The following is a 57,024-nucleotide window of genomic DNA, read 5'->3' as shown; positions in this document are numbered from 1 at the left end:
GCCCGGCAAGGATCAGCACATCGTTGCCACGCTCGCGTAACGGCGGAATCGGCGCCGGATAGACCGACAGCCGGTGATAGAGATCGGCACGGAAATGGCCGTCGCGCACGCTTTCGCGCAGGTTGCGATTGGTCGCGGCGATGATGCGCACATCCACCTGCCGCGGCTTGTCGGCACCAAGGCGCTGGATCTCGCCATTCTGCAGGGTGCGCAGCAGCTTGGCCTGTACCGTCAGCGGCAGTTCGCCGACTTCATCGAGCAGCAGCGTGCCGCCATTGGCGGCATCGAAGCGACCGGGGCGATCGGTGGTGGCACCGGAGAACGCGCCTTTGACGTGGCCGAACAGTTCGCTCTCGGCCAGGGATTCGGGCAGTGCCGCGCAGTTGACGTGCACCAGGGGCTTGTTGCGCCGCCGCGAATGCCGATGCAGCCAGCGCGCGAACAGTTCCTTGCCGACCCCGGTCTCGCCCAGCAGCAGCACCGGCAGCTCGGAATCGGCCACCACCTGCAGTTCACGCAGCAGCTCGCGGATCACATCGCTTTGGCCAAGAATTTCACCGTCACCATGCTCCAGCGTGGTTTCCATCACGTCGCTGCGCGCCAGGCGCAGGCCGCGATTCTCATGCTCCAGGCGGGTAACCCGTACGGCGGCTTCGATCACCAGGGTGTAGCGCTGCAGGTCGCGCCGGGCATCGTCATCGAAGGTGCCGGCGTGCAGCGCATCCAGGGTCAGTGCGCCCCAGAGCTTACCCTCGACATACAGACTGACACCCATGCAGTCGTGCACCGGCAACGGTTCGCCGATATGCGCGTCGAGCAGGCCGTCGTAAGGGTCCGGCAGGCGGCTATCCGGCTCGAACCAGGTCGGCTCACGCTGCGAGAGAATTGCCGCCAGCCGCGGGTGCTGGGCGATGACGAAACGCCGACCGAGCGCTTCCTGCACCAGCCCAACCGCAGCCAGCGGACGCAAGCTGTCCTCGTCGAGCCGCAGCAGCACCACTGCGCCACAGCGGAAGTGCTGTTGCAGGGTATGCACCAGGCGTTGCAGGCGCACGGCGTTGGGGAGCTCTGTGGTCAGGTCGGCAAGCAAGGCGTCAGCCATCATCATGGTTTTGATTACCCTCCGGGTTTTTCGCACCATAACCGCTTCGGGTAGTTTCCACCACCCACCGGCCGCATCCGCCTGTTTTCGCGGGCCGGGCGCCTGGCACGGCGGTTGCGATGGTTAGTCCAAGCACACTCATCAGGACTGTTGCGCATGACTACCGCCCTAATCGACCAGACCCTCGGCAGCCTCGCATCCTCAATGCCAGGCGCCACCCGGGTATTTCGCCAATACCGCCTGGACTTCTGCTGCGGCGGGGATCTGCCGCTTCGCGAAGCCGCACAGCGAATCGGTGTCGACCCGCAGACCATCGCCGATACGTTGCTCGCCCTTGAGCCGGACACCGAGGAACAGGACTGGCGCAACGCGTCGGCCAGCCAGCTGATCGAGTACCTGCTGGCGCGCTTTCACGAGCGGCACCGCGACCAGTTTCCCGAGCTGATTCGCCTGGCCAGCCGCGTCGAGCAGGTGCATGGCAGCCGCCCGGAATGCCCCAACGGACTCGCCGAACACCTGTGGAACATGCAGCAGGAGCTCGAGAGTCACATGCTCAAGGAGGAGCAGATCCTCTTTCCGATGCTGCAGCGCGGCATGGGCTTCCCGCAGGCACAGGGGCCGATCTCCGTCATGCGCTATGAGCATCAGGAGCATGGCAACGCGCTGGAGCGGCTGGCGGCGCTGACCAACGACATCACCCCGCCGAGCAACGCCTGCAATACCTGGCGCGCGCTGTATCGCGGGCTGGAGGAGTTGCGCAGCGATCTGATGCAGCACATCCATCTGGAGAACAACGTGCTGTTTCGCAACGCCGAAACGCCCGCGCCGATTCCCACCGCGCCGAGCGCCGAACAGCTTGAGGAGGTCCGCCCGTGAAGCAGTATCTGCAACCGGTCGCCTGGGGCGTGGCAATGGCGTGCATCGTTGCGCTGGCGAGCAATTTCGCCCTGAGCATGGTGATCAGCACCGCACAGGCTGCAACCACTCACGACCACAGTCACCATGTCGCGCCAGCCGCGGCGGAGGTCAAGCCGGGTCAACGCTGGGCCACCGACGCAGCCTTGCGGGAGGGCATGACGCGTATACACGAGGCCGTGCAACGGAACATTCCGGGCGATCCGCGCCAGCCACTCGGCGACGAGTCGGCCGCGGCGCTGCAGCGCGATATCGAAGCGGCAACCAGCTACCTCATCGCCAACTGCCAGTTGCCGGAAGCGGCAGACGCCGCGCTACACGGGTTGCTGATCGAGCTACTCAAGGGCGCCGAAGCGCTTTCCGAAGCCGAGCAGCGCGAACAAGGTCTGCAGCGCATCCTCGCCGCACTCGACCATTATCCGCAGATGTTCGCTGAACCGGTCTGGCGTGACGGATTCGTCGCCCATCTGCACTGATCGTGCAGCACAGCGCGCGCTCAATATCGGTCAGACCTTGACGTTCATCAAGGTCTGGCCTGCGCCATGGTCAATACATGCGCTAGGCTGAAGGCCGACGTTTGTTGTTGTTCAATTGAAACAGGACGCCTTGCATGGTGCTTCACCGCGTACATCACCAGATCCTCCGCAGCCATCACCTGTTCGAACCGCTCAACGAAGAGCAGATGGAAGAACTGCTCAATGCCAGCCAGCTGCTCAATCTCGATAAGGGCGACAACCTGTTCCACCAGGGCGAGCCGGCACACAACTTCTACTTCGTCATCTCCGGCGCCGTGAAGGTCTACCGCCTGACCCCGGATGGCCAGGAGAAAGTCTTCGAGGTCATCGGCAATCGGCAGACTTTCGCCGAAGCCATGATGCTGATGGACACCCCGAACTATGTGGCATCGGCGCAGGCGGTCTGCCCGTCGCAGGTCTACCGCTTCTCCAACGCGGCCTACATGCGGCTGCTGGAAGCCAACCAGCGGTTGACCTTCGCCCTGCTCGGCAAGCTCTGCGTGCGCCTGCACCAGCGAATCAACGAGATCGAAACGCTGTCGTTGAAGAACGCCACGCACCGCGTGGTGCGCTATCTACTGACGCAATTGGCGCGGGTAAAGGACGGCAGCAACAGCTTCGAGCTGCCGATGGCCAAGCAGCTGGTGGCCGGGCACCTGTCGATCCAGCCGGAAACCTTTTCGCGGATCATTCGGCGCCTGATCGACGAGGCCATCATCACCCAGGAAGGCCGGCAGATCGCCATCCTCGATCGTCAGCGACTCGAGCAGTTCGAGTGAGTTGATCGTCGTCAAAGCCCGCGGCTTCCCCGCAGTGTCAGGCTCTACCGACCGAGAGGAATAGCGCCATGCCCAAATGCCTGTACTGCCAGCAGGACAACCCGCCGAAAGAAGCCGAGTGCAGTAACTGCGGCATGCCGCTGCCGGAACACGCCGACGGCGCCCCGGAGCGCCGGCAACGGCGCTTCCTGTGGTTCTGCATCGGCCTCAGCATCTTCTGCGCGGTGATGATCGTCTGGTTGCCGCGTCATCTGTTCTGACTGCCTTCCCGACAACGCATAGCCCGTAGGGTGGATCACGCTTCACCGATCCACGGGGTGGCCGTCCACCGAGCGATATGCACGGTGGATGTGAAAAGCGACATCCACCCTACATGCCACCCTGACCGTCGAATCAACGAATCCCGTCGGGCGTAGGGTGGATCGCGCTTCACCGATCCACGGGTGGCCGTCCACCGAACGATGTGCACGGTGGATGTAAAAGCGACATCCACCCTACATGCCACCCTGACCGTCGACCCAACGAATCCCGTCGGGCGTAGGGTGGATCGCGCTTCACCGATCCACGGGGTGGCCGTCCACCGAACGGTGTGCACGGTGGACGTGAAAAGCGACATCCACCCTACGCCACCGTCACGCCTCGCTGGCCGGGCTATTACGGCTGGGTCAGCTGCTTGTACAGCTGCGGCAGGCGGAACGGCAGCTGCTGTGGCTCCTTGATCAGCGTGTAACCATTGGCGCCGAACATGTACGGCAGGTAGTCGCCGGCTTCGCGGTCGATGGTGATGCAGAACGGCAGCAGACCCTGCTTGCGTGCTTCCATCACTGCCTGGCGGGTGTCTTCGACGCCGTAACGGCCTTCGTAGAGGTCCAGGTCATTCGGCTTGCCGTCAGTCACCAGCAGCAACAGCTTGCGCCGCTGCTTGCAGTTGCCCAGCAGCTCGGTGGCCTGGCGGATCGCGGCACCCATGCGGGTGTAATAGCCAGGCTTGAGTGCCTGGATACGGCCGCGGGTTTCGTCGCCATAGGGCTGACGGAAGCTCTTCAGCTCCTGCATGCGCACCTGCTGGCGACGCAGCGAGGAGAATCCGTACAGCGCGAAAGGGTCGCCGACCGCGGACAGCGCCTCGCCGAACAGCAGCAGGCTGTCCATCACCACGTCGATCACCCGATGCTCGTTGTCCAGGTGCGCGTCGGTGGACATGGACAGGTCGGCCAGCAGCAGGCAGGCCAGGTCGCGGCGATTCTGCCGCTGCTCCATGAACAGGCCGCGCTCGGCGCACTGGCCATTCTGCCGCTCGACGTGAAAGTCCAGCCAGGCCTGCATGTCCAGCTCCGAACCCTGCGGTTGCTGACGCAGCCACTGGCGGTCGTTGCGCAGGTGCTCGAACTGCCGGCGCAGGCGTCGCGCCAGCGGCGACAGGTGCAGCGGCAACGGCTTGGCCTCGGCGCCGCGGGGCAGCATCAGCTGCAGGTTGACGAAATCCTTCTGCAGGCACTGCTTGCGATAGTCCCACTCGGGCAGCTTGATGCCTTCGCCCAGCGGCACATCGTCGAAATCCGCGGCCGGCAGGTCCAAATCCAGCTTGAGCCCGCCGCCCTGGCGCATGCGCTGACGCGACAGCGCCAGCTCGTCGAGATCCTCGGCGACACGGGCCGCGTCGAGGTCCTCGGTGTCATCGCCGCAGCGATCCAGTTCGATGTGCTCGGACCAGCTGAACAGGTTCTCCAGACGGAACAGCAGCAGGCCGCCCTTGCTCGAGCTCTCGTCCACCCGCCGGGCGCGCTTGCGCTGACGCGACTCGCCGCCGGGCGGGGTTTCCAGGTTGCCCTCGCCTTCTTCGGCGCGGGCGGCGGCCTGGGGTTCACCAAGGTTGTCGGCCGGATACAGCCACAGCGGCAGCGGCCAGGGCGCGCGCTCGCTGCGCGGGAACTGGCTGACGCTGCCCGGCTCGCGCAGGGCCTGGCACAGCGCCGCTTCCAGCGCGGCCTCGGCCTTGGGCAGCTGGCTCGGGTCCGGGCGCAGCTGCAGATGGGCCTCGACCAGACGCTGATAGCGCGGGCGCATGGCCGGAAAATGTTCAAGGATTGCCTGCGTCCAGCGCTGGTTGTCGCGCGCCCAGTGGCGCATCGGCCCGGCCTGCGCGGCGAGCAGCGCCAGCCAGCGATACAGATCCTGGTTCAGCGAGACTTCCGGGTAGACCGCCAGGCTCTGCGGCAGCCGCAGGTTGCTGGCGTCGCACCAGGCCACCGGCAGTTGTTTGCAGGTGCCGGCGACCTGTTGCAGCAGGTTGCGCCTGAGCAGCAGATCCCGTGCGCTGGCGGCTTCGACGCCGACGCCGCTGGCGCCGCCCATGGCACGGAACAGCAGCGACAGCGGCCGCTGCATGCTTTCCAGATCGACCCGCGCCTCCGGGAAATCCGGGTTGGCGCGACGGGTGATGAAGCGGTGCCAGACACTACCGACCCACTCTTCCACTTCGATGGTAAAGGCCATGGCGGTTACTCCGTGCAGGCACTGAAAAAGCAAAACGGCCCGCTGTTACCAGCCGGGCCGTCGGTCCTCATTGCGACGCGTCTCAGGCCGCGGCGGCAGCGGCTGCTACGACCGGTACCCGACCGCGCTGGCGGAAGCTGTACAGGTAGCAGACCAGGCCGATCAGGAAGAACACCCCGGCGACCAAACGCAGCCAGAAGAAGATGGCCAGCTGATCAGCGGTATTCATGAACGACATGGCAGCGCCGTCGGCAGGGATCCGCTGCAGCCACACCTGCACCACGCCGGCTGCGGTGAGGAACAGGGTGATCGCGACCATGGAGATGGTCATCAGCCAGAAGCCCCAGACCTCGATGCGCTGAGCGCGTGCATCCGGTGCTTCGCCCAGGCCACGCAGACGCGGCATGGCGTAGCTGATCATGGTCATCACGATCATCGCGTAGGCACCGTAGAAGGCCAGGTGGCCGTGTGCGGCAGTCAGCTGCGAACCGTGGGTGTAGTAGTTCACCGGAGCCAGGGTGTGCAGGAAGCCCCACACGCCGGCACCGAGGAAGGCAGTCACGGTGGTGCCGATGGCCCACAGCGAAGCGGCCTTGTTCGGATGCTCGCGGCGGCGACGGTTAACCATGTTCAGGGCGAACAGCACCATGGCGAAGAACGGCAGCGGCTCTAGAGCGGAGAAGATCGAGCCCAGCCACAGCCACACGGTCGGTGCGCCGATCCAGAAGAAGTGGTGACCCGTGCCGATGATGCCGGTGATCAGCGCCATGGCGATGATCACGTACAGCCACTTCTCGACCACTTCGCGGTCCACGCCGGTGATCTTGATCAGGACGAAGGCCAGCATCGAACCCATGATCAGTTCCCAGACGCCTTCCACCCACAGATGCACGACGAACCACCAGTAGTACTTGTCGCGTGCCAGGTTCTCAGGGTTGTAGAAGGAGAACAGGAAGAACACCGCGAGGCCGATCAGACCGGTCATCATCACCGTGCTGACCACGGTCTTGCGACCCTTGAGCATGGTCATGCCGATGTTGTAGAGGAAGCCCAGGGCGACCACCACGATGCCGATCTTGGTGATCGTTGGCTGCTCGAGGAACTCGCGTCCCATGGTCGGCAGCAATTCGTTCTTGGTCATCTCCGCCAGCCCCGCGTAGGGCACGAACAGGTAACCGAGAATGGTCAGCACGCCGGCAGCGGCAAACACCCAGAACAGGATGATGGCCAGTTTCGGACTGTGCAGCTCGCGGTCCGCTTCCTCGGGAATGAGGTAGTAGGCCGCACCCATGAAGCCGAACAGCAGCCAGACGATCAGCAGGTTGGTGTGAACCATCCGCGCCACGTTGAACGGCAGCAGCGGGAACAGGAAGTCCCCAATGACGTACTGCAGCCCCATGATCAGACCGAACAGGATCTGACCGACGAACAGGATCAGCGCAAACACGAAGTAGGGTTTGGCGACCGCCTGCGATTGGAATTTGAGATGCGGATTGATGATGCTCATCTCGTGGCCCCTCCAGTGAAATCGGAAACAAAGACGTTCATCACTCAACCTTCCTTGTTTGGCGGCCAGTTGTTGGTGTCGATCTTCGAAGTCCACTTGAGGAACTCCGCCATATCGTCAACTTGCTGTTCGCTGAGATTGAACTGCGGCATTGCACGGCGGCCGGGCGCGCCGAGCGGCTGGGCCTTCATCCAGGCGTGCAGGAAGGGCTTGAAGGCCTCTTCACCACCACGACGGACGAACACGTTGCCCAGCTCTGGCGCGAAGTAAGCACCTTCACCGAGCAGGCTGTGGCAGCCGATGCAGTTGTTGTTTTCCCAGACTGCCTTGCCGCGAACCACCGCCTCGGTCATTTCCGATGCATTGGTTCGTTCGGGGAAAGTCTGCTCTGTGTGGTAGGTAAGACCGAGGAACACCAGGAAGAAGAACACGCTTCCTCCGAAGTAGATATTCCTGGCCATACCCTTGGTGAAGGTCTCGGACATGGTCGCCTCCTCATGGCTTGGCGTGGCCAGTTTAAGAAGGGGGCTATCGAAACCTGCTTGATGGCAATCAAGAAAAACCTGAACGTGGCAGTAGGGCTTTCTGGAGATACGTCAGGAGGGGCGCAAAGCCAGACGCCGCGGGGGATGCAGCGCGCTGCGGGTCACTGGCCTGCATTTTCGGCGGCGTGACCGTGGCTATATGAGTGGCCCGCGCGGCGATCGCACGCAGGCACTGCCGACACCCTGATGGGCGCCGGCAGGCAGAGAATCAGGCGCGGCGTTGAGTCGCCAGGCGCAGGCCGGTCTTCTTCAGAATGCGGCTGGACACCAGCATCTCGTTCGCCCGGCAGGCATTGCCCAGCAGCGCGCGAATCTGGTTGCGATAGGCCTCGATGTCACTGGCATCACGCCCATGCACCATGGCGAACAGGTTGTATGGCCAGCCTTCCTGCCGTGGTCGGCGATAGCAGTGACTGACGAAGGGCTGCGCGCCGATCAGCGCACCGAGCCGGGCGATCTCGGCATCGTCGACGTCCCACACGGTCATGCCGTTGTGCCGGTAGCCGAGGCGGTAGTGGTTGGGTATCGCCGCAATCCGCCGGATCGCGCCATCGGCCTGCAGGCGCTGCAGCAGTGCCAGGGTGGCGTCGACATCGATCCCCAGCTCATCGGCAAGCCAGGCCCAGGGATCGGCCACCAGCGGCAGCCCGGCCTCGGTCAGTTCGATCAGGCGGCGGGTCAGGCCATCTTCAGACGGGGAAGTGCAAACCGACATGGAAGGTTTCCTCTTTCGGCAGATTCAGCACCGCCAGGCCGGTCTTGGCCTCGATGCGCGCGATGCTCTCGGCGATGCCCTGCGGGGTCTCGCAGCCGAGCACGAACCACATGTTCCAGCGGTGTTCGCGGCGGTAGTTGTGTGCCACTTCGGGGATCGCCTCCAGCTGCGCGGCAACCTCGTCGAAGCGCGCCTCCGGCACCGACAGCGCGGCCAGGGTGAAGGCGCCGCCAAGCCGGTCGATGTCGAACATCGGCCCGAAGCGGGTCAGCGTGCCGTCGTCGAGCAATGCCTGGACCCGCTCGCGCAGGGCCACGGACGTGCTGCCCAGCTCCTCGGCCAGCGCTTCCCAGGGGTGGCGCACCAGCGGCAGGCCATGTTGCAGACGATTGATCAACAGCCGGTCGAATTCATCCATTGGCGACCTCGAGCAGCGGCGGTGCAAAACGGCCACCGCACTGTTTGAAGGCCCGCGTGCTGAACAGCAGCTGATGCGGTACATCGATCAGGTCGTTGTCCGCCAGCAGGCGCTCGATCAGCTGGCAGACCTGCTCGCGCTCGCGGCCATGGACCATGCAGAACAGATTGTAGGGCCACTGCGGCAGACGCCGCGGGCGCTGGTAACAGAGATTGACTCCGGCAGCCTGGCCCAGGCGCCGCCCGACTTCGTCGACGTGCGCGTCGGGGATGTCCATCACCAGCATGGCGTTGGCGCGAAAGCCCAGCGCGCGGTGCTTGAGCACCAGGCCGAAGCGGCGGAACAGCCCTTCTTCCTGCCAGCGTTGAATCTGCTCCAGCACCCGCTCCTCGACGCTGCCGATCTGCTCGGCGAGCCGCTGGTAAGGCCGCGCGGCCAGCGGCAGGCCACCCTCGAGCAGGCGACGCAGCTGCAGCGCCTGCAGGTCATTGAGACAACCGGTCATGATGGATCTCCCAGCGGAAAGCCAAGGTCGATGCGAAAGGCCTGCTGCATCGGCAGGTCGAGCGGTGTCAGCCCGGTATCGGCTTCGATCTCGGCCAGCAGCCGGTCGATGTGTGGCCGATCCGGCCCAGTCAGGACGAACCAGAGGTTGTAGCGATGCTCGCGCAGGTAGTTGTGGTTGACCTCGGGAAACGCATTGATGCGCGCCGCGACCTGCTCCAGCCGCGCCGCGGGCACGGCCAGCGCGACCAGGGTGCTGGCGCCGGCACGGCTGTGCTCGAACACCGGGCCGATGCGCGACAGGCCACCGCCCTCGTGCAGTTGTTCGAGACAGGCGAGCACCTCCTCCTCGCTGCAGCCAAGCTCGTCGGCCATGGCGCGGTAGGGCTCGGCGCACAGCGGCATGCCGTGCTGGTAGCGGTCGATCAGGCGACGACTGAGGGCGTCGATGTGCATGTCACAACCCCGTCTCGTGGGCGCGGCTGCTGAAGAAGATGCCGCTCGGACTCTGCGCCGGCAGTCGCTTGAGCAGCTTCAGGGTGTAGGGGTCCCAGACCTGGATTTCCTCGCCATCGCGCACCGACAGCCAGAGCTGATCGCCGCGGGCGGTGAACTCCATGTGCAGCACGGCCGGGCCCGGTTCCAGATCGGCGATGACCTCGTGGGTCTCGCTGTCGATGACCTGGACCTTGCCGTTGTCGGGGTGGGCGAAGTTGACCCAGATCTGCCGCGCGTCAGGTCGTGCCATGACGAAGATCGGCTGACCGGCGACATCGATGGCGTCGGTCTGCTGCCACTTCTCCGAATCCATCACCAGCACACGATGCTGGCCGACCGCGGGCACGAAGGTCTGGTTGCCAGCCACGGTCCAGCCTTCCAGGTGCGGCATCTTGTAGACCGGCAGTTTCTGCTGGCCGCGGCCATAACCATCGAGAATGCGCTCGACGCCACGCTCGGGATGCCAGAGGTCGATCTTGGCCATGCCGTCCTCGCCGAACAGGCCGGCGATGTAATAGCGCCCTTCAGGAGTCAGCAGCGCATCGTAGGGTTGGCGACCGATACCCTCGAAACGGGTGATCTGCGGCTCGTTGCCCTGGCTGAAATCCAGCAGCCAGGTTTCATCGGTATCGAACAGGCTGTAGATGAAGCGCCGGCCGGGCACGTCGATCACGCCGACCACCCGCGAATTGCGGCTGCCATCGGCCAGCGGCGTCGCCGGTATGTCGGCCACCAGCTCCAGGGAATTGGCATCGAAGACCTTGACTCCGCCGGGCTCGTAGTTGCCGACCGCGATCAGCGTGCCGTCCTGGCTGATGGCGCCACCGATGCTGTTGCCACCCTGGATCACCCGACGATCGATGCGCTGGCGTAGCAGGTCGACCTTGGTCAGCCCGCCGTCGCGGCCGAATACGTAGGCGTAGCGCTGATCGCGGGAGAAAACCACCGAGGCATGGGACAGGTCGCCCAACCCTTCAACGCGGCCGAGCTGGCTCTGGTTGCTGCTCTCGATGATCTGCAGGCTACCGGTGGCGCGCTCCACCACCACCCCGAGGTCACCGGTGCCGCGCAGCGGTTGCTGTGCACAGGCCGCGAGCAGACCGGCCGCAGCCAGCAGCAGAAAAGGACGAATCATGGCTTGGGATATCCTTCGAGCAGGCGGTCGACCAGGTAGGCGATGTCCTGCTCGTCGAGCAGGGCATTCCAGCCGGGCATGGCCGTACCGGGGCGGCCGTGGGTAACGGTGGCGATCAGACTGTCACGGGGTTTGCCGGCTAGCGCCTCGCGGGTGAGCGCGGGGCCGAGACCGCCGGTCATGCGCAGGCCATGGCAGGAGCCACAGTCCTGAAGTAAGAGATGGTCGAGCTTCGCCTGGCGCTCGGCGGCGGGCGCTGCGGCCAGGGATAGCGGAATCAGGAGAAAGGACGCCAGGGCCAGCCCCAGACGTAAAACGGCGTGTCGGGCAACTGTCATGGCGTCCTCCGGGGCGACTTACTTGAGGCTAAGAACCCACTCGGCGAGGGTCTTGGCTTCCTCTTCGGTGACTGGGTTTGGCGGCATCGGGATCGGACCCCAAACGCCTTGGCTGCCATTCTTGATGTGCTGGGCCAGGGTGTCGGCGGCGCCTTCGACGCCCGCGTTCTTGGCGGCGACTTCTTTCAGAGCCGGGCCAACCATCTTGGTGTCGACGCTATGGCAGGCCGCGCAGGGCTTGCTCTTGAACAGCGCTTCACCGTCCTGAGCCAGAGCCGGCTGCAGGGTCAGCGCGCCACCCAGGGCGAGCAATGGGAGCAGAATTTTTTTCATGAGTACTTCCTCAAGGCTAATCGGGGGCGGATCTTGAGGCCCACCCCCAGGTGGACTCAGTAAACGTCGTACTGAGTGTTGTGGACGTTAAATTTACCGGTTGGGGTAATCAACCTTTTGTCCTTGATCACTGTTTTGAGTTCTAGCGTCTTGTCATCCACCACGACGATGGCCGACTCCTCTTCCTGCCCATTCCAGACCGAGAACCAAACCTCGTTGCCGGCCTCGTTGTACTCAGGCTGCACCACACGCTTGGCACCTTCCTTCAGGCCAGCCCACTCGCCGATGGGCAGCACCTTGTAGCCCGCCGCCAGGTTATTGATGTCGAACACCGCAGCGGACTGGCTGATCTTGGCGTCCGGGTGGAAGGTGGTATCCAGATACAGGTGTTTGGACTTCGGATGGGTCTTGATGAACAGCGAGCCGCCACCCTGCCCCTTCAAGGTCTCGACCACTTTCCAGGCGTGCTCCGGGTTCTTCTCGGGGTCGGTGCCGATCAGCGAGATGGTTTCATCACCCAAGTGACTGGTGGCCCATACCGGCCCGAATTCCGGGTGCACGAAGTTGGCGCCGCGGCCGGGGTGCGGGATCTTGCCGACGTCTACCAGCGACGCCATCTTGCGCTCTTTCGAGTCGATCACCGCAACCTTGTTGGAGTTGTTCGCCGCCGTCATGAAGTAGCGGTGGCTCACGTCCCAGCCGCCATCATGCAGGAAGGGCGCGGTACCGATGCTTGTGGTTGTCAGGTTGTCGATGTCTTCATAGTTGACCAGCATGACTTTGCCGGTTTCCTTGACGTTGACGATGAATTCGGGGTGCTCGTGCGACGCGATGATCGCCGCTACGCGCGGTTCCGGGTGGTATTCCTGGGTGCCGACCGTCATGCCGCGGGTGGAGACGATCTGCAGCGGCTCCAACGTCTCGCCATCCATAATGGTGAACTGCGGCGGCCAGTAGTCGCCGGCAATTACATATTTGTCTTCGTAGCCCTTGTACTTGGAAGTCTCAACCGAGCGGGCCTCGATCCCGACTTTAATCTCGGCGACCTTCACCGGCTCCTTAGCCCACAGGTCGATCATGTCGATCTTGGCGTCACGACCGATCACCAGCAGATAACGCCCCGAGGCGGACATGCGCGAGATGTGCACCGCGTAACCGGTATCGATGGTCTTGACGATCTTCTTGCTGTCGCCGTCAACGAGGGCGATCTTGCCATCGTCCCGCAGGGTGACGGAGAACAGGTTCGGCAAGTTCAGCTTGTTCATCTGCTTCTTCGGCCGGTCCTCCGGCTTAACCAGCACGTGCCAGGAGTTCTTCATCTCCGTCATGCCCCACTCAGGCGGCGTCGGCGGCGTGTGCTGAATGTACTTGGCCATCAGCGTGATCTGATCCTTGGTCAGCGCGTTGGACGTTCCCCAGTTCGGCATACCGGCAGGCGAGCCGTAGGTGATCAGCGCTTCCAGATAGGCCTGGCCGCGCTCCTGGGTAATGTCGGGCGTCAGCGGCTTGCCGGTCGCGCCCTTGCGCAGTACACCGTGGCAGCCGGCGCAGCGCTGGAAGTAGATTTCCTTGGCCTGTTCGAACTCGGCGCTCGACAGATCTGGCGCGCCCGGCGAATGCACGACCTGAGCGCTAGCCGGGTCAACTGCCGACGCCTGCCCCTTGTAGGCCGCCTCAGCGGTCTCGGGGTTCGCTGCGGCCTGGGCAACGGCCAGACCGAGCATCGAAAAGCCGGCGATGAAGCCTGCCAGTAGTGGTTTGCTCATACTGATATCTCCTCTGAATCGCTTCATGCGATTCCTGCTAGTGACGGCGGTGCGGCAGTTCCCGGGGACTTATTTGGTGCGATTGCATCCTAGGAGAGGGGAAGTGGCTGAGCGCTTGACGGCAATCAAGAGAGCCCCCGGCACCCCCTCAGCGTGACGCCTTGTCGCGGGCGCAATGGGCCGAAACGTCTGGAATCGGCTTCGATTGGCAGGCATCAGGCGCGGGACTTGATCGCAATCAAGCTTTGCCGGCGGATGGCTTGAGAGGGGTCGGTGGGGCCGGTAGCGTGGCGATGGAAATAACCAACTGCTGCCGTGAGGTACTTGCCTGTGAATGCGATTGAAATCCCGACTGCCGCCGGCACGCCTGACGCGCCCTTCTACCAACCGCTGGGCAACGAGGAGCAACTGTTCCAGCAGGCCTGGCAGCACGGCATGCCGGTGCTGATCAAGGGCCCGACCGGCTGCGGCAAGACTCGTTTCGTGCAGCACATGGCGCATCGGCTGAACCTGCCGCTGTACACAGTGGCCTGCCATGACGACCTCTCCGCCGCCGATTTGGTCGGTCGTCACCTGATCGGCGCCCAGGGCACCTGGTGGCAGGACGGCCCGCTGACCCGAGCGGTGCGCGAAGGCGGCATCTGCTACCTGGACGAGGTGGTCGAGGCGCGGCAGGACACCGCGGTGGTACTGCACCCGCTGGCCGACGACCGCCGCGAGCTGTTCATCGAGCGCACCGGCGAGGCGCTCAAGGCGCCGCCGGGTTTCATGCTGGTGGTGTCCTACAACCCCGGTTACCAGAACCTGCTCAAAGGCATGAAGCCGAGTACCCGCCAGCGCTTCGTGGCGATGCGCTTCGATTACCCGCCGGCCGCCGAGGAGGTGCGCATCGTCGCCAACGAGGCGCAGGTGGATGACGAGCTCGCCGCCCAGGTGGTCAAGCTCGGCCAGGCGCTACGCCGGTTGGAGCAGCATGATCTGGAGGAAGTCGCCTCGACCCGCCTGCTGATCTTCACCGCGCGGATGATCCGCTCCGGCATGACGCCGCGGCAGGCCTGCCTGGCCTGCCTCGCCGAGCCGCTGTCGGATGACCCGCAGACGGTCGCCGCGCTGATGGATGTGGTCGATGTCCACTTCGCTTGAAGCCACCAGCCAACGGTCCCGGCGCCTGCCGGGTGACTTGGCGATGTGGTTCTTCATCCTCGCCGAGCTGACAGTCTTCGCCATTCTGATCCTGGCGTTCGCCGCCACGCAGATGCTCAATCCGCAGCTGTTCAGCGAGAGCCGCGCGGCGCTGGACAGCTCCATCGGCCTGGCGCTGACCCTGAGCCTACTGACCTCAGGCCTGTTCGCCGCCCTGGCGGTGGAACAGGTGCGCGAGGCCCGGTCCGGGCGCGCGACGCTGTTGCTGCTCGCCGCGCTGGGCTCGTCCTGCGTCTACGTGGTGCTCAAGCTCAACGAGTACAGCCACCTGGCCGGGCTCGGCCTGGGCATGGAACACAACACCTTCTTCACCCTGTACTGGATTCTGACGGGCTTTCACTTCCTGCATGTGCTGCTGGGCATGGTGATTCTCGGATGGCTGGCCATGCGCTGCCGCCGCGGCGCCTACGGGCCGGACGAGCACAGCGGCCTGGAGTCCGGAGTGCTCTACTGGCACATGGTGGATATGGTCTGGGTGCTGCTGTTCCCGCTGGTCTACGTGCTGAGGTAAGTCATGTCTGCTTCGAAGATTCTGGTGGCCTGCTGGCTCGGCCTGGCACTGCTGTCGGTGTCCACCGTGCTGCTGGGCAATGCCGGCGCCACACTGGCGTTGACCGGAGCCGTTCTGCTCACGGCGTTCGGCAAGGCCTGGCTGATCACCGACGGCTTCATGGAGCTGCGCCACGCTCCGCGGGCGTGGCGTCTGCTGCTGCTCGCCTGGCCGCTGGTACTGGTGCTCGGCGTGCTGCTGACCCTGCTCTGACCAACGGTACACCGCCGCAAGAAGCTGACGATGCGGTCAGCCACGCCCCGCGACTTTTATTGTTTCCGATCAAGGCCAGCCCTACCCCGCTCGTTGATCCTGCTGCTCAAGGAACGGGCGGCCACCACGGCATGCCCTGCGAAACACGCTGCCGAAGCGGAGCCGCCCCATGTTGAGAATCAGCCATTACCTGCGCGCCCTGGCCCAACCGGCCACCAAGGTGCTCGGTGCCCGCAGCGCCAGCGGCAAGCGCCCACCCGTGGTGATCTGGAACCTGCTCAGGCGCTGCAACCTGACCTGCAAGCACTGTTACGCGACCTCCGCCGACAGCGAGTTCCGCGACGAACTGGATACCGCCGAGGCGCTGAAGGTGATCGACGACCTGCACGAGGCCGGTGTACGCGTGCTGATCCTCTCCGGCGGCGAGCCGCTGCTGCGGGGCGACATCTTCCAGCTCGCCGATTACGCCCGGGACAAGGGTTTCTTCGTTGCGCTGTCGACCAACGGCACGCTGATCGACGAGAACAACATCGAGCGTATCGCCGCCGCGCAGTTCGACTACGTCGGCATCAGCATCGACGGCCTGGAGGCGGTGCATGACGAATGGCGCCAGCTCAAGGGCAGCTTCGCCGCGTCCATGCATGCCATCGACCTGTGCCGCCAGCGCGACATCCGAGTCGGCCTGCGCACCACCCTGACGCAGAACAACTACCCGCAGCTGCCGGCGTTGCTGGCGCTGATGCGCGAACACGATGTGCAGAAGTTCTACCTCTCGCACCTCAACTACAGCGGCCGCGGCAAGCGCAGCAGCAAGGCCGACGCCCATCACCAGATGACCCGCGACGCCATGCGTCAGCTCTTCGAGCAGGCCTGGGACGACGTCCAGCACGGCCGCGAGACCGATTTCGTCAGCGGCAACAACGACGCCGATGCGGTCCTGCTGCTGCAGTGGGTCGAGGAACGTTTGCCGGAACATCGCGAGCGCCTGGAAGGCATGCTGCGCGCCTGGGGCGGCAACGCCTCCGGCAGCGGCATCGCCAACATCGACAACATCGGCGACGTGCACCCAGACACCTACTGGTGGCAGCACACCGTTGGCAACGTGCGCCGCCAGCGCTTCAGCGACATCTGGCTGAACGAGCCGGCGCCGCTGCTGCAGGAGCTGCGCCAGCATCCGCGCGCGGTCGGCGGTCGCTGCGCCGACTGCCGCTGGCTGGCGATCTGCAACGGCAACACCCGCACCCGCGCCTGGGCGCAGGGCGATCTCTGGGCCGAAGACCCGGGCTGCTACCTCTCCGACGAGGAGATCGGCCGCCCCACAGCCGAGCGCATTCCCAGCATTGCCATCTGACCGATCGAGCGGCCGACAAAGCGCCGCAGCAACGCACTCCGTAAGCCCGATGAGAATTCAGGAGCACCGCATGGACCAGCCACTCACATTTCCCGCCTCGCTGAGCGCCGCGTTCGCCCCGGGCGAAGTCGCTCTGGTCGGCGCCGGCCCGGGCGACCCCGGCCTGCTCACCCTGCGTGCCTGGAGCCTGCTGCAGCAGGCCGACGCGGTGGTCTACGACCGCCTGGTCAGCGACGGGTTGATGGCGCTGCTGCCGGCCGATTGCAGCCGCCACTACGTCGGCAAGACCAGCGGTTACCACAGCCTGCCGCAGCCGGAGATCAACCAGCTGCTGGCCGACCTGGCCCTGCAGAACAAGCGCGTGGTGCGGCTCAAGGGCGGCGACCCGTTCATCTTCGGCCGCGGTGCCGAGGAACTAGAATTCCTTCTGCAGCGCGGTATCGACTGCCAGGTGGTGCCGGGCATCACCGCCGCGGCCGGCTGCAGCGCCTATGCCGGGATTCCACTGACTCACCGCGACCTGGCGCATTCCTGCCAGTTCATCACCGGCCACCTGCAGACCAACGGCGAGTTGCATCTGCCCTGGGACGCCCTGGCGCAGGGCGGGCAGACGCTGGTGTTCTACATGGGCCTGGCCAGCCTCGGCGAGATCTCGCGCAACCTGATTTCCGCCGGCCTGCCGGTGGACACGCCCGCCGCGCTGATCGGCAATGGCACCCGGGAGAACCAGCAGGTGGTGCGCTGCACGCTGCGCCAGCTGCCGAGCATGGCCGACGAGCAGCACCTTACGCCGCCGACCCTGACTGTGATCGGTCGGGTGGTCGGCCTGTTCGCCGAGCGCCAGGTCCAACACCCAGCGCGGCTGCACGGTGACCCAGTCCCGCAATCGGAGGCCTTATGCAACTGATACCCGCCCTGCTGCTGGCCGCCGCGCTGCCTGCAGCCACCTTCGTCGCCCTCGACCTGGCCATTCCGCGGGCTGCCGCGGCAACCCAGCCAGCCGACAGTCAGGCGCTGTACGAACAACACTGCCAGAGCTGCCACGGCGTCAATCGTCTCGGCGGCGCCGGCCCGGCGCTGTTGCCGGAAAGCCTCAGCCGCATCAAGCCGACCGAAGCCCATGCGGTGATTCGTGACGGCCGTCCGGCGAGCCAGATGGCCGCCTACTCCCACGTGCTGGACGACGCGCAGATCACCGGCCTGGTCGATTACCTGTATCAGCCCTCTGCCGTGCCACCGACCTGGAGCGACGCCGACATCCGCGCCAGCCATCGCATTCTCACCGATGTCGCCACGCTGCCGACGACCCCGCAGCACGGCGCCGACCCGCTCAACCTGTTCGTGGTGGTCGAGGCTGGCAATCACCACGTCCGGGTGCTGGACGGCGATCGTTTCGAGGAGCTGGCGAACTTCCAGTCGCACTTCGCCCTGCATGGCGGGCCGAAGTTCTCGCCGGATGGCCGCTTCGTCTACTTCGCCTCCCGCGACGGCTGGGTCAGCGTCTACGACCTGCACAACCTGAGCATGATCGCCGAGGTCCGCGCCGGGCTGAACACGCGCAACCTGGCGGTCAGCAACGATGGCCGCTGGGTGCTGGTGGGCAACTACCTGCCGGGCAATCTGGTTTTGCTCGATGCCCGCGACCTGTCGCTGGTCAAGCACATCCCCGCGGTCGGCCAGGACGGCACGCCGTCCCGGGTCAGCGCCGTGTACACCGCACCGCCACGCGACAGCTTCGTGGTCGCCCTGAAAGACGTGCAGGAAGCCTGGGAGCTCTCCTATGCTGGCGAGCCGACCTTCGAACCACGACGGATCAAGGCAGCCGACTATCTCGACGACTTCTCCTTCACCCCCGACTACCGCCACCTGCTGGCCACTTCACGCAAGGCCCACGGCGGCCAGGTGATCGATCTGGACACCGGCGAGGCAGTCACAGACATTCCGCTGCCGGGCATGCCGCACCTGGGCTCGGGCATTTACTGGAAGCGCGACGGCAAGTGGGTGTTCGCCACGCCTAACGTCAGCAAGGGGCTGATCTCGGTGCTGGATCTGGAAACCTGGAAGCTGATCAAGGAGATTCCCACCGAAGGTCCGGGCTTCTTCATGCGCAGCCAGGCCAGCTCGCCCTACGCCTGGACCGACGTGTTCTTCGGCCCGAACAACGACGCCGTGCACCTGATCGACAAGCAGACCCTGGAAGTCGCCCACACCCTGCGGCCGATGCCGGGCAAGAACGCCGCCCACGTCGAGTTCACCAACGACGGTCGCTACGCCCTGCTCAGCGTCTGGGACACCGACGGCGCCCTGCTCGTCTACGACGCCAAGACGCTGGAGGAGGTCAAACGTATCCCGATGAACAAGCCCTCCGGCAAGTACAACGTCGGCAACAAGATCGAGTTCGCCGAAGGCACCTCACACTAGCTCTGCCAGTGTCGCCCGGCGAGATCGGCGGGCGACCTATCAGCCGCGAGCCAATACAATCCATGGTCCCATCACTTTTATTGCACTGAAGGCCGACCATGGACATCGATCTCGCCCGCACATTCCTCGAGATCATTCGCAGCGGCAGTTTCATCGCCACCGCCGAACGTCTGCATATCACCCAGACTGCCGTGACCGCGCGGGTGCACAACCTGGAAAGTCAGCTCGGCTGCCGGCTGTTCGTACGCAATCGCGCCGGGGCGCGGCTGACCGATGATGGCGAACGCTTCGTCGCCTATGCCAACCAGCTGGTGCAGACCTGGGAAGCCGCGCGGCGCGACCTGCCGCTGTCGCAGGGTGGCGGCAAGCTGCTGACCCTCGGCTCCGAGGTCAGCCTGTGCAATCCGCTGATGCTGGCCTGGGTCCAGCGCCTGCGTCAGAGCCTGCCCAGCCATGCCGTGCGGCTGGAGGTTGCCAGCGGTGAAGAGCTGCAGAAGAAGCTCGACCTCGGCGTACTCGACGCCGCGCTGGTGCACCAACCGGAGTATTGGCCTGGGCTGCAGGTCGAGCAGCTGCTGGAAGAAAAGCTGATTCAGGTGGTGCAGACGCAGAATCCTGCGCCTTACCTATACGTGGATTGGGGCCCGGCCTTTCGCAAGCAGCACAACCAGGCGTTGCCCGAATGCACTCGTGCCGCGCTGTCCTTCAGCCTCGGCCCGCTGGCGCTGCAATACCTGGTGCAATGTGGTGGACGCGGCTACTTCCGCACCCGCGTGGTTCAGCGCTATCTGGACGAGGGCATTCTCAAACGAGTGGAGCAGGCCCCGGAGTTTTCCTACCCGATCTATCTGGTGCACGCCCGCGCCAGTGAGTCGCCTGCACTGATCAGGGCCATCGAGCTGCTGCGGGAGGTCGCCCTCGATGATTACGACTGGTCGCGCTGGTACTACGAGATATGAATGCCGCGGCCTGAAACGGCACCACTCAGTCCGGCAGTTGCTTGAGCCAGTTGCGATAGAGCGCGGCGATCAGGTCGGTCTGGGTGATCATGCCCACCAGCCGCTGCTGCGCATCGACCACCGGCAGACAGTGCAGGCCGCGATCCGAGAGCAGATACACCAGCTCGACCATGTGCGTATCGGCCGTCACCGAGACTACCGGCGAACTCATGATCGCGCGCAGCTTGATGCCGCGCAGGAAGTTCAGCTGACCGAAACTGAGCCGCCCCGGGCGCGGGTGGAAGTGCTTGAGCAGATCCACCTGGGTGACGATACCGACCAGCCGATGGTCGTCGCCCTGCACCACTGGCAGCGAGCGCAGCCGGTGCACCTGCAGGGTCTGCCAGGCCTGCTCGATGAAGGTATCCGGCGTGTGCCAGTACAGGTCGCGCGACATCACGTGAGCCGCAGTGATCTCGCCCATGCTGCGGCGCAGTGCGTGCTTCTCGGTCTGCTTGATCAAGCGTTCCAGGTCGTCACGGGTGACGTCGACATACTCGCCAAACTCCTGCAGTGCGCGATCCACGTCGTCATGGGTGAAGCTCATGCGCTCACCCGGCGGCAGGTCGCGGGTGTGATGGCTGTTCTCGCGGCTCAGCCGCGGCTTCGGATAGGGATGCCCGGTCAGGTTGTTGTAGACCAGCGCGACCGCCACCAGGAGTGCCGAATAGAACAGCACCGGCCCGATCAGCATGAAGCCCAGCTGATGCAATTCCGGGCTGCCGACCGCCGCCACCAGCGCCAGCGCGATGCTCGGCGGATGCAGGCAGCGCAGGTAGAACAGGCAGAGCAGCGACAGGCACGCCGCCAGAGCCAGCGAGGCGACGCTGGGCAGGCCGCTCATGCCCAGAGCGATGCCTATCAGCGCCGCCAGCAGGTTGCCAACCAGCACCGCCCACGGCTGGGCGAACGGGCTGGACGAGGCGACGAAGACCAGCACCGCCGAGGCGCCGGCTGGCCCCATGATCTGCAGGGTCAGCGAACTGCCGACCAGCAGATAGCCACTGCAGAACACCAGCGGCATGACGATGGCGACACCGAGGGCGGCGCGCAGCCACTCCTTCGGCGAAGCATTCAACGGGACGGGAAGAAACGAGCGAATCCAGAGGGCGAGAGAGTCGTGCATTGGTCCTGCTTGTGTCGAAAGCGAAGCTGCCGTCCGATGGGCGGGTGAGGAAGTCCGTCCATGGACCCGTATGAGCGGAAAACCTGGCGCGGCGTTCAGCTGGCCAGCAACCGCGCTGCCTGCGGCATCCGCTCGTCGCGGCGGGTGCGCACGGTCAGCCAGGTGTTCAGCGCCATCAGCAGCATGCCGCTGGCGAAGATGGCGCCGCCGGCCATGCGCACGATGTAGCCGGGATGGCTGGCTTCCAGCGCCTCGACGAACGAGTAGGTCAGCGTGCCGTCTTCGTTGATCGCCCGCCACATCAGCCCCTGGGTGATGCCGTTGACCCACATCGAGGCGATGTAGAGCACGGTGCCGATGGTGGCCAGCCAGAAGTGCGCGTTGATCAGGCCGATGCTGTGCATCTGCTCGCGCCCCCAGAGCCGCGGGATCAGGTGGTACAGCGAGCCGATGGAGATCATCGCCACCCAGCCCAGCGCCCCGGCGTGTACGTGGCCGATGGTCCAGTCGGTGTAGTGCGACAGGGCGTTGACCGTCTTTATCGCCATCATCGGGCCTTCGAAGGTCGACATACCGTAGAACGCCAGCGAAACCACCAGGAAGCGCAGGATCGGGTCGGTGCGCAACTTATGCCAGGCACCGGAAAGGGTCATCATGCCGTTGATCATGCCGCCCCAGCTCGGCGCCAGGAGGATGATCGACATCACCATGCCGAGACTCTGTGCCCAGTCCGGCAGCGCGGTGTAGTGCAGGTGATGCGGGCCGGCCCAGATGTAGATCGAGATGATCGCCCAGAAGTGCACGATGGACAGGCGGTACGAGTAGATCGGCCGCCCGGCCTGCTTGGGCACGAAGTAGTACATCATCCCGAGGAAGCCGACCGAAAGGATGAAGCCCACCACGCTGTGCCCGTACCACCACTGCACCATTGCATCGGTGGCCCCCGAATACATCGAATAGGACTTGAGCAGGCTTACCGGCACCAGCGCGTGGTTGATGATGTGCACCATGCCGGTGACGATGATGAAGGCGCCAAAGAACCAGTTGCCGACGTAGATGTGGCGGTTGCGCCGGCGGGCGATGGTGCCGAAGAACAGATAGGCGTAGAGCACCCAGATCAGCGTCACCCAGAGTGCGATCGGCCACTCCATCTCGGCGTATTCCTTGGACGTGGTGTAGCCCAGCGCGTAGCTGATCGGCATTGCCACACAGGCTGCCTGCCAGCCCCAGAACACCAGTGCCGCCAGCCGATCGGAAATCAGCCGGGCATGGCTGGTGCGCTGGACGATGTAGAAGGACGAGGCGAACAGCGCGCCGCCACCGAAGGCGAAGATCACCAGATTGGTGTGGATCGGCCGCAGCCGGCCGAAGCTGGTCCAGGGCAGGTCGAAGTTCAGCTGCGGCCACACCAGCTGAGCGGCGATGAACACCCCGAGGCCCATGCCGAGCACACCCCAGACCAGCGTCATCAGGGTGAACTGGCGCACCACCTGGTAGTTGTAGGGAATCGGTTCGGGATTGTCGTGCTGTTCGCTCATGCTCGCCGGACGGCCGACGCGGGCGCCAGTGAACGAACATCGAAATCTGCCAGCGCAGCGCTGACAATGGTCGACGGACCGGCACGCCGCATCCGCTCGCCGCTCCTCCTGGGATCGGTTCATATCGAGCGCGACGGATTGCCGCGCAGACGGAATGCCTGCGCATTGTCAGCGGTGAATTAAATGTTATCTAACGAATAGTATTGCTCGATAAGCGCAATATTTTTGCATCAAAGAATGCTGCCTGGCATCCAGGCGTCTCATCAGGCTGCGCGGGTCGCCCCTTTCTCGTACTGATCGACCACGGCGGTGACGATGCGCATGACCTCCAGGTTGGCGTCCTCCATCTGGCCCAGGTGGCGCAGCGCATTTTCCAGGGCGTCTCGGGCGAAGGCATCCAGTGCCGCCTGCCCCTGGGCATGCACAGCCGTATGGGGCCGCTCGATCTGCCGGAAGCAGTCCAGCGCCTGGATGTCGCGGTTGCCCTCGCCGTAGTACCAGCGACCGAAACGACAGTCGCGCTCGCTCGGCAGCTGCGGAATCGGCAGTGCCTGATCGCTCAACAGGTGGTTGTACACCACGAACTTCAGCGACAGCTCGTCGAGATTGGCCAGTTCGATGCCGGCACGGAAAGACGATGCGGCGCTGCTCGCGCGCATTGTGCCGGCCAGTTGGTGGAGGGTGCGCATGGCCTCGACCGCCGCCTCGGTGGTTCGGCTGAAGCCCTTGGCGTGGCTGCCCTGCAGCTGGATGTAGTCATGCACGTTGCGGATTTCGGCCTGCACTTCGCCAATCTTGCGCACGATGTCATCGGTCGCCAGCGCGGTCTTTTCCGCCAGGCTGCGAATCTCCCCGGCGACGACCGCGAACCCGCGCCCGGCTTCGCCGGCACGTGCCGCCTCGATCGCGGCATTCAGCGCCAGCAGATTGGTCTGGCTGGCGATGCCGCTGATGAGATCGACGATGCCGTTGATCTCCTGTGAGCGCTCGGCAAGGGTGTCGACCTTGCTCGAGGCCTGGCCCAGGCCGCCCTCCATCTCGGCGGCCTTGCCCTGCAGCTCGCCGAAATGCTTCTGGTTGCTCAGCGCCGCGGCGGCCACCTCGCCGGCACGGGCCTTGTTATCGCCCAATTGGCCGGTGAGAAACTCGAACGACTCCCCCAGATGGGCCACCGAAGTGCTGAAGCGGATCAGCTTTTCCGACACGCCTCGGTAATAGTCGAGCTGTCGCTGGCGTTGCTGGCTGGCAGCTTCGCTCGCCTGTAGCTGCTGCTCCAGCGCAGCGACGCGGGCCGACTGTTCGGCGTGGCTGGCCTGCAACGCATTCAGCTCCTGTTGCAGGCGTGTCGCGCTGTTCTTCCACTTGAACCACATGCGGGCACCCCTCAGCTGATGGTGTAGCCGTTATCCACCACCCAATCCTGGCCGAACACGCCGCGCGCGCCCTGCGAAAGCTGGAACAGGATGACGTTGGCCACGGCCGCCGACTCGAGGAAATGCCCCGGCAACAGGCGCTTGGTGACGCCGTCGGCGACCGCTTCGAGTTGGTCGTCGTCGAGTCCCAGTGAGCCCCAGATGGCGGTGGCGGTCGGGCCGGGTGAAACCATGTTGATGCGTACATCCAGCGGTGCGAACTCCACCGCCAGCGTGCGCGCCTGCGCCGCCAACGCTGCCTTGCTGGCGATGTAGGCCGCCAGCCCCGGGAAGGTGGAGCGGATCAGGAAGGTGCCGACGAAAACCACCGACGCCGGCTTGGCCAGCTCGTTGCGCAGAGCGGCAAAGGTGTTCAGCGCCCCCGCGCCATTGACCGCCCACTGGCGGTCGAATGCCGCCATGTCCAGCCCATCGGCCAATTCGGCGATACCGGCGTTGGGCACCAGGTAATGCACCGGCCCCAACTGCGCAGCCCGCCGGGCCAGCTGAGCCAGATCCCCCGCAGAGGTCACATCACCGCCGAGCCACTGCAACTGCTCGGCATGGGTTTCCAGCAGCGGCTCGAGCCCGCCGATGGTGCGCGACATCGCCAGTACGCGCGCGCCCCGTTGCAGCAGCGCTGCACACAATGCCAGTCCGATCCCGGAGCTGGCTCCGGTGACAACAGCCAGACGATCCTGAAACTCGCTTTTCATCATCATCTCCGAGCTCGACGCGTGCCGAGTCACAGGCCGCCTCGCAAGGCAGCGTTTTTGGGGGCTAGGTAATTTCGCGGACAGGCGCAGACGCGCACCCGCCCGATTCACGTTCCGGGTTCAGCCCGGATGACCGTCCACGCGCGCGGCGACCAGCATCGGCGCATAGCGCCAGGCATAGAGTGCGAAGGCCAGAGTCCAGCAGAGCGCAGCCAGCCACAGGCCGCCAACCGGCCAGGCGACGGAGAGGAACACTCGTGCCGCGGTGCCGAGATTGAACAGCACGAACGCGCCGACAATGCCCGCCGGCAGCTGCAGCGGCCGGCCGGTATGGCCGAGGGTGACCCGCGCGATCATTGCCAGGATCAGTCCGCTCATGGAGCCCACGCTCAGTGCGTGCAGCGATGGACTGGACTGCGCCAGCAAACCGAAATGCCAGAGCGCCAGACCGAACGCGGCCACCACCAGCCAGAGCATCGCCAGATGCAGCGACCAGAGCAGGCCGACCTTCCAGATACCCTTGTCATACCAGCGCGCCAGGCGCAGCAAATGGCCGACGCCGATGGCGACGAACAGCAGGCCCAGCAGCGGCTGCGGGCGCATGGCCAAGCCGAATGCGTGCAACAGGGCGATCACGCCAGTGCCTACCAGCAAGGCGATATCCAGCCAGACCCAGGGTTTGACCGCCTCGACCTTGCCCAACCCGCGTTGGGTGAAGAACGGAATCACCCGCCCGCCGATCAGCGCCATCAGCGCTGCGACCAGCCACAGGCCGGCCAGTACGCCCTGGCGCTGCAGCGCATCGTTACCTTGCAGCAAGCCGGTCAGCGTCAGCACATCGGCACCCAGCATCAGCGACAGCACCACCACGATGGGGTAGTTGCGCTTCTGCCGCACCGCCCAGAGCATCCGCGCCATCATCCACGCCAGTGCCAGCAGGAACAGCAGATCCAGCGGAGCCAGCCACGCGGCGGGCAGGCCGAACAGCCAGCCCAGGCGGGCCGCCAGCCAGACCAGCGCCAAACCCATCAGTCGTTTCCCGGAGGGTGCCGTCTGGCCGGTCCAGGTCTGTACCGCGGTCAGCAGAAAGCCGGCGACGATGGCCATGGCGAAACCGAACAGCATCTCGTGACGGTGCCAGGCCAGCCAGCCACCGGTCGGTTGGAAGCCCGGCCACAGGCCAGTCCAGGCAGCGACCCAGAGCGGTATTGCCAGCAGTGCATACAGACTGCCGGCGAGAAAGAACGGGCGAAATGCGAGTCGCCAGACGGGCGGAATACTCAGGGCTTTTCGCCGATCGATAACTTGCACGGAAGGGCCTCCAGACTTGCCATATCCGGCGACGCCGCAATACCTGCGCACCGGATCGTTGAGCGCTCTCAAATTTGAGAGCCAGGACTACTTTCTACAGGGTAGGAGGCTTCGACAGACTTGATTGCGATCAGATTTTCTTCGACGCGGAAAACAAGCGACGGCCGGAGTGCTGAGCCGAGCGCAGGCGCACCGTTGCAGTGCGCCGCAATCACCATTTTTCCGGGCGGCTAGCCCTTCTCGACTACCAGCAGGCGCGCACAGGCAGAAGCCTGCCTGCGCCGTCAGCCTATGAACGAGGTTATTTGAGTTCCTGCTTGACCGTTTCGGCCTGCGCGGTGGTTTCGCCGTCACTCACCGACTTGCGAAAACCGCTGATCGCACTGCCCAGATCGGATCCCAGGCCACGCAGGCGCTTGGTGCCGAACAGCATGACCACGATCAGGAGAATGATCAGAAGTTGCCAGACGCTGATACCCATCATTGTGCTTACCTCGGATGTGCCGAAAATCGATTGCAGCCCTGAGCTCAGTGGCTGCCGTGTGCGTTGTGTGAATCGCTGGGCATGTGCCCGTGCATGCCGCCGTGCTGCATGCTCGCCGCTTCCTGCAGCAGTGCCTGGTCGATCTGATCGAAGCGCAATACGCGGCCACCGTGTTCCTCGGCCAGACGCAGGGCGGCCTGCTCTTCGGCGAACGTCGCCAGAGACGCGCCCATGGCGCCCTTGAGCGATGTGCCGACCACATAGTAGGCGCTGGTTGCGTCGATCAGATGACCATCGTCCGGGTGCTCCCAGACGCTACGCCCCATGTCGTGCACATAAAGCTTGGCATTGAGCAGGCGATTCTCCGGCTGCAACCACCAGCCGAGCATCTCGGCGGTGGAGCAGAACTTCTTCACCCCGCCCTTCTCCACTGCCTGCCCCTTGGGGCCGGGAAAGTCGGTGATGATCATGCCGCAGACATGGCATTCGTCACTGTCATGGAAGGCCACCGGCTCGAGCGCCTGCTGGACCTCCTCCTTTTCGCCGCAGCCGGTCAGGCCGAAGGCGAGCAACAGGGTCAGGAGCGTTCCGGCGCCAATGCGATGCAGAGCGTTCATAGAGGGATTTCCTTCTCGATACATGAAAGTCAGGTCAGGCGCCGACGGAAGATGCCGTAGGCCAGCAGCAGCGATACGCCGATCCAGGCCAGCAGACACAGCCAGAGCACCGAGGTCGGCACCGGCAGATCGGCGCCCAGCGACAGCACGCCCATGGCGCTGCCGCTGCCCTCGAAGCCGGACAGGTTGATCAGCCGGTAGATGTCGGTGGGGTTGAGCAGCAGCAGCCAGGGCAGCAACTCCGGATTGAACTTGCCCTCACTGAGCACCAGCAGCGCCAACAGCACCAGATCGAACACCAGCACGAAGAGAAACCACACGCCGAGCGCCAGCCCGGCCGCGCTGGACTTCTCGCTGACCTTGCCGCTGAGCACATACGCGAAGGCGAGGAACACCCAGCCGAGCAGCGTCGAGGAAATCATGAAGCGGCCGAACGCCCAGAGCAGCAGGCCAAGTTCGACACCATCGACCAGCAGGGCGATGGCCAGCGCCGCACAGCCGAAGCCGATCAGCACCGCCAGGGCAAGAATCAGCCCGTGGCCGACGAACTTGCCGAGCAGGATCTGCCCACGGCCCAGTGGATAGGTCAGCAGCAGCATCAGCGTGCCGCCCTCGTCCTCACCGACGATGGCGTCATAGGCCAGCAGCAGCGCGATCAGCGGCATCAGAAAGGTGGCCAGGCTCGCCAGACTGGCGATGGTCGCTGGAATCGAGGTGAAGCCCAACTGGCCGGAGGCCGCGGCGCCAAGCCAGGCGATGCCCACCGCGAGCACGGCGAAGAGCAGACTGATGGCGAGCAGCCAACGGTTGCGCAGGCCGTCGCTGAGTTCCTTGCGGGCGATGTTCCAGACCTGGTTCATACGCGACCCTCCTGCGTGCGCACGTCGCCGGCGCGCTCCATGTAATAGCGGTAGAGGTCTTCCAGCGACGGCTGGTGGATCTCGATGTCCTCCGGCTCGCTCTCACCCAACAGCTGGCGCAGCAGCACCAGCTTGTGGCCATTGACCGCGATCACCTCCAGGCTCGATTCGCTGAGGCCGCGGGCGCTGTGCCCGGCATCGGTCCAGCGCTGCAGCCAGCTGTCCCGCTCGCTGATGCCGCTGGCGCGGATGCGCACCGGCAGGCCGGCTTCGGCACGCAGTTGCGCCAGGCTGCCGACCGCCTGCAGGCGCCCCTTGGCGAGGATCGCCGCGCGGTTGATGTGCGCCTCGACGCCCGGCAGCACATGGGAGCAGAGAATGATGCTGGTGCCGCGCTGACGCAGGCGGTCGATCAGCTGGTAGAGATCCTGGGTGGCGATCGGATCAAGGCCCACGGTCGGCTCGTCGAGCAGCAGCAGCTTCGGTTCGCCAAGCAGCGCCTGGGCCAGACCGAGGCGCTGGCGCATGCCCTTGGAATAGGTCTTCACCCGGCGATCGGCGGCATGGGCCAGGCCGACCTGCTCGAGCAGCTCATCCACCTGGGTCAGCGCGGCGCCCTTCAGGCGGGCGAAATGGCGCAGGGTTTCGCGGCCGCTCAACTGCGGATAGAAGGTCACGTTCTCTGGCAGGTAGCCAAGCTGGCGACGCACCTGCGGATCGTTCGGCGCACGGCCCAGGACTTTCACCTGGCCCTCGCTCGGCGCGAGCAGGCCGAGAATCAGTTTCATGCTGGTGGTCTTGCCCGCGCCGTTATGGCCGAACAGCCCCAGCACCTCGCCTTCACCGAGGTTCAGGTTCAGATCGTGCAGCACGGTCATGCTGCCGTAACGCTGGCTTACGCCCTGGATCTCGACGGCGTTCATGACGTTGGTTCCTGCTTTTCGGTTAGGAGTTGTTCAGTGGGCAGCTTCATCAGCGGATGGCTGTCCTGCACACCCGGCGACTTGACCACCGGGAAGGCCCGCTGCACCCAGCGCAGCACCTCGATGCTCGGGCTGTTCATCAGCAGGCGCACCTGCGGGTAGAGCCAGAGCAGGCGATCGACGTTGTCGTTGGGTTCGTAGGCGACATCGCCAAGGCCGTCGTTATTGCGGTCCCAGCCCAGGTAGTCGCTCCAGTAGTTGCCACGGCCGTCCACCGACCATTCCTGGGTCCGGCTGGCGACGTACTTGACCTGCTGCTGGTTGCCGACGAAGGCGTTGCCGGAAATGCGGTTGTCTTCGGAGCCGGCGGTCAGGTGGATACCCAGCGAGCTTTTCTCGAAATGGTTGTTCTCGATGGTGTTGAACAGCGAGTTGTAGATGAACAGCGCCTTGCCCTCACCGCCGCTGATCATGCTGTCGCCACCGGTATCGCCGCGCTGCACGTCGCTGACGAAGTTGCCGGTGATGGTCGAGTAGGTGATGTAGTTCATCAGGATGCCGTAGTTCTGATCCTGCTCGGAACGGTTCCCCGTGACGATCAGCTTGCGGCTCTGCATCAGCGCGTAACCGGTGCGGGTACGACGGGTGATGTTGTCGATCACGCTGTTGTCGTTGGCGAACATGTAGTGCACGCCGTAGCGGACGTCCTCGATGACGTTGCCTTCCAGATGATTGCCGTTGGAGGTATCGATATAGATGCCATCGCGCACGTCGCGCACCAGATTGCCGACGATCCGTGCACCTTTCACGGCAAACAGATGAATGCCGTTGCCACGGTCCTGCGAGCGAACGCCGGCGTCGCCATCGATCTGGTTGCCGATCACCTGCACGTCGCTGGTGCCGTCGACGAACACGCCGAACCCGGGGCCGCGCATGCGGTTGTTGCTGATCTGCGCACGCTCGGCCGCAGGCAGGATGAAGACTGCCGAATCCATCGCGGTGAGGTCGGCGCCCCACGCACGCAGCGTGCAACCATCGACGAGCACGTCGGGCGCGCTGATCAGCAGGCTGCTGCCCTGCCCTTGCGACTGGATGATTGCACCCGGCTCGCAACGCAGCTGCATGGGCTGCTCGATGGTGAACTGACCCTGATATTCGCCGGCAGGCAAGCGCCAGCGGTTCTCACCATCGGGCTGCAGCGGGAGGGTTGTGATGGGTTGCGGTGCCGCCTGGGCGGCACCGCTGAATAAAAGCAGCAGCGAAACTGCCACTGAGTACCGCGAGAAAGTAGCCTGAGCTTTGAACACTGCGTTTTGACCTTCTTCAGCTTCCAGGCGGGTAAACACTGCGGCAAGGGCCTCGGCAGCACCGAGGCTCCTTGCGCAGTCGCTGAACCATCACCGGCTTATTGGCAATGGCTCGACCAGCTTAAGCGGGCTCGACCATCATGCGGCCGACCATTTCCATGTGCAGTGCATGGCAGAACCAGCTGCAGTAGTACCAGTGCAGGCCAGGCTTGTCTGCCACGAAGGTGATGGAAGAGGTCTGCTGCGGGCTGATCTCCATGCTCACACCGTGGTTGACCATGACGAAGCCGTGGGACACGTCCTCGATCTGGTCGATGTTGGTGATGGTCACGGTGACTTCGTCGCCCTGCTTGACGGTGAACTCCTGCACGCCGAACGCTGGCGCCATGGAGGTCATGTACACGCGCACCTTGTTGCCGTCACGAATGACCTTGTTGTCGGCGTCGAGGTTGATGCCGTCTTTCTTCGCCATTTCCACGGTGGGCGCGAAGAACGGATCGTTGCGGTCCCAGATCTTCTTGGTCTTGATCTGGTCGCGGCGGGCCATGATGCAGTCGTGCGGCTCGGCGTAGGTCGGGCCGTCATGCACGAGCTTCATCTCGTCGCCGGAAATGTCGATCAGCTGATCGTTTTCCGGGTGCAGCGGGCCAGTTGGCAGGAAGCGGTCCTTGCCGAACTTGCACAGCGCCACCAGCCACTTGCCATCGGCTTCGCTGGTTTCACAGAGCGAGGCATGGATGTGGCCCGGCTGGTAATGCACGTCCAGCTTCTGCTTGATGTAGTTGACCTTCTCGCCGTTGTAGGCGCGTACCGCGTCGGCCATGTTCCACTTGACCACCTGGCTGTCGATGAACAGCGTGGTGTAGGCGTTGCCGCGACCGTCGAAGGTGGTGTGCAGCGGGCCAAGGCCCAGTTCCACTTCAGCGGCGATGGTGTCGCGCGGGTCCTTCAGCTTGCCGGCGAACAGGTCGGGCAGCTTGGCGATCTCGATCATCGACACGGTCGGCGAGAGCTTGCCGTTGGCGATGAAGTACTTGCCGTCGGAGGAGGTGTTGCAGCCGTGCGGGTTCTTCGGCACCGGGATGTAGCGGGTGAAGGCGCTGTCATTGTCGCCCTTCTTGCGACCGTCCAGCACCGGCACCTTGGAGTCACCGAGGGTGGTGAACTTGCCGGCCTTGACCGCCTTCTCGGCAGCCTCGATGTCGAACACCACGACCCAGTCGCGCTCGTTGCGCATCATGCCGCCGAGGTCGTAGGCCTTTTCCGAGTTGTAGCAGGTGGCAGCAGCGAAGCGACCGGTGTAATCGGCGTCGGTGTTGTCCAGGTTGCCGTCGACGATGATCTGGAAGGCCATCTCCATCTTCTCGGCGTCGATGACGTTGTACATGGTGTAGCTGTTCTCATCCTGCAGATCGAACACCTTGCCGTCGTTCGGGTGCGGGATGACGAATTCGGCGTTGGCGAACACGTACTTGGTGTGCGGCACCTTCTGCAGGCGCAGGCCGTGGATCGCCTGGCAGTTGGGGATGGTGATCATCTTGTCGCACTTCATGATATCCAGGCGGATACGCGCGACGCGGGTGTTGGCCTTGTCGTTGATGAACAGGTACTTGCCGTCGTACTTGCCGTCGGTCATCGAGATGTGCGGGTGGTGGCAGTCGCCGTTGAGGAACTTGGCACTCTCGCCCATGATCGCGCGGCTTTCGTTGGTCAGGCCCCAGCCGGTAGCGGAGTCGACGTTGAACACCGGGATACGCATCAGTTCGCGCATCGACGGAATACCCATCACGCGAACTTCGCCCTGGTGGCCGCCGCTCCAGAAGCCGTAGTAATCGTCCAGGTCGCCCGGGGCGACGTGGATGTTCTGCTGCGCATTCTTCACCGCGGCAGCCCAGGACTCACGGCTCATTACCGCACCACCGAAGGCAGTGGCCGCGACGGCCGCGCCAGTAACCGCGCTGGCGCCGAGGAAGCCACGACGGCTCATGCCGCCCTTCTCCAGCACCTCGGGATTGTTCTTGCTCTTGTCACTCATGGGGTTTCGCTCCTTTGGGACATCTGCTTCAAACACATCGATCGAGCACGTCGCCTGCGGCGATGACTCAGGGTTCCACTACTTGCACTACGGGAATCAGCGACGGGTCGGCCGGTGCCTTCTTGCCGCGCTTGGCGCGCTTGTTCTTCAGGATCAGCGGCGGGCACTTGTTTTCGTTGTGATAAGTCATCTGGCAGTCCAGGCAGTAATGGCACTCGTTGTGGTTGATGTGCCCATCCGGGTGGATGGCCTGGATCTCGCATTCCTTGGCGCATAGCTGGCAGGGGCTGCCGCATTCCGGGCGGCGCTTGAGCCAGTCGAACAGCCGGACCTTGCTGCTGATCGACAGCGCCGCACCCAGCGGGCAGACGTAGCGGCAGTACACCTTGCGGGTGAAGATGTTGATTACCAGCAGGAACACCGCATAGGCGACGAACCACCACTGGCGGTCGAACTTGAGGGTGATGGCGGTCTTGAACGGCTCAACCTCGGCGGCCTTCTCGGCCATCATCATCGACTCGAGGGAGATGCCGAACAGCACCAGCAGGACGATGTACTTGATCGCCCAGAGCCGCTCGTGCACGGCGAAGGGCAGCTCGTACTGCGGAACTTTCAGCTTGCGTGCGGCCTCGTTGATCAGCTCCTGCAGCGCACCGAACGGGCACAGCCAGCCGCAGAAGACGCCGCGGCCCCAGAGCAGGATGCTGGCGGCGGTGAAGGTCCAGATGATGAAAATCACCGGATCGGAGAGGAACAGCTCCCAGCGGAAGTCCTGGAACAGCGCATGGACGAAGGTCAGCACGTTGACGACCGACAGCTGCCCGAGCGCGTACCAACCGATGAACACCACGGTGAACACCAGGTAGCCGCGGCGCAGCCAGTGCAGGAACTGCGGCTTCTGGGTGAACTTGTCCTGCAGGAACAGGATGACCGTCAGCAGGCCGAGAGCCGCGAGAATGACGCCGATCTGAAAGGTCTTCTGGTACCAGATGTTGACCCACATCGGCCGGTTGGCTTCCTCGATCGCTGCCAGCTCCTCGGCGGTGGGCTGCGGCCGTTCGATGTAGTCGTCGAGCATCTGGTAAGGCAGCTCGAAGCTGGTGAACATGCCGCTGACCGGCCCGATCTGCCGGCGCACCAGCAGCTCCAGTACCCAGGGCGAACCCGGATCGAAGCGCGCCGCCTCACGGACGATGAAGATCGCCATCTCGCTGAAGCGCGGTGCGCCGTCGATGTAGATATCGTTGAGTCGCTGGAAGTCGAGATCGCGGAAACTGATGATGTCGCCGAACTGGCGCAGCTGCACCCGATCGAAGATGCCACCGCGCACGTAGCCCGACCCCTTGAATGAATACTCACCGCTGCCCAGCACGGCGATGGCATGCTCGCCGGGCTTGAGCTCTTCCATCAGGAAGCGGTACTGGTTTTCGCCCAGCAGGTTGCGGCCGATGGTTGGCGGGTTCAGTTCTGTTACGAAGAGATCGATGAAGGTGTCGTTGGCGGTTTCCGGGGAAGCTTCGTCGATACCTTCGGCCTCGGTCCCCTTGAAGGCTTCGTCGATCTGCCCGCGGGTCAGATGCAGCCGGCGAATCGCGCCACTACCGGTCAACTCGGTCCAGTCAGCCGGCTGGAAAACGTCATGGCGAACCGTGGCAGGCTTTGGACGCGCAGTGTTACCCGCCTCGATCAACCCCAACGAAACCGCCACCTCATGCGCGGCGCGCATCACCACCTCGTTGACCACCATCACCGTCACGGTAGCGCCGGTCACCGCATCGATGGTCACCGCGTTGCTGTCGCTGGAACGGCCGACGACCACGCGCTGATCAGCCTTGATGCCCTCGTACTTGGCGTTGAAATCGTGGAGTTTCTGCTCGGGAATACCGATCAGCAGGATCGGCTCGTGGTGCTCCAGCACATAGGCGTCGCGGATCACGCCCTGCGGATCGAGCAGTACCTGCATGTTGATCGGCTTGCCGGAATAGGCCGGAATCTTGGTGACGTTGATGCTCTGGAAGGCGTAGCCGACGACCTCGTCGCCCTTGCGCAGCGTACGAACCTGATAGTCGCCATCAGGCTCGGAAATGCTCGCACCGGGGAAGAACTGCTCGATGCGCTGTCGCTCGACTTCGTATTCCTTGGCCTGCAGCGGTAATGTGCAGACGCTCAGGATCAGCAGAATGACAAAGCCCTTGGCCCAGGTACTGAACGTACCGGCCAGCGGCCAGATTTCACGGGAAGCCATCGAGTTACCTGCTTGTACAGTTGGCGTAAGCGGATGGTAGGTGAGCGCCTACATGCCTCCCCTTGATTGCAATCAAGGACTCCCCCGGCGGCCGTTTTCGTTGTCCCATGTCAATGAACACCATGACCATGAACAAAGACGTTGTTATGACCAGCCTAGGTCAGCAGCAGGGGGACGCAAGCTTGCGCACCAAAATGGAGCGCGCAGGAGCAGAGAAAAGCCGCGCAACGCAGGCGTCGCGCGGCTGGCAACAGTCGACTATCAGTGGCGTCCGGGCGGGGTGAGATAAGCCGCGGTGGCACCGCGCGTGGCTTCACTGGCCTTGATTTCCATCTTCGCGATGCTGCGCAAATGCACCTGGTCCGGACCATCGGCGAAGCGCAGCGCGCGGCCGCCGGTCCACATGTCAGCCAGCGGCGTATCCGGTGTCAGCCCCATCGCACCGTAGACCTGGATGGCGCGGTCCACCACGTTGATGTGCATGCGTGGCACCAGCGCCTTGATCATGGAGATCTCCTTGCGCGCCGCCTTGGCACCGACCTCGTCGATCATCCAGGCGGTCTTGAGCACCAGCAGTCGCGCCTGCTCGATCTCGATGCGCGATTCGGCGATCCAGTCGGCGACATTGGAATACTGCTGCAGGTACCGGCCGAACGCCTTGCGCTCCTGGCAGCGCTCGACCATCAGCTCCAGCGCCAGCTCGGCCATGCCGATCGAACGCATGCAGTGGTGGATACGCCCAGGTCCAAGCCGCGCCTGGGCCATCATGAAGCCGTCGCCCTCTTTGCCGAGCAGGTTGCTCGCCGGTACCCGCACATTGCGCAGCAGCAATTCGCTGTGGCCTTCGGGGGCGATGTGGTTCATCACCGGGATGTTGCGCACCAGCTCGACACCGGGCGTGTCGAACGGCACCAGGATCATGCTCTGCTGCTGATGGGTCTCGGCATCCGGGTCGGTCTTGCCCATGACGATCAGGAGCTTGCAGTTGGGGTGCGAGGCGTTGGTGATGAACCACTTGCGCCCGTTGATCACGTAGTCGTCGCCATCGCGGCGAATCAGCGTCTGGATGTTGGTGGCGTCGGAGGACGGCACGTCCGGTTCGGTCATGGCGAAGGCCGAGCGGATCTCGCCTTCGAGCAGCGGTGCGAGCCAGCGCTGGCGCTGCTCGGGGGTGGCGAACATGTGCAGCAGCTCCATGTTGCCGGTGTCCGGTGCGTTGCAGTTGAACACTTCGGAGGCCCAGTGCACGCGGCCCATGATCTCCGCCAGCGGCGCGTATTCGAGATTACTCAGGCCCATGCCCGGCTCGTCTTCGCCGAGCGAAGGCAGGAACAGGTTCCACAGCCCTTCGGATCGCGCCAGCGCCTTGAGGTCGTCCATGAACGACACCGGATATTGGCCAGCGGCGACCTCCGCATGCCAGGCGCCGATGCGCGGCACGATGTGCTCGTCCATGAAGTTGCGCAGTTGCAGGCGCAGCGCCTCGACGCGTGGGCTATAGGCGAAATCCATGGGGCAACCTCTACTGATCGGAAACGATGCAGCCACCATAGACCCCGCTGCCGCTAAAGCAACGAGGCTGCGGTGACTGAATCAGGCCCGATAAGCACGAAACGAAGCGCCAGCCGAATTGACCTTGGTCATGACTGCGACTGACAAAGCTGGTATGCGCGCGTCACCAGTGCAGGTAGAACATGCCCTTGGCCAGCAGCACGATGCCGATCATCTGCAGCAAGATCGCCCAGTGTAGGGCACGGTAGCGCGCCGGCGTCATATGCCCCTTGCGCAGCAGGATCGCCACCAGGCCGAAGGTGAAGAACACGCCGATCGCCAGAACAATCTTCAGCGTCAGCTGAGTGGCGAAGCTGCTCGCAAACGGATCGGCCAATGCCTGCCGGTGATACCAGCCGAGGCCGATACCCGCCCCATAGACGAACAGCACCACCCAGTGCAGCACCACCCGCGAACGGGCGCCGACGGCGCGCTCCACCAGCGGCATGGTCTGCTCGCCGATCTGCTGGCGGATGCGGCCGAGGATCATCACCTCGAAGAACAGCGTACCGATGAAGAAGATCGCGGCCAGCAGATGCACCACGTGCAGAACGGAATAACTCATCAGCGCCTCCTCAGTGACAATCAGCCGCGATCATCCCCCAACAACCCGCTGCGGGACTACCTGCGCGCCGTCATTTCGCCGCCGCGGTGATCTGCGGGCCGTCACGCTCGATGTGCTGCCCCTGCAGAAAGCGGTCATCGGACGTACGAATGCGCGCGACGCTGCCATCCTCGCGCTTGACCACATACAGCGTCTGCTCGAGCCCGACAGCCTGGTGGGCGCCCTGCCCGACCAGATAGCCGATGCCGCCGCCAACCAGCGCGCCGACCGGACCGCCCGCCGCGGCACCAAGCATGAAGCCGCTGAGTCCGCCGAAACCGCCGCCGACCGCGCGATCCTCGTGCACTTCGAGAACTTCATCTGCGCTGGCCAGACCACTTGCCAGAATCGCTGCTGCCGCCATCAGAACCGTTGCTTTTTTCATGTCACGCCCCTATCGAGTAATGAGTTGCACCCACTCTCCTTTTCACGAAGCGTGCCTGATATTTAAGCCAATAAAATCAACTAGATAAATCAACAAGGGTTAATATAACCACATGACTGATAGTAATTTATACCCATGCAAAAGTTATTTTTACCCTGACACATCAGTATTTTGTACCTAGACTTCAGCGCAGGTCTGCGGAGGTATGGATGATTCAGTGCAAACGCGCGTACGAACCGGCAATGCCGGCGGACGGCCAGCGGATACTGGTCGACCGCCTGTGGCCAAGAGGTTGCCGCAAGGACAGCCTGGCGCTGCAGACATGGTTGCCGGACCTGGCGCCCTCCACAGCCCTGCGCAAGGCATTCAAGGGCGGCGCGATCAGCTACCCGGAATTTCGCCAGCGCTATCGGCACGAACTGGCCGCCCACCCCGAACACTGGTGGGCGCTACTGGAGGTGGCCGGGGGCGGCACGCTGACACTGATCTACGCCGCGCAGGACGAGCGTCAGAACAATGCTCGAGTGCTGGCCGAATGGCTGGAGGAGGAAATCGAGCGATTGGAACTCCCCAGCTCGCCGGCCTGCCTGGCTGGCGAGTTGGGCAGAAGGATCAACGGCGACGGTTGACCGTCATGGCGGCACGGATCAGATCGGCGCCGATTTCCGCTTCGTAGCTTTTCCACACCGGCAGCATCTGATCACGCCAGGCCTGGCGCTCTTCCGGCGTGAGGGTGATCAGCTGGCTGCTGCCGCTGGCAAGAATGCGCTCACGATCGCGCCGGTTCACCGCGGCGGCCTCACGATTCACTGCCTGGGTCACCTCGAGAATGATGCCCTCCAGCTCCGAGCGTACCGCGAAGGGCATGCTCAACCAGAAATCGTTGTTGGTGATCAGCATGTAGTCCAGCACACCGTGATTGGTCTCGGTGATGTACGGCTGAACGCTGTGCATGTTCTGGCTGAGAATGTTCGACCAGGGATTCTCCGCGCCCTGAACCACGCCACTCTTGAGCGATTCGTAGACCTTGGCGAACGGCAGCACGACGGACTTGGCACCGACCGCCGCGAACTGCGCTTCAAGCACCGGCGAAGGCTGGATGCGGAACGCCAGGCCACTGGCATCGCTCGGCTTGCGCAGCGCGGTCGTTGCGGAAAGCTGCTTCAGGCCGTTGTTCCAGTAGGCCAGCCCATAGACGCCATGATCGGCCATGGAACGCAGCAGCTGACGCGCCGCCTCACGCTTCTGGAAGCGCTGTAGCGCCTCGGCATCATCGAACAGGAACGGCAGATCAAACACCTGCAGCTTCTTGGTATAGGGCGCGAACTTCGACATCGACGGCGCCAGCAGCTGGACCTTGTTGTCGAACAGCGCCTGCATTTCCTCGGCATCGCCCACCAGGGTCGAGTTCGGATAGACCTCGACCGTAACCTTGCCGGCCATCCGCTGTTCGACCAGTTGCTTGAACAGCAACGCACCCTTGCCCTTGGGCGTATCGTCCGCCACCACGTGGGCGAACTTGATGACGATCGGCTCACCGTCGGCGGCCATTGCCGGGACACTCAACCAATACAGGGCTGCGACCAGCGCAGCGACACAAGACTTGTACATCCAACCCCCAATGGGAAAAGCTCGAAGGCGCCTCGTGAGCACCGTCCGAGTGGTTAGTCGATATGGGTTTGAAAGGCCCGACTGGCGCGGAGCGCCAACGAACTTTTTCTGAGGTTGGCCCGTTCGACGCGCTTGCCGCAGTCGTCGTGGACCTTTCCTGGAATCGAGCTGCGGCAGATGCGGCGCAAAGGCCGTCCGCAGCTATACGAAAGTCTTAGTGAACGCCGCAGATGGCACAAGGCCAGAAAGTGCGACTAGTTCTCAATTCGATACCTTGGCGGCATACACACGCGCCGCCGCGAACCTGCGCAGGCTCATGGCGGGGCGATGACAAGCCAGGTTGCGGCTCCTGAACCGGAGCCGACGACCTCAGCGGCGATTGACGGTCAGCGCCGCACGCAGGATATCGCTGCCGATCTGCGCCTCGAACGACTTCCACACCGGCTGCATTTTCGCGCGCCAGGCCTGACGTTGCTCTGCCGTCAGGGTGACCAGCGTCGCGCTGCCGCTGGCCAGTATCTGCTCGCGCTCTCGCTCGTTGATCGAAGCCGCCTCGGCGTTCACCGTCTGGGTGACCTCCAGCACGATGTTCTCCAGCTCCGAACGCACGGCGAAGGGAATGCTGGTCCAGAACTCGGAGTTGGCGACCAGCATGTAATTGAGCACGCCATGGTTGGTCTCGGTGACGTAGCTCGGCTTGCCGGCGGCGCTCTGCCCGCGGATGTTCGACCAGGGTCCTTCGGTGCCCTGCACCGTGCCACTCTGCATCGCCTTGGACACCTCGGAGAACGGCAGGCGCACGGCCTTGGCATCCAGCGCAGCGAACTGCGCCTCGAGCACCGGCGATGGCTGGATACGGAACGCCAGGCCCGCCGCATCGGCCGGGCTGCGCAGCGGCTGAGTGGCCGAAAGCTGCTTGAGGCCATTGTTCCAGTAGGCCAGGCCGTAAATGCCACGGTCAGCCATCGAGCGCAACAGCTCGCGGCTGGTTTCACGCTTCTGGAAACGCGCGACAGCTGCCTCGTCATCGAACAGGAACGGCAGGTCGAATACTTCGAGCTTCGGCGAATACTCGATGAACTTGGACAGCGAGGGCGCAAGCATTTGCACCTTGTTGTCCAGCAGCGCCTGCATCTCTTCCGCATCACCTACCAGCGTCGAGTTCGGGTAGACCTCGACGTCTACCTGACCGGCCAGACGTTCGCGCACCAGCTTCTGAAACAGCAGGGCGCCCTTGCCCTTCGGCGTGTCGTCACCGACCACGTGGGCAAACTTGATGACGATGGGTTCCGCGGCTAGAGCCACGACTGGCGAGAGCAACAGAAACAGCGCCGCACAGGGCGCAACAACCAGAGACTTGAACACTTTTACCCCCACGGGAAATAAGCTCGGCACGGCGCCTCGTGAGCTCCGGTCGAGTGGTTTTTGCGATTGGATGTGGTTCAGCCCGCGCCGGGTGAGGCGCTGCTGAGAGTTGTAGCGAGGGATCAACGCACGGCGAACGAAGTCGCAGGCTGATCTTTATTGGAATGGCGGTGACCAAACAGTACCGACTGGATATGCCCGGTCACCAAGCCGCGCAGTGTTGGCCATCAGCCGCTCTGGCACAAGGGCTGAAGGTCCGACCAGCTCTCAAAACCGAACATTGCATCCAGCACCAGCTGGCGAACTTTATCCTCTCCGCGGGCTTCTACAGGCATCGAACCGCGATTGGCCCGTGCAATGACCGACTACCAGGCGACCCCACACACCACCGTGACCGACTGCCTTATCGTCGGCGGCGGACCCGCCGGCTTGACCGCGGCGCTGTACCTGGCGCGCTTCCGGCGCAGCTGCCTGGTGGTGGATGCCGGCTCGAGCCGGGCATCGTGGATACCGCGCTCGCGCAACTACCCCGGTTTTCCGCCGGGCATCACCGGCAACGACCTGCTGGCAAGGCTGCGCGAGCAGGCCAGCGGCTATGGCGCCCGCCTTGAACAAGGTCGAGTGGAGCACATCGAACCGCATGTCGAGGGATTCAGCGTGCGCTATGACGATCGCATCTGCATCACGCGGCGGATCATCCTCGCTACCGGCATCGAGGACAGGTTGCCAGACATGCCCGACGTCGAGCACGCCATCGCCGACGGCAAGGTGCGTCTCTGCGCGATCTGCGATGGCTACGAGGTCGACGGCGACAATGTTGCGGTCTATGGCGAAGCGGAGACCGCCATCAGCCATGCCGTATTCCTGCGCACCTTCACCGATCGGGTCACCGTCGTGGTACATGGCGAGCAGGACGCCTGCGATCAGGCCATCGCCCTTGCCGAGCATTACGCCATTCGCGTGATTGGCGACCGCGTCGAATCCCTGCACCCCTGCGAAACCGGCATCGAACTGCTGACCTGTCGCGGCGAACGTCATCACTTCGACATCATCTACCCCAGCCTCGGCGCGCGCTTTCGTTCCGAACTCGCCATGCAGCTCGGCCTGGATTGCGATGAATGCGGCGGCGTGAACGTGGACGAGCACCTGCAGACTTCCCTGCGCGGGCTGTACGCGATCGGCGACGTGACCATGGGGCTGAAGCAGATCAGTGTGGCCATCGGCCAGGCCGCGCAGGCCGCGACTGCGGTGCACAACAGCCTGGAAGCCAACCCCTGGGGCGGTTCGGTGGCTGCTCGGGAGTAGCGGCGGACCGCGTAGAAAGCGGTCCTGGCGAGCCGGATTGGCAAATGCACCGCAAGCGATCAAGGCAACATCCGTGGGCCACGGAAGGTCTAGGCTTAGACAAGCCTTGCAGCGGAGCACCTCATGTCACTCAGCGTTTTCGACCTGTTCAAGATCGGCATCGGCCCGTCCAGCTCGCACACGGTCGGGCCGATGCGCGCAGCATTGCGCTTTGCCGAGGGCCTGCGCGAAGAGGGACTGCTCAGCGCCACCGACCGTCTCAAGATCGAGCTGTACGGTTCGCTCGGCGCCACCGGCAAGGGCCATGGCAGCGACAAGGCCGTGCTGCTTGGGCTCGAAGGTGAGCTGCCGGAGCGCGTGGACACCGCAAGCATTCCCCAGCGCATGGCAGCGATGCGTGAATCCCACGAGCTGCACCTGCTCGGCGAGAGGGCCATTCGCTTCGATATCGGCAACGATCTACAATTCATCCGCAAGCCACTGGCCTTCCACCCCAACGGCATGATCTTCCGTGCCCTCGATGCCGCCGGCCTGCAACTACGTAGCCGCGAATACTACTCGGTGGGCGGTGGTTTCGTGATCGACGAGCAGGCCGCAGGCGCCGACCGCATCGTCGAGGACGCCACCACACTGCCCTACCCCTTCCACAGCGCCGCCGAGCTGCTGGAACACAGCACGTCGCACGGGCTTTCCATCAGCCAGCTGATGCTGGCCAACGAAGCGGCCTGGCGCCCGGAGGCCGAAACCCGCAGCGGCCTGTTGCGCATCTGGCAGGTGATGCAGGACTGCGTCGATGCCGGCTGCCGTACCGAAGGCGTGATGCCCGGCGGGCTCAAGGTGCGCCGGCGCGCAGCGGGACTGTACCGCCAGCTCAGCGAACACCCCGAGGCCAACCTGCGCGATGCGCTCAACGTGCTCGACTGGGTGGACCTCTATGCGCTGGCGGTCAACGAGGAAAACGCCAGCGGCGGTCGCGTGGTCACCGCCCCTACCAATGGTGCGGCCGGCATCATTCCGGCGCTGCTGCACTACTACATCCGCTTCGTGCCAGGCGCCGACGAGGACGGCGTGGTGCGCTTCCTGCTCACCGCCGCCGCCATCGGCATTCTCTACAAGGAAAACGCCTCGATTTCCGGCGCCGAAGTCGGCTGCCAGGGCGAGGTCGGTGTGGCCTGCTCGATGGCTGCCGGCGCGCTGTGCGAAGTGCTCGGCGGCACACCGCAGCAGGTGGAGAACGCCGCCGAGATCGGCATGGAACACAACCTCGGCCTGACCTGCGATCCGGTCGGCGGGCTGGTGCAGGTGCCCTGCATCGAGCGCAACGCCATGGGCGCGGTAAAGGCCATCAACGCCGCGCGCATGGCCCTGCGCGGCGACGGCAGCCACTTCATCTCGCTGGACAAGGTCATCCGCACCATGCGCCAGACCGGCGCCGACATGAAGAGCAAGTACAAGGAAACCGCTCGCGGCGGGCTGGCGGTGAACATCATCGAGTGCTGACAGGTCTGGCATATGACAGCCACGAGCCAGCAGGCAATCGTGATCGCAAAACCCTTATCATCCGTTCCGCAGCGCCGGAATTCCTCATGGAATTCCGTGAGCCGTAGTGCTGTCTCCCCCGTCTGAGCCAACAAGAAAAAGAGGAGCCCATGACTAGCAACCCGGAGACTTCCATGCCGACCAACCGGCGTTCGGTACGGAGCAAGCTGAATTTCCCTGTGGTTGGCATTGGCGCCTCGGCTGGCGGCATCAAGGCCCTGCTGACATTTTTCGAGCAGCTGCCGGACGACTGTTCGATGGCCTTCGTGGTCATCATGCATCTGTCGCCCAAGCACGAAAGCAACATCGACAAGATCCTCGCCAACGTCACCGGCTTGCCGGTGCGGCAGGTCGACCAGACGGTGTCCATCGAGCGCGGGAACATTTACGTGATCCCGCCAGGCATGGATCTATCGATGAACGGAGGCGACCTGCACCTGCAGGAGCCCACCCGCGAGCGCGGTGCCCAGGTCGTCATCGACCTGTTCTTTCGCGCCCTGGCCGAAGCTCACCGCACCCACGCGATCGGCGTCGTGCTGTCCGGCAGCGGCGCGGATGGGTCGGTCGGGCTGTCGCGCATCAAGGAGCTAGGCGGCATCACTCTGGCGCAGAGTCCGGAGGACGCCGAATACGACTCCATGCCGCTCAGCGCAATAGACACCGGCATGGTCGACATCGTGTTGCCCGCCGGCGAAATGCCGCAGCGTCTGATGGAGTTGGGGCGCAACATCGAAGCGCTGGCCGCAAGCCGCGAGCCCTTAGCGGCCATAGACGAGACCGAGCAGGCAGGGCTCGACGACGACCTGAGCGAAGATGCCCGAGCAGTGACCCGGTCCAAGTCCAATGAAACGGCCCTGCGCGAGATCCTCGCCGCCCTTCGCAGCCGGACCGGCCATGATTTCCGCCACTACAAGCAGGCCACCGTGCTGCGGCGCATCGAGCGCCGCATGCAGGTCAACGCGCTGCGGGACATGCCCAGTTACGCCGCCCACCTGGAACAACACCCGGAAGAAACGCCCGAGCTGCTGGCCGACATGCTGATCGGCGTGACCAACTTCTTCCGCGACCGTGAAGCCTTCGAGGCACTTGAACGCGACATCGTGCCGGCGCTGTTCGAGAGCAAGGTCGATTCGGAGGACAGGTCCCTGCGTATCTGGTCCGCTGCCTGCTCGACCGGCGAGGAGGCCTATTCACTGGGCATGCTGTTCTACGACGAGGCGAACCAGAGCGGTGCCGAAGGCGGCATCCACCTGCAACTGTTCGCCACCGACATCGACGAAGGGTCACTGCAGACGGCCCGCGCCGGCGTCTATTCCGAGGCCATCGTCACCGATGTACCGCCGAGCCGGTTGCGCCAGTACTTCGTCAAGGAACAGAACCATTTCCGCATACAGAAGGATCTGCGCGAACGCATCCTGTTTGCCCGCCACGACATTCTGCGAGACCCGCCGTTCTCTCGGCTCGACCTGATCGTCTGCCGCAACCTGATGATCTACCTCGACCGGGACATTCAGATCGAAGTGCTGCGCATGTTCCACTTCGCCCTCAACCCGGGCGGCTATCTGTTTCTCGGCAGTTCCGAGACGGCCGACGCCTGTAGCCAGCTGTTCGAGCCGGTCGACAAGCGAAATCGCATCTACCGCGCCAAGAATGTCGGCTCAGGGCTGCGGCGTACCCTGGGCAACCCCTTCCAGACCCTGACCAGCGGCCCCGACGGCACCATACAGCCGATCCAACCAAGCAAACGCAACCGCAAGTTCTCCTTTGCCGATCTGCACCAACGCGCGCTCGAGCAATACGCGCCGCCTAGCGTGATCATCGATCAGAAGGCCGAGATCGTGCACATGTCCGACCGCGCCGGAAATTTCCTGCGCTATGTCGGCGGCGAGCCCTCGCTGAACCTGACCACCCTGGTGCATCCGCAGCTACGCCTCGAGCTGCGCACAGCCATCTACCAGGCCACCCATACCGGCAAGAGCGTCGAGGCGCGGCGCGTGCGGCTCGACCGCGAAGGCCAGCAGTCCTTCGTCAACATGGTGGTGCGCCCCTTCCGCGACGACCAGGCCGGCAGCGATTACATGCTGGTGATCTTCGATGAAGTCGAAGACTGCCTGGACGGTGAGACGCCAGAGCTGCCAGCGGCCAAGGACAACGTACTGCTGCAGCTCGAAGCCGAATTGCAGCAAACCAAGGAACAGCTGCAGCTGACCATGGAGCATTCGGAAACCTCGACCGAAGAGCTGCGCGCGTCCAACGAAGAGCTGCAGGCGATCAACGAGGAGCTGCGCTCGGCCAGCGAAGAGCTGGAGACCAGCAAGGAGGAGCTGCAGTCGATCAACGAAGAGCTCACCACCGTCAACGACGAGCTCAAGACCAAGGTCGACGAGACCAGCAAGATCAACGACGACCTGCAGAACCTGATCACCTCGACCGACATCGCTACCCTCTTCGTCGACCGCAAGATGCGCATCAAGTGGTTCACCCCACGCACCCGCGACCTCTTCAACGTGATCGCCAACGACGCCGGGCGACCGCTGATGGACATCACCCATCGCCTGGATTACCCGCAGCTGCATGACGATGCCGTCGAAGCATTCAAAGCCTTGCATCTGGTGGAGCGCGAGATTCCCACCCTTGACGGCGACCGCTGGTACCTGGCCCGCCTGCTGCCGTACCGGACGCTGGATGACCGCATCAAGGGTGCCGTGCTGACCTTTATCGACATCACTGGCCGCCGACGCGCCGAGGAACAGGTCAGGGCTGGTGAAGCCCATATGAAACAGCTGGCACAGAGCACCAAGGGCTACGCCATCATCACCCTTGACTGCGACGGTTTGATCACCACCTGGAACCTGGGCGCCGAACACATCTTCGGCTACCGCGAGCAGGAAGTGATCGGACGCTGCATCGACCTCATCTACACCGAGGCGGACCGTGAACTCGGCGTGCCGGAAGCCGAGCGCAAACAAGCCTTGGAGCATGGCCAGGCGACCAACGAGCGCTGGCACCTGCGGCGCGACGGCAGCCAGTGCTTCTTCAGCGGGCTGGTCAATCCGCTGGTGGATAACCAAGGCAATGTCACGGGTTTTGCCAAGATTGCCCGCGACATCACCGAGGATCGTCAGCGCAGCAATCTGCAGCAGAACGAGCTGAAGTCCATCCAGGCCGCGAGCCAGCAAAAGGACCAGTTCTTCGCCGTGCTTTCCCATGAGCTGAAGCACCCGCTGAACCTCATTCAGCTCAACACCGACCTCATCGCCCGCTCCCAGGCGGCAAAGAACATTCCGAGCCTGAAAAAGGCCACGACGGCCATCCAGAACGCGGTGCGCAGCCAGTCGCGGATCATCGACGACCTGATGGACGTCTCGCGTATCCGCACCGGCAAGCTCAAACTCAACTTCGTGACGTTGCACTACCAGGACGTACTGCGTGGCATCGAAGCGGTGTTCCGCCCCCTGGCCCAGGCCGAAGACGTCGCCTTCGAAACGTGCATACCGGACCAGCCGGTGTTCATCCACGCCGACCCGACGCGCCTGGATCAGATCATCTGGAACCTGCTGAACAACGCCTGGAAATTCACCAAGGGCGGCGAGCGCATCTGCATGCAGTTCGAACGCGAGGGCGACCAGGTGCGGCTGGATGTGATCGACACCGGTGAGGGCATCTCCGCCGAGTTTCTGCCCAAGGTCTTCGACATGTTCGGTCAGGCCGACATGCATCATGCCCAGCGCTCCAAGCATGGACTGGGCATCGGCCTGGCATTGGTCAAGCAGCTGGTCGAGGCGCATAACGGGCGTATCGAAGCCTATTCCGAAGGCCCCGGCCGCGGTGCGCGCTTCAGCGTCTGGCTACCGATTCACCTGCAGACCGAAATGGAACTCAACGAGCTGCGCAATGGCACTGAGCTGGGTGGCCTGACTGGCGTCCGGATTCTGCTGGTGGACGACTCGCCAGACATTCTGGAAACCATGTGCGAACTGCTGGAAAGCGAAGGCGCCGCCGTCACCACCGCCGACGGCGGCGTTCAAGGCATCGAGCTGGCAGAGCAGAGCCCGTTCGACGTGATCGTTTCCGACATCGGCATGCCGGATATCGACGGCTACAAGATGATGTCCATCATCCGAGGTCGGGGCGCCAACATGCAGACACCGAGCATCGCACTGACCGGCTACGGCACTCTGAGCGACGTGGAAAAAGCCAAGGCCGCCGGCTTCACCCTGCACCTGCGCAAGCCGATCGACCTGCAGGCGCTGATCGATGCGGTGAGTCAGGCCGTGCGCTGATCCGACCCGCAGTAGCAAGAGCGGTTGATGGCTGGTCGATGGTCGATGGTCGATGGCCCCATGCTTTCCATGGAAGCGCTCAGGATCAAAAGGTGCCTGGCTCCGAGGCAGCCTACGGCTGCATTCGCCGCGGGCGCGCGCCTCCCACTAGCTACGCGTCGTCATGCAGGCGTTCGTAGGAGGGCCGACCCCGGTGCGAAGCTTTTCAGTGCAGCGACGACGATCTGATGGTTCCCACGCTCCCGCATGGGCGCGGTCAGCATCAGAGTTAGCTGGCCTGCGGAGGCAAGCCTATGGCTGCATTCGCCGCGGGGGCGCGCCTCCTACTACTCTGTGCGTCCTCATGCAGGCGCTCGTGGGAGGGCCGACCTCGGCGCGAAGCTTTATGAATACGATGCCCAGAGGCCTCACCGCTCCTCCTTGCCCACCCCATGCTCGCGCAGTTTGTTGGCGATGGTGGTGTGCGACACGCCGAGCCGCTTGCCCAGCTGGCGGCTGCTCGGGAACTGCTTGTACAGCCCTTCCAGCACCGCCTTCTCGAAGCGCCCGACGATGCTCGCCAGATCGCCCTCCAGCGAAAAATCACCCAGCGGCTGCGCCGCGCCGTAGCCCGGCAGGCGGATGTGCTCGGGCTTGATGGTGCCGCCTTCGCAGAGCGAAACCGCCTGGAACAGGGTGTTCTCCAACTGCCGCACGTTGCCCGGCCAGTGATAGCCGGCCAGCCACTCCAGTGCCTGCGGCGAAAGCGTCGGCAGCGGGCAGCCGATCTGCCGGCTGGCCTGATCGATGAAGTGCAGCGCCAGCGGCTGCAGGCCGTCCAGGCAATCGCGCAGCGGCGGGATATGCAGCGACAGCACGTTGAGGCGGTGATAGAGGTCCTGGCGAAACTGCCCGCTGGCGCAGAGTTCAGACAGATCCAGCTGGGTCGCGCAGATCACCCGCACATCGAGATAGACCTCTTCGTCGCTGCCGACTCGACGGAAGCCACCGTCCTGCAGAAAGCGCAGCAGCTTAGCCTGCAGCCGCGGGCTCATCTCGCCGACGCCATCGAGAAACAGCGTGCCGCCGGCGGTCAGCTCCAGCAGGCCGAGCTTGCCCTCCGGCCGCGCGCCCTCGAAGGCGCCGGGGCCGTAGCCGAACAGCTCGGTCTCGGCCATCGACTCCGGCAGGCCCGCGCAGTTGAGCGCCATGAACGGTGACTGCCCGCGCGGACTGGACAGGTGACAGGCGCGCGCCAAAAGCTCCTTGCCGGTGCCAGTCTCGCCTTCGATCAGCAGCGGCGCATCCAGCGGTGCCATGCGTCGCGCTTCGCGCACCACCGCGGCCATCACTTTCGAGCTCTGGAAAATGCTGTCGAAGCCGCGCAGCTCCTGTTTGCGCACCTGGTAGATGCGTTCACCCACCCGGTCGGCGCGATGCAGGGTCAGTACCGCGCCGGCCAGTGCCTCGCTGTCGTCGTGTTCGGATTGCAGCGGCGCGATGTCGGCGAGGAAGACATCGCCCTTGATCTTCACCCGCAGACCATTGATCCGCGCCTTGTTGGCGCGCACCAGCTCCGGCAGGTCAAAGTCCTCGGCGTAGCGCGACAGGCTCATGCCCGGCACCTCGTCGACGCGCACGCCGAGCAGCTGCGCGGCGGAACGGTTGGCGGCAACGATGGCACCGCTCATATCGATGGAGAGCACGGGAAATTCCAGTGCGCCGAGCAGTGCATTGAGTTCCAGGGAATGCCGCTCGCTGGGCATCAGGCTGACCTTGCGCAGCTCGAACACGCCCGGCAACGCCTCGATCTTCGGCCGCAGCGCCTGCAGCTGCAGGTTCATCAGGTTGGGACAGTGCAGGTAAATGGCATTGCCCTGCTCGCCCCCCACCTCTCCACGGGCGACGTTGATGCCGTAGTCGACCAGCAGGTTGAGCATGTCGCGCAGGATGCCGACGCGGTTCTGGCAAAGAATCTTGATACGCATGGCGGAGCCCTGTTGTTTTGTTGTGGGGCCGACGGCGCTTCGGTCGAGCGCCGCAAATTTCCGTCAAGATTATTTGCCAGATAAGCCGCTTGGCAATGCCGCCGATCCGGCCACTGACGAAAACGTCAGACTTTCCTTACAGACAACACTAGGCAAGGTGCGACATCGCGCCACAGCGGGACTCGCCGACGGTACGTCTTCGCGTTCGAATGAGGGCAACAACAATATGCCCAAGCGGCCAGGAGTACCGATGAAGACGACCCACTACGGCGAACCGGACGCGCAGGGGCACATTCATTACCCGGACGCCGAACACGCGGTGTGGCAGACGCTGGTCGAGCGGCAGCTGAAGCTGCTCGAAGGACGCGCCTGCCAGGAATACCTCGACGGCCTCGACCAGCTCGCCCTGCCCCGCGAGCGCATCCCGCAGCTCGGCGAGATCAACCGCGTGCTGGAGGCAACCACCGGTTGGCAGGTCGAGCGCGTACCGGCGCTTATCCCCTTCCAGCGCTTCTTCGAGCTGCTGGCGAGCAAGCGCTTCCCGGTCGCGACCTTTATTCGCACCCCGCAAGAACTGGACTACCTGCAGGAGCCGGACATCTTTCACGAGATCTTCGGTCACTGCCCGCTGCTGACCAACCCGTGGTTCGCCGAATTCACCCACACCTACGGCCAGCTCGGCTTGAAGGCCAGCAAGGAGGAACGGGTGTTTCTCGCACGGCTGTACTGGATGACCGTCGAGTTCGGCCTGGTGGAAACCCCGGCCGGGCTGCGCATCTATGGCGGCGGCATCCTCTCGTCGCCGAAGGAAACGCTCTACAGCCTGTCCGACGAGCCGGAGCGGCAGCCGTTCGATGCCATGGAAGCCATGCGCACCCCCTATCGCATCGACATTCTGCAGCCGCTGTACTTCGTCCTGCCGGACCTCAAGCAGCTGTTCGACCTGGCCCAGCGGGACATCATGGCCATGGTGCGCGAGGCCATGCGCCTGGGCCTGCACCAGCCGAAGTTTCCGCCGAAGGCGGCGTAGGGTGGAAAACCGCAAAGCGTTTTCCACGCGCCGGTTCGGCTGCCAATAAGCCGTAGGGTGGATGACGCCGAGGCTCGTCCACCGACCGCGACCCGATCTCTCGACAGCGTGGCGGGCCGCACCCGACGCGTGGACAAGCCTGCGGCGTTGTCCACCCTACGCTTTCCATTCACCTAGGCTTTCCCAACCACTTTCACCCAACAGATCAAAAGGACCACCACCATGACCGCCCTCGCCCAAGCCCAGTGCGAAGCCTGCCGCGCCGATGCGCCCAAGGTATCCGATGAAGAACTGGCCGAGCTGATCCGCGAAATCCCCGACTGGAACATCGAAACGCGCGGCGACCACATGGAGCTGGAGCGTGTCTTCCTGTTCCGCAACTTCCGCCACGCCCTGGCCTTTACCAACGCAGTCGGCGCCATCGCCGAGGAGGTCGGCCACCATCCCGCCCTGCTCACCGAGTGGGGCAAGGTCACCGTCACCTGGTGGAGCCACGAGATGCGCGGCCTGCACCGCAACGACTTCATCATGGCCGCCCGCACCGACCAGCTCGCCGCCAGCGCGGAGGGCCGCAAGTAATGCATTTCGGCCAGATTCCCCGCGTGCCCGGCGATCCGATCCTCGGCCTGATGGACCTGTATCGCGCCGACACCAACCCGGCCAAGCTCGACCTGGGCGTCGGCGTATACAAGGACGCCCAGGGCCTGACGCCGATCCCGCGCGCGGTGAAGCTGGCCGAGCAGCGCCTGGTGGACAGTGAGCAGACCAAGAGCTACATCGGCGGTCACGGCGACGCGCAGTTCGGCGCCCTCTTGCTGCGTCAGGTGCTCGGCAGCCGCGCCATTGCCCTCGGCGAGCAGCGTGCCGGTTGCACCCAAGCGCCGGGCGGCACCGGCGCGCTGCGCCTGGCCGGCGAGTTCATCGCCAAATGCCTGCCAGGGCGCAGCATCTGGCTGAGCGATCCCACCTGGCCGATCCACGAAACCCTGTTCGCCGCCGCCGGCCTGCGCGTGCAGCACTACCCCTACGTCGGTGCCGACAACCGCCTCGATGTCGACGGCATGCTCGCCACGCTGCAACAGGTGCCGCCCGGTGACGTGGTACTGCTGCACGCCTGCTGCCACAACCCCACCGGCTTCGACCTGAATCACGACGACTGGCTGCGGGTGCTCGAGGTGGTGCGCGCGCGCGAATTGCTGCCGCTGTTCGACTTCGCCTACCAGGGCTTCGGCGACGGACTGGAAGAGGACGCCTGGGCAGTACGGCTGTTCGCCGAAACGCTGCCGGAAATGCTCATCACCAGCTCCTGCTCGAAGAACTTCGGCCTCTACCGCGAGCGTACCGGCGCGCTGATCGCCGTCACCAGCGATGCCGAGCGCCTGCTCGATGTGCGCAGCCAGCTCGCTTCACTGGCCCGCAACCTCTGGTCGACACCGCCGGCTCACGGCGCCGCGGTGGTGGCGACGATCCTCGGCGACGAGCCGCTGCGGCAGATCTGGCAGGACGAGGTCGAGCGCATGCGCCGACGCATCGCCAGCTTGCGTCAGGGGCTGGTCGAGGCGCTGACGCCCTACGGGCTGGCCGAGCGCTTTGCGCATATCGCCCAGCAGCGCGGGATGTTCTCCTACACCGGCCTTACCGCCGAGCAGGTACGTCGGCTGCGCGCCGAGGATTCGGTGTATCTGGTGGAAAGCGGTCGGGCCAACGTTGCCGGACTGGATGCCGAGCGCCTGGATGCGCTGGCCAAGGCCATCGCACGGGTGGTTTCGAACTAAGCGAGGTGCGCGCCGGTGACGCCGCTTCTGGCGACGCCGCCGGGTACGCCGGAGCGAGGAGACAGTCGCGCGGCTCGTGACCACGCAGCTGGCTGCCGTAGCAGCGCCGGCACAGTAGCGCCGCAAGCTTTCAGCCGGCTTTCAACGCGCGCCCACGCTGCCTATGCTGAGCGATAGTCACCCTCCTGATTGCCGCCATGCCTGACTCCGCTACCACCCGCCAACAGCTCGCCGCTCTGCACCAACAGGGCTTCGTCCTGCTGCCTGCGGTGATCGATCCGCCAACGATCACGGAACTGCGTGAAGCCATCGACCGCCTCGAACCCATCCACTGGGATTACCTGGGCCTGGTCGACGATCACTACAAGTGCGTCTTCAATCGTTCGCCGTTCTGGCTGCGCTTTCTCGACCTGCCGGGGGTGATCGAACTGGCCGAGGCGGCACTCGGCGCGGACTGCCACATCATCGGCCAGACCGCCTGGCGCAGCCGCCCGGGCTTTATCGGCGGCGAGCTGCATGCCGACTACCTGGCCATGGAGCTGCCGGAAAGCCTGCTCGCCGATCCCGCCTTCGAAGTGCCGATGCAGATCTGCACCGCGCACCTGTACCTGGACGACATCGACGCCGGCCTCTGCCCGACCCTGGTGATCCCCGGCAGCCACCGCGCCGGGCGCAAACCGCAGCCGGGCGAAACCCAGTGGCACGGCCGCGCGGCCGAGCCCGTGCTGTGCAAGGCCGGCGACATGCTGCTGTTTCGCAGCGACCTCTGGCACGCGGGCAGCCGCAACCGCAGCGCCGAGCGCAGCCGCTACCTGCTGCAGATCCACTACGGCCGACGCATGGTGGCGCAGAAGTTCTCGCCCTACCTGCACTTCAGCTTCAATCCCGAGGTGCTGGCCGCCGCCACACCGCGCCAACGCCGCCTGCTCGGTGAGCACGAGGCGGCCGAATACGACTGAAACCCCTGGCATCGAACCTGCATCGATCGAGACCCGCCGCGCCCGTGCGGCCATTGACTCGCATTCGCCAGATGAGGATTTGCCATGATCAGCAGTCGTGAACAGGTCACCCAGATGATCGTCTCCGCCAAGGTGCGCAAGGGCTTGAAGTGGGCGCATGTCGCCGAAAGCATCGGCATGTCCAAGGAGTGGACCACCGCCGGCTGCCTCGGCCAGATGGCCTTCGACAAGGCCCAGGCCGAAACCCTAGGGCAGCTCTTCGAACTCTCCGACGAGGCCGTAGCCTGGCTGCAGATCGCGCCCTACAAGGGCTCGCTGCCCACCGCGGTGCCGAGCGACCCGCTGATCTACCGCTGGTACGAGCTGGTCAACGTCTACGGCACCACCATCAAGGAGCTGATCCACGAGGAATTCGGTGACGGCATCATGAGCGCCATCGACTTCTCCATGGATATCCAGCGCCAGAGCGACCCCAAGGGCGATCGCGTCAACGTGGTGCTGTCCGGCAAGTTCCTGCCCTACAAGAGCTACTGAGGGTCAGCGGGTGCGGATCTCCCCGCGCGCCAGGCTTTCCACGTTATTGCCCAGCGGATCGGCGGCTGTCAGGTCCGCACCACGCTCGCGCAGCGCCTCGAGCAATGCCTCGCGCTGGAACAGCGCCGCGTACATCGCCGCAGTCTGGCCAGCGGCATTGCGCTGATTCGGATCGCACTCGGTGGCCAGCAGGCGTTTGGCGATGCCGAGTTCGCCCTTGAAGATGGCACCGAGCAGCGCCGTATTACCGCGCTTGTCTTCGGAGCAGGCATCGGCACCAGCGGCGAGCAGGCGCTCCACCGCCTCGCTGTGGCCGTTGTAGGCCGCCAGGATGAGGGCGGTGTAGCCCTTGTCGTCGGCGCTGTTCAGGTCGTAACCGGCCTGGATGAATTCGTCGAGAATCTCGTTATCGCCGAAGCGCGCCGCATTGAAGAAGTAGTCGCGCAACTGCTGCTGCACCGCCTCGGGCGTGTCCGCCGCGTTCGTCAGCGGGCCATCAGCGGCCAGGGCGGCCCCGCTGCCCAACAGCAGCGCTGCCATCAGCAAAAGACCTTTCATGTTCTCTCCACCTAAAAAAAGACCCGGGCCATCGCCCGACCCGGGTCAAAAGCAACCGTTTGCTTAGTCCTGCAGCTCGGCGGCCAGCGCCTTGACCCGCTTGAGGTCGGCCTTGGCGACCTTGCTCAGGCCCTCGCCGTAGTTGACGTCGGCCTTGTAGAAGAACGACAGCAGGATGTGCTTGGCCTCGTCGTCAGCGTTGGCCAGCTCGCCACCCAGGGTGTTGATCAGGTCTTGCTGCTCCTTCTTGCTGAACGAGCGATACAGATCGCCGGCCTGCTTGAAGTTCTGCTGACGCTGGATCGGTGCCTGCTGGGTGGTGCCGCTCAGCTCCAGTTTGCTGAGTACGGCGCGCGGGGTTTCCTCGCGGTTCTCACGGCGGCTCGGCTGGTAGTTGACGCTGGTGGTGGTGTGGCCGGCGTTCAGCTGGCCGTCCTGATTGCCGTTGTTGACCGGCACCTTCGGACGGTTGATCGGCAGGCTCATGCCGTTGGCACCGATGCGGTACATCTGGGTGTCGGCATAGGAGAACAGACGGCCCTGCAGCAGACGGTCCTCGGACGGCTCGATACCGGGCACCAGGTTGGCCGGCGCCATGGCGACCTGCTCGGTTTCCTGGAAGATGTTGTCCGGGTTCCTGTTCAGCACCATCTGGCCGATCTTGCGCTCGGGCACGTCAGGCCAGATCTTGGTGGCGTCCAGCGGATCGAAGTCGAACCTGGCCAGATCCTCCGGCTTGAGCACCTGGATCATGAGGTCCCATTTGGGGTAGTCGCCGTTGTCGATGGCGGTGACCAGATCGCGGCTCAGGTGGCTGTAGTCCTTGCCCTGCATCGCCTCGTTCTCTTTCGGGTCGAGGTTCTTCAGGCCCTGCTGGCTCTTCCAGCGGAATTTCACGTAGTGGGTTTCACCCTGCTCGTTGACGAACTTGTAGGCATGCACACCGTTGCCATCCATCATCCGGTAGCTGGCCGGAGTGCCCTGGTTGGAGTACAGCAGGGTCAGGGTGCGGGTGGCTTCCGGGTGGTGCGAGAGGAAGTCGAAGCGGCGGCTGTCGTCATCCAGGTTGGTGCGCGGGTCCGGCTTGAAGGAGTGGACCATGTCCGGGAACTTGACCGCGTCGCGGATGAAGAAGGTCGGGAAGTTGTTGCCGACCAGGTCCCAGTTACCATCGGCGGTGTAGAACTTGGTGGCGAAGCCGCGCGGGTCGCGCAGGGTTTCCGGCGAATGCAGACCGTGTACCACGGTGGAGAAGCGGACGAACACCGGGGTGCTGCTGCCCTTCTCGAAGACCCTGGCCAGGGTCAGGTCGGAAATGTCTTCGGTGGCGGTGAACTCGCCATGGGCACCGGTACCACGGGCATGCACGACGCGCTCGGGCACGCGCTCGCGACCGAAACGCTGCAGCTTCTGCAGCAGCTGCACGTCCTGCAGCAGGGTCGGACCGTTGGGCCCGGCGGTCTGGGAATTCTGGTTGTTGCCGACCGGCGCGCCATTGTCGCGGGTCAGCGGGGCAGCATTGGCAGACAGCGCAAGGAGGCTCGCGGAAATAACACCGAGCGCAAACCGCGCTGGCGTGGAGCCGAAGGTCATACGGGACATGGGTGATTCCTCTTCGATTTTCTGATGCGCTTATGGCGCGTCGGAAAGCCTAAGAGGGGGGCCGAAGATGCCCCAATTGAATAAGCCGAACGTGGCGATAGAGAAAATGTCGCTCCGCTTGGCGGAACTTCGCGCTAGAGCGCCATCCCAGTGCACACGGATAGCTCGGCGCACCGGGACGAATCACGCTGGCTGCAGCGTTATCGCCAGCGCGCCGAACTGGCCGATCGGTCAACAAATGGCATGGCATCTGCACCGTGGGCTGCATTGACCTTGCGGAGCAACCACCATGAAACAGCCCGGCGATACCGACTATCCCCTGAGCGAAGTGCCTGCCGGCGCGCGCAAGGGGCTGTGGTCCACTTCCATCCTGCTGTTCGGCTTCACCTTCTTCACCGCCACCATGTTCGCCGGCGGCAAGATCGGCCTGGCCTTCGACTTCAAGACCATGCTCTGGGCCGCGGTGATCGGCAACCTGCTGCTCGGCCTCTATGCCGCCGCGCTCGGGCTAATCGCCTGCCGCAGCGGGCTGAACTCGGTGCTGATGGGGCGCTTCTGCTTCGGCGAGGTCGGTAGCCGACTGTCCGATTTCCTGCTCGGCTTCACCCAGATCGGCTGGTACGCCTGGGGCACGGCGACTATCGCCATCGTCCTGGTGCGCCTGCTGGCGTTGCCGGAAAGCTGGACGATGCCTTTGATGGTGCTGTTCGGTTTCGGCTTCTGCCTGACCGCCTTCGTCGGCTACAAGGGCCTCGACCTGCTCTCGCGTATCGCGGTGCCGGCGATGCTGATCCTGTTGATCGCCTCGCTGTGGACCGCCACCCGCGACATTGGCGGGCTGGACGGTCTGCTCGCGGTACAGCCGGGCGACAGCCTGACCCTCGGCATGGCGATCACCATGATCTTCGGCACCTTCGTCAGCGGCGCGACCCAGGCCACCAACTGGACGCGCTTCGCCCGCAGCAGCAAGGTCGCGGTGTGGGCCAGCCTGATCGGCTTCTTCATTGGCAACGGCCTGATGATCGTCGCCGGCGCCTACGGGGCCATCGTCTACCAGCAGCCGGACATCGTCGAAGTGCT

General features: G+C 64.2%; 53 protein-coding genes (2 of these 53 only partly in view). 21 read left to right on the top strand and 32 right to left on the bottom strand.

Annotated elements, in window-relative coordinates; translation table 11 throughout:
- A protein-coding gene (gene norR / locus UIB01_RS03625; RefSeq protein ID WP_038665381.1) for a nitric oxide reductase transcriptional regulator NorR crosses the window boundary here: on the bottom strand, positions 1-1,105 show its 5' portion. The gene continues 422 nt to the left of window position 1, outside the view; the window shows 1,105 of its 1,527 coding nt (coding positions 1-1,105); its start codon is at positions 1,103-1,105; its stop codon lies beyond the left edge, outside the window.
- 153 nt (positions 1,106-1,258) lie between these two features.
- Between norR and ytfE the strand changes: the two genes are divergently transcribed.
- The 4 genes from ytfE (at position 1,259) to UIB01_RS03605 (ending at position 3,571) form a co-directional block, all read left to right on the top strand.
- Positions 1,259-1,978 (top strand): iron-sulfur cluster repair protein YtfE, encoded by a 720-nt coding sequence (ytfE, locus tag UIB01_RS03620; protein WP_038656955.1) that lies wholly within the window; start codon positions 1,259-1,261, stop codon positions 1,976-1,978.
- Positions 1,975-2,493 (top strand): hypothetical protein, encoded by a 519-nt coding sequence (locus tag UIB01_RS03615; protein WP_038656953.1) that lies wholly within the window; start codon positions 1,975-1,977, stop codon positions 2,491-2,493. The genes ytfE and UIB01_RS03615 overlap by 4 nt, the downstream gene beginning before the upstream one ends.
- A 134-nt stretch (positions 2,494-2,627) precedes the next feature.
- Positions 2,628-3,311 (top strand): Crp/Fnr family transcriptional regulator, encoded by a 684-nt coding sequence (locus UIB01_RS03610; protein WP_003279689.1) that lies wholly within the window; start codon positions 2,628-2,630, stop codon positions 3,309-3,311.
- A 68-nt stretch (positions 3,312-3,379) separates the two neighbouring features.
- Complete coding sequence (locus tag UIB01_RS03605; protein ID WP_038656951.1) at positions 3,380-3,571, top strand: hypothetical protein; 192 nt, start codon at positions 3,380-3,382, stop codon at positions 3,569-3,571.
- Between the two features lie 394 nt (positions 3,572-3,965).
- On the opposite strand, the gene UIB01_RS03600 is transcribed toward UIB01_RS03605, so the two are convergent.
- The 11 genes from UIB01_RS03600 to UIB01_RS03550 all read right to left on the bottom strand — a co-directional run bounded on the left by UIB01_RS03600 (position 3,966) and on the right by UIB01_RS03550 (position 13,572).
- The gene (locus UIB01_RS03600; RefSeq protein WP_038656949.1) at positions 3,966-5,807 is read right to left on the bottom strand and encodes a nitric oxide reductase activation protein NorD; all 1,842 of its coding nucleotides are present in this window, start codon (positions 5,805-5,807) and stop codon (positions 3,966-3,968) included.
- 82 nt (positions 5,808-5,889) lie between these two features.
- The gene (locus tag UIB01_RS03595) at positions 5,890-7,314 is read right to left on the bottom strand and encodes a cbb3-type cytochrome c oxidase subunit I (protein ID WP_038656947.1); all 1,425 of its coding nucleotides are present in this window, start codon (positions 7,312-7,314) and stop codon (positions 5,890-5,892) included.
- A 44-nt stretch (positions 7,315-7,358) separates the two neighbouring features.
- Complete coding sequence (locus UIB01_RS03590; RefSeq protein ID WP_038656945.1) at positions 7,359-7,799, bottom strand: c-type cytochrome; 441 nt, start codon at positions 7,797-7,799, stop codon at positions 7,359-7,361.
- Positions 7,800-8,067: 268 nt separating this feature from the next.
- Entirely contained in the window at positions 8,068-8,574 is a 507-nt protein-coding gene (gene ahbB / locus UIB01_RS03585) for a siroheme decarboxylase subunit beta (protein WP_038656943.1), read from the bottom strand.
- Positions 8,549-8,992, bottom strand: coding sequence for an Lrp/AsnC family transcriptional regulator (locus UIB01_RS03580; protein ID WP_038656941.1), 444 nt, complete (start codon positions 8,990-8,992; stop codon positions 8,549-8,551). Before UIB01_RS03580 ends, ahbB (UIB01_RS03585) begins: the two co-directional genes overlap by 26 nt.
- Positions 8,985-9,497 carry a siroheme decarboxylase subunit beta gene (ahbB, locus tag UIB01_RS03575; protein ID WP_038656939.1) on the bottom strand — a complete coding sequence of 171 codons (513 nt, stop codon included), beginning with the start codon at positions 9,495-9,497 and terminating at the stop codon, positions 8,985-8,987. The genes UIB01_RS03580 and ahbB (UIB01_RS03575) overlap by 8 nt, the downstream gene beginning before the upstream one ends.
- Entirely contained in the window at positions 9,494-9,952 is a 459-nt protein-coding gene (locus tag UIB01_RS03570; protein WP_023446219.1) for an Lrp/AsnC family transcriptional regulator, read from the bottom strand. Before UIB01_RS03570 ends, ahbB (UIB01_RS03575) begins: the two co-directional genes overlap by 4 nt.
- Position 9,953: 1 nt before the next feature.
- Entirely contained in the window at positions 9,954-11,129 is a 1,176-nt protein-coding gene (locus UIB01_RS03565) for a cytochrome D1 domain-containing protein (RefSeq protein ID WP_038656936.1), read from the bottom strand.
- Positions 11,126-11,467 (bottom strand): c-type cytochrome, encoded by a 342-nt coding sequence (locus UIB01_RS03560; RefSeq protein WP_038656934.1) that lies wholly within the window; start codon positions 11,465-11,467, stop codon positions 11,126-11,128. Before UIB01_RS03560 ends, UIB01_RS03565 begins: the two co-directional genes overlap by 4 nt.
- An 18-nt stretch (positions 11,468-11,485) precedes the next feature.
- Positions 11,486-11,800: a c-type cytochrome gene (locus tag UIB01_RS03555; RefSeq protein ID WP_038656932.1), complete on the bottom strand. Its 315-nt coding sequence runs from the start codon at positions 11,798-11,800 to the stop codon at positions 11,486-11,488.
- Between the two features lie 56 nt (positions 11,801-11,856).
- A complete protein-coding gene (locus UIB01_RS03550) occupies positions 11,857-13,572 on the bottom strand; it encodes a nitrite reductase (RefSeq protein WP_155268725.1) in 1,716 nt (571 codons plus the stop codon).
- Between the two features lie 324 nt (positions 13,573-13,896).
- Between UIB01_RS03550 and UIB01_RS03545 the strand changes: the two genes are divergently transcribed.
- From UIB01_RS03545 to UIB01_RS03515, 7 genes are all read left to right on the top strand, one after another.
- Complete coding sequence (locus UIB01_RS03545) at positions 13,897-14,709, top strand: CbbQ/NirQ/NorQ/GpvN family protein (RefSeq protein ID WP_014819171.1); 813 nt, start codon at positions 13,897-13,899, stop codon at positions 14,707-14,709.
- Positions 14,693-15,280 (top strand): cytochrome c oxidase subunit 3, encoded by a 588-nt coding sequence (locus UIB01_RS03540; RefSeq protein WP_038656928.1) that lies wholly within the window; start codon positions 14,693-14,695, stop codon positions 15,278-15,280. Before UIB01_RS03545 ends, UIB01_RS03540 begins: the two co-directional genes overlap by 17 nt.
- 3 nt (positions 15,281-15,283) lie before the next feature.
- On the top strand, positions 15,284-15,532 hold the full coding sequence (locus UIB01_RS03535; protein ID WP_038656926.1) for a cytochrome C oxidase subunit IV family protein: 249 nt from the start codon (positions 15,284-15,286) through the stop codon (positions 15,530-15,532).
- A 169-nt stretch (positions 15,533-15,701) separates the two neighbouring features.
- Positions 15,702-16,883 carry a heme d1 biosynthesis radical SAM protein NirJ gene (nirJ, locus tag UIB01_RS03530; RefSeq protein WP_038656924.1) on the top strand — a complete coding sequence of 394 codons (1,182 nt, stop codon included), beginning with the start codon at positions 15,702-15,704 and terminating at the stop codon, positions 16,881-16,883.
- Positions 16,884-16,953: 70 nt separating this feature from the next.
- Positions 16,954-17,790: a uroporphyrinogen-III C-methyltransferase gene (gene cobA / locus UIB01_RS03525; RefSeq protein ID WP_038656922.1), complete on the top strand. Its 837-nt coding sequence runs from the start codon at positions 16,954-16,956 to the stop codon at positions 17,788-17,790.
- Positions 17,781-19,304: a nitrite reductase gene (locus UIB01_RS03520; protein ID WP_038656920.1), complete on the top strand. Its 1,524-nt coding sequence runs from the start codon at positions 17,781-17,783 to the stop codon at positions 19,302-19,304. Before cobA ends, UIB01_RS03520 begins: the two co-directional genes overlap by 10 nt.
- A gap of 98 nt (positions 19,305-19,402) precedes the next feature.
- A complete protein-coding gene (locus UIB01_RS03515; protein WP_038656918.1) occupies positions 19,403-20,263 on the top strand; it encodes a LysR family transcriptional regulator in 861 nt (286 codons plus the stop codon).
- Positions 20,264-20,288: 25 nt separating this feature from the next.
- Here the strand turns inward: UIB01_RS03515 and UIB01_RS03510 are convergent, their stop codons facing one another.
- From UIB01_RS03510 to UIB01_RS03440, 15 genes are all read right to left on the bottom strand, one after another.
- Positions 20,289-21,428 carry an HPP family protein gene (locus UIB01_RS03510; RefSeq protein ID WP_038656916.1) on the bottom strand — a complete coding sequence of 380 codons (1,140 nt, stop codon included), beginning with the start codon at positions 21,426-21,428 and terminating at the stop codon, positions 20,289-20,291.
- 95 nt (positions 21,429-21,523) lie between these two features.
- The gene (gene ccoN, locus UIB01_RS03505) at positions 21,524-22,966 is read right to left on the bottom strand and encodes a cytochrome-c oxidase, cbb3-type subunit I (protein ID WP_038656914.1); all 1,443 of its coding nucleotides are present in this window, start codon (positions 22,964-22,966) and stop codon (positions 21,524-21,526) included.
- A gap of 263 nt (positions 22,967-23,229) precedes the next feature.
- Positions 23,230-24,339 (bottom strand): methyl-accepting chemotaxis protein, encoded by a 1,110-nt coding sequence (locus UIB01_RS03500; protein WP_038656912.1) that lies wholly within the window; start codon positions 24,337-24,339, stop codon positions 23,230-23,232.
- Positions 24,340-24,350: 11 nt separating this feature from the next.
- Complete coding sequence (locus tag UIB01_RS03495; protein WP_038665378.1) at positions 24,351-25,094, bottom strand: SDR family NAD(P)-dependent oxidoreductase; 744 nt, start codon at positions 25,092-25,094, stop codon at positions 24,351-24,353.
- Positions 25,095-25,214: 120 nt separating this feature from the next.
- The gene (locus UIB01_RS03490; protein WP_038656910.1) at positions 25,215-26,405 is read right to left on the bottom strand and encodes an NnrS family protein; all 1,191 of its coding nucleotides are present in this window, start codon (positions 26,403-26,405) and stop codon (positions 25,215-25,217) included.
- 301 nt (positions 26,406-26,706) lie between these two features.
- On the bottom strand, positions 26,707-26,889 hold the full coding sequence (gene tatA / locus UIB01_RS03485; protein WP_080695045.1) for a twin-arginine translocase TatA/TatE family subunit: 183 nt from the start codon (positions 26,887-26,889) through the stop codon (positions 26,707-26,709).
- A 44-nt stretch (positions 26,890-26,933) separates the two neighbouring features.
- On the bottom strand, positions 26,934-27,506 hold the full coding sequence (locus tag UIB01_RS03480) for a nitrous oxide reductase accessory protein NosL (protein ID WP_038656908.1): 573 nt from the start codon (positions 27,504-27,506) through the stop codon (positions 26,934-26,936).
- A 29-nt stretch (positions 27,507-27,535) separates the two neighbouring features.
- Positions 27,536-28,366, bottom strand: coding sequence for an ABC transporter permease (locus tag UIB01_RS03475; RefSeq protein ID WP_038656906.1), 831 nt, complete (start codon positions 28,364-28,366; stop codon positions 27,536-27,538).
- A complete protein-coding gene (locus tag UIB01_RS03470; RefSeq protein WP_038656905.1) occupies positions 28,363-29,289 on the bottom strand; it encodes an ABC transporter ATP-binding protein in 927 nt (308 codons plus the stop codon). Before UIB01_RS03470 ends, UIB01_RS03475 begins: the two co-directional genes overlap by 4 nt.
- Positions 29,286-30,596: a nitrous oxide reductase family maturation protein NosD gene (locus UIB01_RS03465; RefSeq protein ID WP_038665372.1), complete on the bottom strand. Its 1,311-nt coding sequence runs from the start codon at positions 30,594-30,596 to the stop codon at positions 29,286-29,288. The genes UIB01_RS03470 and UIB01_RS03465 overlap by 4 nt, the downstream gene beginning before the upstream one ends.
- 121 nt (positions 30,597-30,717) lie before the next feature.
- A complete protein-coding gene (gene nosZ / locus UIB01_RS03460) occupies positions 30,718-32,631 on the bottom strand; it encodes a TAT-dependent nitrous-oxide reductase (protein WP_038656903.1) in 1,914 nt (637 codons plus the stop codon).
- Positions 32,632-32,698: 67 nt separating this feature from the next.
- Entirely contained in the window at positions 32,699-34,876 is a 2,178-nt protein-coding gene (gene nosR / locus UIB01_RS03455; RefSeq protein WP_038656901.1) for a transcriptional regulator NosR, read from the bottom strand.
- 261 nt (positions 34,877-35,137) lie between these two features.
- The gene (locus UIB01_RS03450) at positions 35,138-36,388 is read right to left on the bottom strand and encodes an acyl-CoA dehydrogenase family protein (RefSeq protein ID WP_038656899.1); all 1,251 of its coding nucleotides are present in this window, start codon (positions 36,386-36,388) and stop codon (positions 35,138-35,140) included.
- 163 nt (positions 36,389-36,551) lie between these two features.
- A complete protein-coding gene (locus UIB01_RS03445) occupies positions 36,552-36,992 on the bottom strand; it encodes a CopD family copper resistance protein (protein ID WP_038656897.1) in 441 nt (146 codons plus the stop codon).
- A gap of 70 nt (positions 36,993-37,062) precedes the next feature.
- Positions 37,063-37,416 carry a hypothetical protein gene (locus tag UIB01_RS03440; protein WP_038656895.1) on the bottom strand — a complete coding sequence of 118 codons (354 nt, stop codon included), beginning with the start codon at positions 37,414-37,416 and terminating at the stop codon, positions 37,063-37,065.
- 209 nt (positions 37,417-37,625) lie between these two features.
- On the opposite strand from UIB01_RS03440, the gene UIB01_RS03435 reads away from it, so the two are divergent.
- Entirely contained in the window at positions 37,626-38,045 is a 420-nt protein-coding gene (locus tag UIB01_RS03435; RefSeq protein WP_038656893.1) for a DUF488 domain-containing protein, read from the top strand.
- Here UIB01_RS03435 and UIB01_RS03430 read toward each other — a convergent pair.
- Both UIB01_RS03430 and UIB01_RS03425 read right to left on the bottom strand, forming a co-directional pair.
- Complete coding sequence (locus UIB01_RS03430) at positions 38,029-39,027, bottom strand: TRAP transporter substrate-binding protein (protein WP_196247249.1); 999 nt, start codon at positions 39,025-39,027, stop codon at positions 38,029-38,031. The two genes, UIB01_RS03435 and UIB01_RS03430, sit on opposite strands and share 17 nt — an antisense overlap.
- Before the next feature lie 369 nt (positions 39,028-39,396).
- Complete coding sequence (locus UIB01_RS03425) at positions 39,397-40,392, bottom strand: TRAP transporter substrate-binding protein (RefSeq protein WP_038665367.1); 996 nt, start codon at positions 40,390-40,392, stop codon at positions 39,397-39,399.
- A 357-nt stretch (positions 40,393-40,749) separates the two neighbouring features.
- Between UIB01_RS03425 and UIB01_RS03420 the strand changes: the two genes are divergently transcribed.
- The 3 genes from UIB01_RS03420 to UIB01_RS03410 all read left to right on the top strand — a co-directional run bounded on the left by UIB01_RS03420 (position 40,750) and on the right by UIB01_RS03410 (position 47,519).
- Positions 40,750-41,697 (top strand): NAD(P)/FAD-dependent oxidoreductase, encoded by a 948-nt coding sequence (locus UIB01_RS03420; protein WP_038656889.1) that lies wholly within the window; start codon positions 40,750-40,752, stop codon positions 41,695-41,697.
- A gap of 123 nt (positions 41,698-41,820) precedes the next feature.
- Positions 41,821-43,197 carry an L-serine ammonia-lyase gene (locus UIB01_RS03415; protein WP_038656887.1) on the top strand — a complete coding sequence of 459 codons (1,377 nt, stop codon included), beginning with the start codon at positions 41,821-41,823 and terminating at the stop codon, positions 43,195-43,197.
- Between the two features lie 149 nt (positions 43,198-43,346).
- Positions 43,347-47,519, top strand: a complete 4,173-nt coding sequence (locus UIB01_RS03410; RefSeq protein ID WP_038656886.1) for a CheR family methyltransferase — start codon at positions 43,347-43,349, stop codon at positions 47,517-47,519.
- A gap of 407 nt (positions 47,520-47,926) precedes the next feature.
- Here UIB01_RS03410 and UIB01_RS03405 read toward each other — a convergent pair whose 3' ends face one another.
- Complete coding sequence (locus tag UIB01_RS03405) at positions 47,927-49,486, bottom strand: sigma-54-dependent phenylalanine hydroxylase transcriptional regulator PhhR (protein WP_038656884.1); 1,560 nt, start codon at positions 49,484-49,486, stop codon at positions 47,927-47,929.
- A 250-nt stretch (positions 49,487-49,736) separates the two neighbouring features.
- Here UIB01_RS03405 and phhA point away from each other — a divergent pair, with 250 nt between their 5' ends.
- From phhA to cynS, 5 genes are all read left to right on the top strand, one after another.
- Positions 49,737-50,516, top strand: a complete 780-nt coding sequence (phhA, locus tag UIB01_RS03400) for a phenylalanine 4-monooxygenase (RefSeq protein WP_038656882.1) — start codon at positions 49,737-49,739, stop codon at positions 50,514-50,516.
- A gap of 222 nt (positions 50,517-50,738) precedes the next feature.
- Positions 50,739-51,095: a 4a-hydroxytetrahydrobiopterin dehydratase gene (locus tag UIB01_RS03395; RefSeq protein WP_003279993.1), complete on the top strand. Its 357-nt coding sequence runs from the start codon at positions 50,739-50,741 to the stop codon at positions 51,093-51,095.
- Positions 51,095-52,291, top strand: a complete 1,197-nt coding sequence (locus tag UIB01_RS03390) for an amino acid aminotransferase (protein ID WP_038656878.1) — start codon at positions 51,095-51,097, stop codon at positions 52,289-52,291. Before UIB01_RS03395 ends, UIB01_RS03390 begins: the two co-directional genes overlap by 1 nt.
- A gap of 197 nt (positions 52,292-52,488) precedes the next feature.
- Positions 52,489-53,250, top strand: a complete 762-nt coding sequence (locus tag UIB01_RS03385; RefSeq protein WP_038656876.1) for a phytanoyl-CoA dioxygenase family protein — start codon at positions 52,489-52,491, stop codon at positions 53,248-53,250.
- Positions 53,251-53,334: 84 nt separating this feature from the next.
- The gene (gene cynS / locus UIB01_RS03380) at positions 53,335-53,784 is read left to right on the top strand and encodes a cyanase (RefSeq protein WP_023445038.1); all 450 of its coding nucleotides are present in this window, start codon (positions 53,335-53,337) and stop codon (positions 53,782-53,784) included.
- A 3-nt stretch (positions 53,785-53,787) separates the two neighbouring features.
- Here cynS and UIB01_RS03375 read toward each other — a convergent pair whose 3' ends face one another.
- Complete coding sequence (locus UIB01_RS03375; RefSeq protein WP_038656873.1) at positions 53,788-54,342, bottom strand: ankyrin repeat domain-containing protein; 555 nt, start codon at positions 54,340-54,342, stop codon at positions 53,788-53,790.
- Between the two features lie 63 nt (positions 54,343-54,405).
- Entirely contained in the window at positions 54,406-55,944 is a 1,539-nt protein-coding gene (locus UIB01_RS03370; protein ID WP_038656871.1) for a catalase, read from the bottom strand.
- A gap of 289 nt (positions 55,945-56,233) precedes the next feature.
- On the opposite strand from UIB01_RS03370, the gene codB reads away from it, so the two are divergent.
- Positions 56,234-57,024: the 5' portion of a cytosine permease gene (gene codB, locus UIB01_RS03365; protein WP_038656869.1), read on the top strand. Its footprint extends 487 nt past the window's final position; 791 of the gene's 1,278 nt are visible here — the first part of the coding sequence; the start codon lies at positions 56,234-56,236; the stop codon falls past the right edge of the window.

Source organism: Stutzerimonas decontaminans (assembly GCF_000661915.1).
In the GTDB taxonomy this organism is placed as follows: domain Bacteria; phylum Pseudomonadota; class Gammaproteobacteria; order Pseudomonadales; family Pseudomonadaceae; genus Stutzerimonas; species Stutzerimonas decontaminans.
This window is presented reverse-complemented; position numbering and strand designations above follow the sequence as displayed.

Coding starts and splice junctions, on each gene's coding strand:
- ytfE (WP_038656955.1), top strand. CDS start 1,259: ATGACTACCGCCCTAATCGACCAGACCCTCGGCAGCCTCGCATCCTCA.
- UIB01_RS03610 (WP_003279689.1), top strand. CDS start 2,628: ATGGTGCTTCACCGCGTACATCACCAGATCCTCCGCAGCCATCACCTG.
- UIB01_RS03605 (WP_038656951.1), top strand. CDS start 3,380: ATGCCCAAATGCCTGTACTGCCAGCAGGACAACCCGCCGAAAGAAGCC.
- UIB01_RS03600 (WP_038656949.1), bottom strand. CDS start 5,807: ATGGCCTTTACCATCGAAGTGGAAGAGTGGGTCGGTAGTGTCTGGCAC.
- UIB01_RS03595 (WP_038656947.1), bottom strand. CDS start 7,314: ATGAGCATCATCAATCCGCATCTCAAATTCCAATCGCAGGCGGTCGCC.
- UIB01_RS03590 (WP_038656945.1), bottom strand. CDS start 7,799: ATGTCCGAGACCTTCACCAAGGGTATGGCCAGGAATATCTACTTCGGA.
- ahbB (WP_038656943.1), bottom strand. CDS start 8,574: ATGTCGGTTTGCACTTCCCCGTCTGAAGATGGCCTGACCCGCCGCCTG.
- UIB01_RS03580 (WP_038656941.1), bottom strand. CDS start 8,992: ATGGATGAATTCGACCGGCTGTTGATCAATCGTCTGCAACATGGCCTG.
- ahbB (WP_038656939.1), bottom strand. CDS start 9,497: ATGACCGGTTGTCTCAATGACCTGCAGGCGCTGCAGCTGCGTCGCCTG.
- UIB01_RS03570 (WP_023446219.1), bottom strand. CDS start 9,952: ATGCACATCGACGCCCTCAGTCGTCGCCTGATCGACCGCTACCAGCAC.
- UIB01_RS03565 (WP_038656936.1), bottom strand. CDS start 11,129: ATGATTCGTCCTTTTCTGCTGCTGGCTGCGGCCGGTCTGCTCGCGGCC.
- UIB01_RS03560 (WP_038656934.1), bottom strand. CDS start 11,467: ATGACAGTTGCCCGACACGCCGTTTTACGTCTGGGGCTGGCCCTGGCG.
- UIB01_RS03555 (WP_038656932.1), bottom strand. CDS start 11,800: ATGAAAAAAATTCTGCTCCCATTGCTCGCCCTGGGTGGCGCGCTGACC.
- UIB01_RS03540 (WP_038656928.1), top strand. CDS start 14,693: ATGTCCACTTCGCTTGAAGCCACCAGCCAACGGTCCCGGCGCCTGCCG.
- UIB01_RS03535 (WP_038656926.1), top strand. CDS start 15,284: ATGTCTGCTTCGAAGATTCTGGTGGCCTGCTGGCTCGGCCTGGCACTG.
- nirJ (WP_038656924.1), top strand. CDS start 15,702: ATGTTGAGAATCAGCCATTACCTGCGCGCCCTGGCCCAACCGGCCACC.
- cobA (WP_038656922.1), top strand. CDS start 16,954: ATGGACCAGCCACTCACATTTCCCGCCTCGCTGAGCGCCGCGTTCGCC.
- UIB01_RS03520 (WP_038656920.1), top strand. CDS start 17,781: ATGCAACTGATACCCGCCCTGCTGCTGGCCGCCGCGCTGCCTGCAGCC.
- UIB01_RS03515 (WP_038656918.1), top strand. CDS start 19,403: ATGGACATCGATCTCGCCCGCACATTCCTCGAGATCATTCGCAGCGGC.
- UIB01_RS03510 (WP_038656916.1), bottom strand. CDS start 21,428: ATGCACGACTCTCTCGCCCTCTGGATTCGCTCGTTTCTTCCCGTCCCG.
- ccoN (WP_038656914.1), bottom strand. CDS start 22,966: ATGAGCGAACAGCACGACAATCCCGAACCGATTCCCTACAACTACCAG.
- UIB01_RS03500 (WP_038656912.1), bottom strand. CDS start 24,339: ATGTGGTTCAAGTGGAAGAACAGCGCGACACGCCTGCAACAGGAGCTG.
- UIB01_RS03495 (WP_038665378.1), bottom strand. CDS start 25,094: ATGAAAAGCGAGTTTCAGGATCGTCTGGCTGTTGTCACCGGAGCCAGC.
- tatA (WP_080695045.1), bottom strand. CDS start 26,889: ATGATGGGTATCAGCGTCTGGCAACTTCTGATCATTCTCCTGATCGTG.
- UIB01_RS03480 (WP_038656908.1), bottom strand. CDS start 27,506: ATGAACGCTCTGCATCGCATTGGCGCCGGAACGCTCCTGACCCTGTTG.
- UIB01_RS03475 (WP_038656906.1), bottom strand. CDS start 28,366: ATGAACCAGGTCTGGAACATCGCCCGCAAGGAACTCAGCGACGGCCTG.
- UIB01_RS03470 (WP_038656905.1), bottom strand. CDS start 29,289: ATGAACGCCGTCGAGATCCAGGGCGTAAGCCAGCGTTACGGCAGCATG.
- nosZ (WP_038656903.1), bottom strand. CDS start 32,631: ATGAGTGACAAGAGCAAGAACAATCCCGAGGTGCTGGAGAAGGGCGGC.
- nosR (WP_038656901.1), bottom strand. CDS start 34,876: ATGGCTTCCCGTGAAATCTGGCCGCTGGCCGGTACGTTCAGTACCTGG.
- UIB01_RS03450 (WP_038656899.1), bottom strand. CDS start 36,388: ATGGATTTCGCCTATAGCCCACGCGTCGAGGCGCTGCGCCTGCAACTG.
- UIB01_RS03445 (WP_038656897.1), bottom strand. CDS start 36,992: ATGAGTTATTCCGTTCTGCACGTGGTGCATCTGCTGGCCGCGATCTTC.
- UIB01_RS03440 (WP_038656895.1), bottom strand. CDS start 37,416: ATGAAAAAAGCAACGGTTCTGATGGCGGCAGCAGCGATTCTGGCAAGT.
- UIB01_RS03435 (WP_038656893.1), top strand. CDS start 37,626: ATGATTCAGTGCAAACGCGCGTACGAACCGGCAATGCCGGCGGACGGC.
- UIB01_RS03430 (WP_196247249.1), bottom strand. CDS start 39,027: ATGTACAAGTCTTGTGTCGCTGCGCTGGTCGCAGCCCTGTATTGGTTG.
- UIB01_RS03420 (WP_038656889.1), top strand. CDS start 40,750: ATGACCGACTACCAGGCGACCCCACACACCACCGTGACCGACTGCCTT.
- UIB01_RS03415 (WP_038656887.1), top strand. CDS start 41,821: ATGTCACTCAGCGTTTTCGACCTGTTCAAGATCGGCATCGGCCCGTCC.
- UIB01_RS03410 (WP_038656886.1), top strand. CDS start 43,347: ATGACTAGCAACCCGGAGACTTCCATGCCGACCAACCGGCGTTCGGTA.
- UIB01_RS03405 (WP_038656884.1), bottom strand. CDS start 49,486: ATGCGTATCAAGATTCTTTGCCAGAACCGCGTCGGCATCCTGCGCGAC.
- phhA (WP_038656882.1), top strand. CDS start 49,737: ATGAAGACGACCCACTACGGCGAACCGGACGCGCAGGGGCACATTCAT.
- UIB01_RS03395 (WP_003279993.1), top strand. CDS start 50,739: ATGACCGCCCTCGCCCAAGCCCAGTGCGAAGCCTGCCGCGCCGATGCG.
- UIB01_RS03390 (WP_038656878.1), top strand. CDS start 51,095: ATGCATTTCGGCCAGATTCCCCGCGTGCCCGGCGATCCGATCCTCGGC.
- UIB01_RS03385 (WP_038656876.1), top strand. CDS start 52,489: ATGCCTGACTCCGCTACCACCCGCCAACAGCTCGCCGCTCTGCACCAA.
- cynS (WP_023445038.1), top strand. CDS start 53,335: ATGATCAGCAGTCGTGAACAGGTCACCCAGATGATCGTCTCCGCCAAG.
- UIB01_RS03375 (WP_038656873.1), bottom strand. CDS start 54,342: ATGAAAGGTCTTTTGCTGATGGCAGCGCTGCTGTTGGGCAGCGGGGCC.
- UIB01_RS03370 (WP_038656871.1), bottom strand. CDS start 55,944: ATGTCCCGTATGACCTTCGGCTCCACGCCAGCGCGGTTTGCGCTCGGT.